Origin of the sequence: Nakamurella sp. UYEF19, assembly GCF_040546275.1 — a bacterium.
Classification (GTDB): domain Bacteria; phylum Actinomycetota; class Actinomycetes; order Mycobacteriales; family Nakamurellaceae; genus Nakamurella.
Map to the genome: position 1 here is coordinate 1 of NZ_JBEPNO010000033.1, position 46,232 is coordinate 46,232.

General features: G+C 67.1%; 41 protein-coding genes and 2 pseudogenes. 24 read left to right on the forward strand and 19 right to left on the reverse strand.

Translation table 11 applies throughout. The annotated features are described in order from the left end of the window. Positions 1-566: IS3 family transposase (locus tag ABIB25_RS26575; RefSeq protein ID WP_354531538.1), on the reverse strand; the 566-nt coding region annotated here is incomplete at its 3' end. Then, positions 563-856: a transposase gene (locus ABIB25_RS26580; RefSeq protein ID WP_187091918.1), complete on the reverse strand. Its 294-nt coding sequence runs from the start codon at positions 854-856 to the stop codon at positions 563-565. The genes ABIB25_RS26575 and ABIB25_RS26580, both read right to left, overlap by 4 nt. 80 nt (positions 857-936) lie before the next feature. Here ABIB25_RS26580 and ABIB25_RS26585 point away from each other — a divergent pair. Continuing rightward, positions 937-1,434: pseudogene (locus ABIB25_RS26585) on the forward strand (DUF8548 family protein); the annotation flags it as partial. A 637-nt stretch (positions 1,435-2,071) separates the two neighbouring features. Here the strand turns inward: ABIB25_RS26585 and tnpC are convergent. Continuing rightward, entirely contained in the window at positions 2,072-3,517 is a 1,446-nt protein-coding gene (tnpC, locus tag ABIB25_RS26590; RefSeq protein ID WP_354531540.1) for an IS66 family transposase, read from the reverse strand. A 384-nt stretch (positions 3,518-3,901) separates the two neighbouring features. Next, the gene (locus ABIB25_RS26595) at positions 3,902-5,326 is read right to left on the reverse strand and encodes a type IV secretory system conjugative DNA transfer family protein (protein ID WP_354531541.1); all 1,425 of its coding nucleotides are present in this window, start codon (positions 5,324-5,326) and stop codon (positions 3,902-3,904) included. 540 nt (positions 5,327-5,866) lie between these two features. Between ABIB25_RS26595 and ABIB25_RS26600 the strand changes: the two genes are divergently transcribed. Next, on the forward strand, positions 5,867-6,109 hold the full coding sequence (locus tag ABIB25_RS26600) for a hypothetical protein (protein ID WP_354531542.1): 243 nt from the start codon (positions 5,867-5,869) through the stop codon (positions 6,107-6,109). Positions 6,110-6,212: 103 nt separating this feature from the next. Beyond that, entirely contained in the window at positions 6,213-6,578 is a 366-nt protein-coding gene (locus tag ABIB25_RS26605) for a hypothetical protein (RefSeq protein WP_354531543.1), read from the forward strand. A 281-nt stretch (positions 6,579-6,859) separates the two neighbouring features. Here ABIB25_RS26605 and ABIB25_RS26610 read toward each other — a convergent pair whose 3' ends face one another. Genes ABIB25_RS26610 through ABIB25_RS26640 form a run of 7 tightly spaced genes read right to left on the reverse strand, consistent with a single transcriptional unit; the run spans position 6,860 to position 14,249 of the window. Further along, on the reverse strand, positions 6,860-8,380 hold the full coding sequence (locus ABIB25_RS26610; RefSeq protein WP_354531544.1) for a putative type IV secretion/conjugal transfer ATPase: 1,521 nt from the start codon (positions 8,378-8,380) through the stop codon (positions 6,860-6,862). Next, positions 8,380-9,843, reverse strand: a complete 1,464-nt coding sequence (locus tag ABIB25_RS26615; protein ID WP_354531545.1) for an SCO6880 family protein — start codon at positions 9,841-9,843, stop codon at positions 8,380-8,382. The genes ABIB25_RS26610 and ABIB25_RS26615 overlap by 1 nt, the downstream gene beginning before the upstream one ends. After that, entirely contained in the window at positions 9,840-11,255 is a 1,416-nt protein-coding gene (locus ABIB25_RS26620; RefSeq protein ID WP_354531546.1) for a TrbL/VirB6 family protein, read from the reverse strand. Before ABIB25_RS26620 ends, ABIB25_RS26615 begins: the two co-directional genes overlap by 4 nt. Further along, complete coding sequence (locus ABIB25_RS26625; protein ID WP_354531547.1) at positions 11,252-11,965, reverse strand: DUF6112 family protein; 714 nt, start codon at positions 11,963-11,965, stop codon at positions 11,252-11,254. The genes ABIB25_RS26620 and ABIB25_RS26625 overlap by 4 nt, the downstream gene beginning before the upstream one ends. After that, complete coding sequence (locus ABIB25_RS26630; protein ID WP_354531548.1) at positions 11,965-13,176, reverse strand: C40 family peptidase; 1,212 nt, start codon at positions 13,174-13,176, stop codon at positions 11,965-11,967. The genes ABIB25_RS26625 and ABIB25_RS26630 overlap by 1 nt, the downstream gene beginning before the upstream one ends. Next, complete coding sequence (locus ABIB25_RS26635) at positions 13,173-13,895, reverse strand: hypothetical protein (RefSeq protein WP_354531549.1); 723 nt, start codon at positions 13,893-13,895, stop codon at positions 13,173-13,175. The genes ABIB25_RS26630 and ABIB25_RS26635 overlap by 4 nt, the downstream gene beginning before the upstream one ends. A 3-nt stretch (positions 13,896-13,898) precedes the next feature. Then, positions 13,899-14,249, reverse strand: a complete 351-nt coding sequence (locus ABIB25_RS26640) for a DUF6112 family protein (protein ID WP_354531550.1) — start codon at positions 14,247-14,249, stop codon at positions 13,899-13,901. A 486-nt stretch (positions 14,250-14,735) separates the two neighbouring features. Here ABIB25_RS26640 and ABIB25_RS26645 point away from each other — a divergent pair, with 486 nt between their 5' ends. The 17 genes from ABIB25_RS26645 (at position 14,736) to ABIB25_RS26725 (ending at position 33,503) form a co-directional block, all read left to right on the forward strand. Further along, positions 14,736-15,119 carry a single-stranded DNA-binding protein gene (locus ABIB25_RS26645; RefSeq protein WP_354531551.1) on the forward strand — a complete coding sequence of 128 codons (384 nt, stop codon included), beginning with the start codon at positions 14,736-14,738 and terminating at the stop codon, positions 15,117-15,119. A 535-nt stretch (positions 15,120-15,654) separates the two neighbouring features. Beyond that, positions 15,655-15,936, forward strand: coding sequence for a metal-sensitive transcriptional regulator (locus tag ABIB25_RS26650; protein ID WP_354531552.1), 282 nt, complete (start codon positions 15,655-15,657; stop codon positions 15,934-15,936). Positions 15,937-15,982: 46 nt separating this feature from the next. Continuing rightward, positions 15,983-16,327 (forward strand): heavy-metal-associated domain-containing protein, encoded by a 345-nt coding sequence (locus tag ABIB25_RS26655; protein WP_354531553.1) that lies wholly within the window; start codon positions 15,983-15,985, stop codon positions 16,325-16,327. Between the two features lie 73 nt (positions 16,328-16,400). Next, positions 16,401-18,728 (forward strand): heavy metal translocating P-type ATPase, encoded by a 2,328-nt coding sequence (locus ABIB25_RS26660; RefSeq protein WP_354531554.1) that lies wholly within the window; start codon positions 16,401-16,403, stop codon positions 18,726-18,728. Positions 18,729-18,924: 196 nt separating this feature from the next. Beyond that, a complete protein-coding gene (locus tag ABIB25_RS26665; protein ID WP_354531555.1) occupies positions 18,925-20,220 on the forward strand; it encodes a polysaccharide deacetylase family protein in 1,296 nt (431 codons plus the stop codon). A 292-nt stretch (positions 20,221-20,512) separates the two neighbouring features. After that, positions 20,513-20,839 carry an NADH-quinone oxidoreductase subunit A gene (locus ABIB25_RS26670; protein ID WP_354531578.1) on the forward strand — a complete coding sequence of 109 codons (327 nt, stop codon included), beginning with the start codon at positions 20,513-20,515 and terminating at the stop codon, positions 20,837-20,839. Beyond that, on the forward strand, positions 20,830-22,053 hold the full coding sequence (locus ABIB25_RS26675) for a hypothetical protein (protein ID WP_354531556.1): 1,224 nt from the start codon (positions 20,830-20,832) through the stop codon (positions 22,051-22,053). The genes ABIB25_RS26670 and ABIB25_RS26675 overlap by 10 nt, the downstream gene beginning before the upstream one ends. Continuing rightward, positions 22,050-22,991 carry a complex I subunit 1 family protein gene (locus ABIB25_RS26680; protein ID WP_354531557.1) on the forward strand — a complete coding sequence of 314 codons (942 nt, stop codon included), beginning with the start codon at positions 22,050-22,052 and terminating at the stop codon, positions 22,989-22,991. The genes ABIB25_RS26675 and ABIB25_RS26680 overlap by 4 nt, the downstream gene beginning before the upstream one ends. Beyond that, on the forward strand, positions 22,988-23,566 hold the full coding sequence (locus tag ABIB25_RS26685) for an NADH-quinone oxidoreductase subunit J (protein ID WP_354531558.1): 579 nt from the start codon (positions 22,988-22,990) through the stop codon (positions 23,564-23,566). The genes ABIB25_RS26680 and ABIB25_RS26685 overlap by 4 nt, the downstream gene beginning before the upstream one ends. Then, on the forward strand, positions 23,563-23,865 hold the full coding sequence (locus ABIB25_RS26690) for an NADH-quinone oxidoreductase subunit NuoK (RefSeq protein ID WP_354531559.1): 303 nt from the start codon (positions 23,563-23,565) through the stop codon (positions 23,863-23,865). Before ABIB25_RS26685 ends, ABIB25_RS26690 begins: the two co-directional genes overlap by 4 nt. Beyond that, the gene (locus ABIB25_RS26695; protein ID WP_354531560.1) at positions 23,862-25,727 is read left to right on the forward strand and encodes a proton-conducting transporter transmembrane domain-containing protein; all 1,866 of its coding nucleotides are present in this window, start codon (positions 23,862-23,864) and stop codon (positions 25,725-25,727) included. Before ABIB25_RS26690 ends, ABIB25_RS26695 begins: the two co-directional genes overlap by 4 nt. Position 25,728: 1 nt before the next feature. Beyond that, positions 25,729-27,222, forward strand: coding sequence for a complex I subunit 4 family protein (locus ABIB25_RS26700; protein ID WP_354531561.1), 1,494 nt, complete (start codon positions 25,729-25,731; stop codon positions 27,220-27,222). Positions 27,223-27,236: 14 nt separating this feature from the next. Continuing rightward, positions 27,237-28,652, forward strand: a complete 1,416-nt coding sequence (locus tag ABIB25_RS26705; protein WP_354531562.1) for an NADH-quinone oxidoreductase subunit N — start codon at positions 27,237-27,239, stop codon at positions 28,650-28,652. Positions 28,653-28,879: 227 nt separating this feature from the next. Continuing rightward, complete coding sequence (locus ABIB25_RS26710) at positions 28,880-29,347, forward strand: hypothetical protein (protein ID WP_354531563.1); 468 nt, start codon at positions 28,880-28,882, stop codon at positions 29,345-29,347. 79 nt (positions 29,348-29,426) lie between these two features. Beyond that, positions 29,427-30,143, forward strand: a complete 717-nt coding sequence (locus ABIB25_RS26715) for a DUF305 domain-containing protein (RefSeq protein ID WP_354531564.1) — start codon at positions 29,427-29,429, stop codon at positions 30,141-30,143. A 261-nt stretch (positions 30,144-30,404) separates the two neighbouring features. Next, positions 30,405-31,757, forward strand: a complete 1,353-nt coding sequence (locus tag ABIB25_RS26720) for a L,D-transpeptidase (protein ID WP_354531565.1) — start codon at positions 30,405-30,407, stop codon at positions 31,755-31,757. A 111-nt stretch (positions 31,758-31,868) separates the two neighbouring features. Further along, positions 31,869-33,503: a multicopper oxidase family protein gene (locus ABIB25_RS26725; RefSeq protein WP_354531566.1), complete on the forward strand. Its 1,635-nt coding sequence runs from the start codon at positions 31,869-31,871 to the stop codon at positions 33,501-33,503. 239 nt (positions 33,504-33,742) lie between these two features. Here ABIB25_RS26725 and ABIB25_RS26730 read toward each other — a convergent pair whose 3' ends face one another. Together ABIB25_RS26730 and ABIB25_RS26735 are read right to left on the reverse strand one after the other, a co-directional pair. Then, entirely contained in the window at positions 33,743-35,152 is a 1,410-nt protein-coding gene (locus ABIB25_RS26730) for a purine-cytosine permease family protein (RefSeq protein ID WP_354531567.1), read from the reverse strand. A gap of 147 nt (positions 35,153-35,299) precedes the next feature. Then, entirely contained in the window at positions 35,300-35,812 is a 513-nt protein-coding gene (locus tag ABIB25_RS26735; RefSeq protein WP_354531568.1) for a hypothetical protein, read from the reverse strand. Between the two features lie 92 nt (positions 35,813-35,904). Here ABIB25_RS26735 and ABIB25_RS26740 point away from each other — a divergent pair, with 92 nt between their 5' ends. The 4 genes from ABIB25_RS26740 (at position 35,905) to ABIB25_RS26755 (ending at position 40,321) form a co-directional block, all read left to right on the forward strand. Beyond that, entirely contained in the window at positions 35,905-36,555 is a 651-nt protein-coding gene (locus ABIB25_RS26740) for a sulfocyanin-like copper-binding protein (protein WP_354531569.1), read from the forward strand. A 230-nt stretch (positions 36,556-36,785) separates the two neighbouring features. Continuing rightward, a complete protein-coding gene (locus ABIB25_RS26745; RefSeq protein WP_354531570.1) occupies positions 36,786-37,040 on the forward strand; it encodes an SHOCT domain-containing protein in 255 nt (84 codons plus the stop codon). 104 nt (positions 37,041-37,144) lie between these two features. After that, positions 37,145-39,730, forward strand: coding sequence for a heavy metal translocating P-type ATPase (locus ABIB25_RS26750; protein ID WP_354531571.1), 2,586 nt, complete (start codon positions 37,145-37,147; stop codon positions 39,728-39,730). A 111-nt stretch (positions 39,731-39,841) separates the two neighbouring features. Next, the gene (locus ABIB25_RS26755) at positions 39,842-40,321 is read left to right on the forward strand and encodes a DUF4395 family protein (protein ID WP_354531572.1); all 480 of its coding nucleotides are present in this window, start codon (positions 39,842-39,844) and stop codon (positions 40,319-40,321) included. Between the two features lie 157 nt (positions 40,322-40,478). Here ABIB25_RS26755 and ABIB25_RS26760 read toward each other — a convergent pair whose 3' ends face one another. The 6 genes and pseudogenes from ABIB25_RS26760 to ABIB25_RS26785 all read right to left on the reverse strand — a co-directional run bounded on the left by ABIB25_RS26760 (position 40,479) and on the right by ABIB25_RS26785 (position 45,723). After that, complete coding sequence (locus ABIB25_RS26760) at positions 40,479-40,688, reverse strand: hypothetical protein (RefSeq protein ID WP_354531573.1); 210 nt, start codon at positions 40,686-40,688, stop codon at positions 40,479-40,481. A gap of 190 nt (positions 40,689-40,878) precedes the next feature. Further along, positions 40,879-41,820: pseudogene (locus tag ABIB25_RS26765) on the reverse strand (response regulator transcription factor). Between the two features lie 52 nt (positions 41,821-41,872). Further along, positions 41,873-43,234 carry a putative bifunctional diguanylate cyclase/phosphodiesterase gene (locus ABIB25_RS26770; RefSeq protein WP_354531574.1) on the reverse strand — a complete coding sequence of 454 codons (1,362 nt, stop codon included), beginning with the start codon at positions 43,232-43,234 and terminating at the stop codon, positions 41,873-41,875. Next, positions 43,131-43,718 (reverse strand): GAF domain-containing protein, encoded by a 588-nt coding sequence (locus tag ABIB25_RS26775; protein WP_354531575.1) that lies wholly within the window; start codon positions 43,716-43,718, stop codon positions 43,131-43,133. The genes ABIB25_RS26770 and ABIB25_RS26775 overlap by 104 nt, the downstream gene beginning before the upstream one ends. 402 nt (positions 43,719-44,120) lie before the next feature. Beyond that, positions 44,121-44,696 carry an ANTAR domain-containing protein gene (locus tag ABIB25_RS26780; RefSeq protein WP_354531576.1) on the reverse strand — a complete coding sequence of 192 codons (576 nt, stop codon included), beginning with the start codon at positions 44,694-44,696 and terminating at the stop codon, positions 44,121-44,123. 190 nt (positions 44,697-44,886) lie between these two features. After that, positions 44,887-45,723, reverse strand: coding sequence for an ANTAR domain-containing protein (locus tag ABIB25_RS26785; protein WP_354531577.1), 837 nt, complete (start codon positions 45,721-45,723; stop codon positions 44,887-44,889). Positions 45,724-46,232: the final 509 nt, after the last annotated feature.

The following is a 46,232-nucleotide window of genomic DNA, read 5'->3' on the forward strand; positions in this document are numbered from 1 at the left end:
CCGCCGGCGGGCTGACGCCTGCGCAGCGCCATCGACAGTGCGTCGGTGACCAGACTGGTCCGCATATGGGTGTCCAACGCCCAGCCGACCAACGCCCGCGAGTGCAGATCGATCACAGTGGCCAGGTACGCCCACCCATCCCACGTCTTGATGTAGGTGATGTCACCGCACCAGCGGGTGTTGGCCTGGGTCGCGGTGAACTTCCGGCCGATCAGATCCGGCGCCGGCGCCGGGTTGTCACCTGCGACGGTGGTGACCTTCCACGCCCGAGGGTGCCGTCCCTGCAGGTCGGCGGCCTTCATCAGCCGGTACACCCGCTTGGGCGAGATGCGGTGACCCACCGACGTCAGATGCGCCCACATGCGCCGCACCCCCGGGTTGCCGTGCAACGCCCGGAAGGCCACTTTGATCTCGGCGGTCAACGCCGCGTCGGCCGCCTCGTGGGCCGACGGTCCCCGGCCGCGCCACGCGTAATAGCCGGCCGTGGACACACCCAGCTCCGCACACATGAACGCAACGCCGTACTCCCTGGAATCAGCCCAGTCCGCGATGGCAGCGAAGATCACTGCTGGCCTTTCGCGAACCAGGTCGAAACTTTTTTTGCGAACTCGAGCTGCAATTCCAGTTTCGCGTTCTCCTTGCGGAGCCGAGCAAGCTCGGTCCGCTCCGACTCGGTCAACGGTTTCTCCGCAGCCGGTTCCCCCTGGGGTTGAATCTTGCTCACCCATTTCCGTATCGACGTGTCGCAGATGTCCAACTTCCTGGCGACCTCGCCGATGGTATGGCCGCCGTCGACGATCAACGAGACCGCATCCCGCTTGTACTCATCGGTGAAGCTCCTCCGGGTCGAACCCATCAGTCAGTCTCCTATGCCTCAGGAGCTGCAGCAACCTCGCAGGGTGTCCACCGAAGCGGGAACGGTCCAGGTCGACACAGGGCGGAAACGGATCGACCGATGGCGTCGGCGAACTTTTGGCAACGTTCGCCGAGCAAGGTACCGCTGAGATGTGGGCTATCAAGATCGGGACCGGTCACAAGACATCAACCGCCCGTAACGCTCCCGTGAAACCCGTAGCGATGTTGGCCATCGCCGAAGGTCTCGCTTCGCTCGGAATCAGATCGACCGCCGACCCCCGCGAAGCGGCCAAGGACCCTGATCGCCTAGCCGATGCGGAAGAGGTCTGGACGAAGGCCGTTGGGCAAGGTTCGGGAATTACCTGGAGGTACGGCCTGATGTTGGCGGGGGTTGATGGGGTAAAGCCCGACCGAATGATCAAGCGATTCGTGGCCGATGCTTTGGGCATGAACTGGAAGAAGATGACGGCACTGTTCGCCCAGAGTGCGGTGATAGAGGCGGCGGCCGCTCTTCATTTGACAGCCACTGCCCTCGACCACGCCATCTGGAGCTGGCAGCGAGTCCCTCGCAGGGGGTAGGCAGGTCTGGCTCATCTTGCCAGTCATCACCACCTGCGGGTGCTCGACCGAGCCCGACTCGGCCGGCCACCACTGATCAGACCTACTTCAAGTGGAACCTTGTCAAGTAGCCGAGAGCCATCTCAAACCTACAGGACGGGAGATCGAAGATGCGACTGGTGGTTTGGAATGCAGCCACAGGCTTTCATGACAAGCTGTCGGTGTTACTCGAGATGCTGCGGCCTGACGTCGCCGTAATCTCCGAGTGCGCAAATGAAGCAGTGCTGACCAAGCGGGTCCGCACTGAGCCACCGCCCTGGAATTCGATGCTGTGGGCCGGCCGAAACCAGCACAAAGGCATCGGCTTGTTCTCTTTCGGTGACTATCGCTTGGGTGCCCCACCGATCAGTGGGCCGACGTTGGAGTGGGTCATTCCGGCCGCCGTGACCGGCCCGACGAGCTTCAACCTGCTCGGTGTTTGGGCGATGAATCACCGCGCACATAACAACACCGGACCTGGTTCTTGGCCGCAGCCAGCGGTAGCGCTGGAAACAGTTGACTGGGATCAACCAATCATCATGGCAGGAGATTTCAACCACTCGGTCGTTTGGGATCGACCAGGCACGCCGGAGAAGAATCACGCTAGAAATGTAGCTATTCAGCTGGGTGTGAGGGCTGGGGGTAGCCAGGGGCCGGTGGTGAATAGTTCGGTGAGGGCGTCGAGCTTGTTTTTGCCCCATTTTCCGGCTGTGGCCAGGTAGGAGTGGACGGTGGCGAATTCGATGAGTCCAGCCAGGGTGCGCCAGCATCCTCCGGAGGTGCGTTGCTGAATTTTGATTGGTCGTAGGTCACGTTCGGCTTGGTTGTTCGTCCAGGGGATCGTCAGGTCTGTGGTGAACCGCAGGATCATGTCTTGGTAGCGGTGGAACCGGCGGAGCAAGGTCCGGGCGTGCTGGGCGAGTTCGCTGTGGTCGCCGAGGTTGTCGGTGCGGCCTTTGGCCAGCGCGCCGAGGTAGTGATTCATGATCGTGGCCAGGGTGGTGTGGTCCAGGCGGTCCAGGCCGGTGTTGCGGGCAGCGAGCGCGGCGCGGTGGGCTGCGGTGAGGGTGTCGGCCATTGCGGTGGCCCACAGCTGCCCGGTGGGGTCGGCGTCGGAGATGGAACGCAGGTCGCGGAGCAGGTGCGCGCCGCACCAGGCGTGCAGGGCTGGGAGGTGCTCGTAACCGGCGTAGCCGTCTCGGACCAGCACCCCGGTGAAGGTGGCCAGGACCCCGCCGTGGTCGATGTCGGCGCTGCTGCGGCCGCCGACGTGCATCAGGGTCAGGTATTCGGTGCAGGCCACATGCACGTAGGCCAGCGCGTTGTCGGCGCGGCCGGTGGTTTCATCGGCGTGCAGGACCGGCGCGGTGGCCAGCAGTTGTTGCAGGTGCGGCAGGAAGGTGCCGATCAGCTTGTTGGCGGCGCGGCGGCGGGCTCGGGCGGTGAATCCGGTGGCCAGGTGCAGCCCGGTCAACGTTTCCATCAGCGTGTTGGCCCGGCCGATGGGCAGGTAGTGCGCGCAGGTCAGGTAGGCGCACATCGCTAGTGCCGCCGGGCCGATCCGCACCGGCGATCCCGGGGTGGAAAGGACGTCGGTGTTGATGTCGGTGTTGTCGGTCCAGTCGGCGGTGGTGGTGACGCCGCAGCAGCGGCAGGTGGTGGCGCCGAGGCGGTATTCGGTGATGACCGGCGCGGCGACCGGCGGCAGGTCCACGATCTGCCGGCGGTCCACCATCCGGGCTGCGGTGCTGGTCAGCGAGCCGTGGCAGCCGGTGCAGGTGGTGGGGTCGATGTTGATGACCTGGTCCGGGTGATCGGACAGGGATCGGGATACCCCGGGGTCGCCGTTCTGCTTGCCGGGTTTGCGGCCGCTGGCCCGGCGGGAGGAGCGGGCCTTGGCCGGCTTCTTCGTGAACGGCGAATCCGAGGACGGCGGGCGGGAGGAGTTCGACGAATCGGCACCCAGCCGGCGTTCCAGCTCTGCGACTCGGGCGGTCAGCATGGCGATCAATTCCGCTTGGGACGCGACCAGATCACGAAGCTCCTGCTCGATCGATGCGGCCACAAATACATTATCCCGCAGCGGCTTTCACCTACGACAAGGACACGCCGACCTACCCAGCTGAATAGCTACCTAGAAATCTGTTGGCGGCTGAACAACATCGCCTCGTTAGTGCCTATCATCAATGGTTCAGCGAAGGTCAAGGCGCAGAACTGCAGCCCACGTTTTTTCGTCGCGGCCTGGCTTCCCATCTGCCAGCACATCACGTCGATTACGTGTTCATACCCCAGGCATGGACCTCACGACTGAGGGAGGTTACCGTCGGGTCGGCCGCCGACTGGGTATTGACCACCCCTTCACTATCCGACCATGTACCTATAATCGTAGATATAGCCGATGAATGAGGGGTGGCAGCGTACCTTCGCCGGCCGAGCGGAGAAAACCCGGTCATGACTGCACCTCTGTCGGCTTCTCTCCGAGCGACCATGACTCCTGGACCGCCAACCGACCGGCGGCCAACCGTTTCGCGTCCTTGCGACGGTAGTAGGCAGTCATATGCACCAGCATCGGGTCCATGCCCTTGTAAAACATGAGCATCGTTCCCTCAGGCAAGCCGCGGATCTCACCCTCGTCCAGAACGGCCCGCTGGGTAACGTGCTCGGAGTAGCTGCGGCCTTGGCCGCCTCCGAAGACTCCGCCGCCGTGTCCTGTCGATCCCTGCCAGGAGAGCTCATCCCGCTGGCCGGCGATGGCGCTAAAGTCTCTGAGGTCCTCCGCCGATGTGACCCCGCCGAGGATGCCCGTGATGGTGGCGGAGTCCCAGATCGCCTTCGCCGCATCCGATCCCCATGTTCGAGCCATCTGGGACCTGCCCTGGATGACGACCATCGTCACCATGCCGGATCCGCCGTAGCCAGACACGTATGTCGGTAGCGCCGGCAGCGGCGCGAAGTTCGCGATCTCGTCGAGAACAAGTGTCAGAGGCGGGTCCAGCCTGGCGTTCGGGGAACGATCTGCGATCGACTTTCCGACTCTCGCGATGTCGTCGACCAGGCATTGCAGGAGCCGCGACGCAGGATCGTCCTCCTTGGCCAGCAGATAGAGCGTCCCGCTGCTGAGGATGAACTCGGCCGGGTCGAACTGCTCACCTTCGGCGGGATCGAACCTGCGCCGCACGTCCCAGAGATCCAAGCCCGCTAGGGCCTTGGCCACGCCGGCCCAGACGTTCCCGCGGAACTTCTCGTCGCCGTCGACAACAGAGGCCAGGGTTGCGGCCCAGCCAGGCTCTACCTGCCGATACCCGTGCGAGTTGCCCTCGAGCTGCTCGAGGATCTCGACCGCAGCCCTGGCTGCGGAGGGCGACTGCGACCATCGCCAGAGATCGTCGATTCCAGAATCACCCCAGTCAGCTGCGTGGAGAAGGGTCTTCACCACCTTCTGCGTCCAGTCCTCCCAGAAGGAGGCGTGCTCTACGCCTGACGACGACCCACAGGACAGAACCGTCGCCCGTGCGGTAGCCACCGAACCATCCCGGGCTCCCAAGATGGGTGACCACTTGACGATCTCGGGGATGTCACCCGCCGACCCATCGGCTGCGATGACGCCGACCGGACCTCGCTCCTTCCGCGCCGTCATGGTGATCTGTAGGACGTCCGGCCGTATCGACGTGGCCACGACCGCGCCGGGCGCATCAAGGATCCGCGCATTCACGGCGTAAACGCCCTTGCCCGAGCCAGACGGACCCAGCAGCACGACCGCGTCCCGAACCGAGGTCCACACCTCGACCCCACGGGCCCGCCCCCACCGCCAACCGAGTTGCTCGGGCCGGGACCGGTCGTTCTTCGGTGTCGTCGGCCTCAACTCGGCCGACATGTTCTTCAGTGGCCGCTGCCCAACGTGCCGGGCGATATCGCCAGCGGTCGCCATCCCTGGCCGGGCAGCGAGTTGGCCAACCCTCCGCTGAGCTCGTGTACGACGCCGCACAACAATTACGACCCCCACAGCGCCAGCCACCAGCAGGGCCAGCTGCCCGGCCGCGGCACCCCAGTAGAGACCCGCCGCGGGCATGGTCGACTGCCAGGCCGTCCCTGGCGAACCGCGGTGCCACAATGCATTGACGCCAGCGAGGAGTGTGCCCCGCGCCCAGCCGTGGCCGCTGACGACCGAGGCGGTCTGGCCGCCAACCCATAGTCCGCCCACGATCACCACACCGAACGCAACCACCATGATCAAGGTGAGATCCGATGTCGAGACGCCCGGAGACGAACGTACGGGGCGTTTTGCCGACGACCCCATCAGCTACTCCACCGTCCGGGATGCCCGCCCTGCTGCTGGTCGGCATTCTTGAACTGCACGGCGGCACTACCGTCAGGCTGTCGGTGCCGAGTGGCAGCATTCGAGACGACCGGACCGATGAATCGAGAGACCATGATGAACGCCCCACACGAGCGACCAACGGAGTTCCGTCGTGCCCGCATCGACTCGCCGGCGCGCACCCGGGCCCCGGCCGTGGTCCTTCGGTGGCTGTTCCGCATCGCATTGCTCGCCGCGGCCGCGTATGTAGCTTTCGTGGTGGGCGTTGTCCTCTTGATCGTCGTGGTCTTTCTCCTGGTCGTCTTCATCGGCCGGCGGGCAGTTCGGTCGTCCCGCTGGTAGGCCCAATGCGCCAGCGATCAGCGAGCTCAGAAACAAGGTCGGCCAGATGAGCCAGCTCGGGCAGCATGCGGTTCCGGGGTAGCGGGCCGCACCATTGCCCGGCATGCATCCCGGCGCCAACCCATCCGTCCACGCATCGGTAGAAGGTGACCCAGCCGCCCCACGGAAGCTGCTGGATGGCAAAGTGGCTCCGCTCGGCGATGTGCGCCAGGTGCCCGACCATCGCGAATCCACCAAGCCGGACCGGTCCGTCGATGATCGCGTCGCCGCGGATGCAAGCCTGGCCGCCGATTCGTGCCCGGCCCCTGATCGCGGCAAGGTCGGTCACGACAGCTTGGCCATAGACCCACGCATCGCCACCAACGACCGCCGTCCGACTCACCCTGGCGTCGCCGAAGGCCTGAGCCCGGCCGCAGACGGTGGCTTGCTTCTCGATGACTGCGCGGCCGAAAACCCAGGCTTCGTCTGAGATTTGGGCTCGGTCGGAGACTGATGCCCACCCGGAGACCGTGGCTGAACCGGAGATGACCGCGCGGCCGGTGATCACGGCATGCTCGCGCACTCGGGCATGGTCCAAGACTCTCGCCTCTCCGACCACCACGGCTGAACCGCCGAGTTCCGCTGCGCCGGAGACGGTCCCGCCCGCCACGACTCGCGCAAGCGTCCCGATCCTCGGGCTACCGGAGATGGCGGTACGCGGAGGGTCAGCCGTGACCGTTGCCTTCGACGATCTCCTTCCGAGCGACAACTTCATCGGCCTTCTCCATCCACGGTCATCCGGGCGTCGGTGTTGAACAGGGCTTTTTCTCTTGGCGTCAGGACTGTCTGCACGCGGAACGACCGTGTCGGAAGCTTCCACAGCGCTTCGCCCTTTCCGACGCCGGCGACCACGTCCCTTTCGGCTTGGGTCATCCCGAGATCGCTGACGGCCCGGTCCAATTCGCCGGGCGCCTGCCGGAGCACGACTCGGGTATCGCAGAGGGAGAGCAGCCCGCGGGCCTTCTGCACAGCAGCCGAGCCCACATTGCCGACCTTGTCGGGGTCGGAGAGCGCGTGCATGATGATCATGTTGGACTCGCCGAACGCTCGAGATAGGCGCAGGTCAGCGTTCATCCGGTCGAGCTGCGCTTCGGTGCCGATGATCCGCCAGGCCTCGTCGTAGATCTTGATGACGTGCCCGCCGCCGACATCGCGGGCCGACGCGGATACCCACGCCGAGGAGCACAACATCACGAGCGACTGCAGGAGGTCGTCGTCCCCGAGTGCGGCAGATCCCACGGCCAGCATCGGTGCGTTCGGGTCGAACCGCACGGTGGACTGGCCGTCGAACAGGCCAGCCAAACTGCCGGTGACCAGGGATGTGAGGACCGCATAGACCTGCTGGCCGGTTCCGGCGAGCAGGTCCGCCGAGTAACCGGCGTCGGTCGCGTCCTGCGTGTCCACGTGCGCGAGGTGATAGGCCACGTGGCCCAGTTCGGGGTCCGGCTGCCGCCGCGCAGCCGCGGCCAGTGCGACCTCGACGGCGGACACCGCCAATGGATCAAGCGGCGCGATCTTCGGCGAAGCGGTTGAAACGAGTGCGATCAGTAGGTTCTGCCGGCGAGACTTGACGACGTCCTGCCAGGTCTTGTCATCCATGCCGGCCGGTTTCACGCCACCGTCGAGTGGGTTGAGGCGCGTCGTCAGTCCCTTGCCCAGCCGAACGCCTTGACCACCGACGGCGAGCGCCAGCCGCACCCAGTCGTCCTTGGGATCGCCGGGAACATGTACCCGCCGGCCGAACGCCATGCTCCGAGTTGCGTAGGCCATCGCGAGATTGGTTTTGCCCCAACCGATATTGCCCGCCAGCAGCATGTTGGTGTTGGACACCAGCGGCGGTGTCCTGTTGTACAGCTCGAGGCCGTCGTAGCAGAAGGAGGCTCCGGAGAAGGAGTCCCGTCCGATGAAGATGCCATCGGCTCCCAGCCCACCCTCGGCCAGGAACGGGTAGGCCACCGCCAGGGTCGCCGTGGTCGACCGGTGCTGCGGAAGCTTCAGCGACTTCGTGGTGCGGGCGGCCCAGGGTCGCTTCTCCCCCGCCTTCGGCGTGCGTGCCCTGAATTCGGTGACACGGTCCTGTCGAACCGCGGCCCGAGTTGCTTTCTCGGCCGCAATCTCGTCGGCGACCAGCGATCGGGCTGCCTCGGTCCACGTCCGCCGGGCGGTCCGGCGGGCCCAACTGCCGGTGCCGGCGGGCAACAGGCCGCCGGATCGGGTGGTGTGTTTGACCATCAGAATCCCTTGGTGAGCGGCAGCGCAGCTGCGATGAACGCTTGCGGCTGCTGGCCGGCCAGAACTCGTGCTTCGCAGCCGGCTTGGATGGCCGCCTGTCGGATGACGCCGACGGCGACGGTCAGCTCGTCGAGGGTCGGAGCTGTGACGGACAGGAGTCCGGCGTAGCCCATATCGCCGTGTCCGGCGTACATCTCAGCTTCTCGGTCCTGGACGTCACGCATCTCTGCGGCATCGGAGATCGCGGCGACCTGGCCCATCTTGGACTTGGTGACTGCGTCGGACACGAGCTCGGCCTTGGCCATCCGGATGTCGCGCATGGCGCGCCGCATCGGGATCGGTTCGTACAGCAGGGTGAGTCGACGCTGGACGCCCGGCGTCAGGATCAACGGCGCCAGGAACGTCGGGTACACCGCACTGCGGGGCCACTCCGCCAGCCAGAGCACCGAATGGAAACCGCTGTCGCTGCGCAGGTAGTCCCAGTGTTCCTCGATCGCCAACGGCCCGGCGTCGTCCAGGTCCCGTCCCGCCCGCGGGTGATAGTCGAGCACGGGTCGGATAGCCGGGTCGTAAGCACAGCGCAGTTCGTAGGCAAGTTCCTCCGGCGTGAGCCAACCCTCGACGGCCAGGGACGCACCGGTCAGGGCACCGTCGACGATCCGTCGCTGGCCGGCGAGGATGGACAGTGCCCCTGCGTGGCCGCCCCCGGCGTGCTTGATCAGCGCCCGGGCCTTCTTGCCGTCGAGGGTGATGGCCACCAGCGACTCACTGCGGGAGGACACGGGGCCGGCGACGGCCATGAGCTCCTCGTAGTGTTCCCCGGCCAATCCGTTGAGGGGCTGGCCATGGGTCCGCCACCAGTCTCGGAGCGAGTCGCCGGAATCGGGCACGCAGTACTCGAGTACCTGCGCGTAGCGGATGACGTCGGCCTGGCACAGGCCGGCGAGCACCCGACCCCACCCGGAGATCTGGCCGTCCTGGCTCTCTGCCTCCATCAGCAGGAACGCGGGCTCCCGCACGCGGACCACTGCCGTGTACCCGGCTGTCCAGGGGTCGTGAACGACGACTGAGCCGTCGGAGGAGGTCATCCAGCGGAGTCGGGCCGACTCGCCGGGAAGCAGCAGGCTGGCCGTCGGCCGAGGCTTTGCAGTGGCTCGAAAACCTGACTGCTCCGTCATCCGCCGCCGGACAAAGTGCCAAGCGATCGGAATCCACTCCACCAGCGGCACGCCGTCGCGGCGGAGCATTGCCACCAGTCCAAGGGGAAGCGACACCAGCAGAAGCACTTTCAGCGCCGCACCAACGCCGAGGACCGCAAGTGTCACCGCAACGACCAGTACTGCAGCCAGGACAGTGGCTGCCTGCGCCCCCGTCAGTCCCATGAAGAAGCCGCGGGCAGATCGTCTTCCGAAACGGGCTGTCCGGGGCTTGGTGCGATCCTCGGTGATGGTTGTGGTGCTCACGCCAACTCTCCTTGCTGATTCATCCGGAACCCGTGTCGACCGTTCGGCGGGGGATCGCTGATCGGCGCAGAACGGTCAGGCGTCTCGCCACGCCCACGCGCGTCCGTACGAGCACCTGCGACGTCAGGCGGCCGCATTGGAGCCACGCCGACTGGGCCGACACTCATAGCTGCCAACGGGACGACTGTGCTGCCCATTTGGGTATCGCCCGCCACAGCCGTTGCAGCGGCTCCGTTATCGGAGACTCTGCCGGTCGCGATCTGCCCGGGCAGGTCCGGGCTGCCGGTGCCGTCACCTCGGGTCATGACAGTCGTTGCGGTGCTACTGCCCGGGCCAGCGGTGCTCATCACCGGAGCCGCGGCACCCTCGTCCGCACCGCCGGACACTTCGGCGGCACCGGGCCCGCCTAAGCCTTGACCGACCGCCGAGCATGGTGAGGTCGGAGCGGAAGGGCCACCGCTGCCGCCAGTTCCGCGGCCGCCGCCGAATTTTCCGGCCGCGTAGCCTGCGATACCGCCGATCGCACCCGCCGCCCCCAGTGTCGCGCCACCGGCCGACGAGGCGTTCTGCAGACTGCCGTTGCCGACCTGGTGCGCCTGGGACATGCGGTCGCCCGCGAACGACACGAACTTCATCACCGACAGTGGTGAGAACGCGGCGAGGAAGATCCAGACGGCCCCGACCAGGGCGTCGCTGGTGTCGCCGGTGATGGAGGACGAGATGGCGGAGAATCCCAGTGTCAGGATGACGGAGATGACGAACTTCGAGATCGCCAGTGCGAAAACAACTTCCGCCCATCGGACCACCCAAGACTTGGTGTGACCGTAGGCCAGACCGGCCGCGGCGAAGGGGCCGAAGGCCACCGTCCCGATGACGATTGCCTTGCGCAGGAACAACACCACGATGACCATGACGAAGGCCACCAACGCCAGTCCGGCGATGACGATCACGATGAGCCAACCTGCGGCGTCGATCGAGCCGTCCATCGCGAAGGCCCGCTGCATCGCCAGCTGCGCCTGCACCTGCGCGTCGCCCAGCACATAGTTGGAGAACTCGTCGACGACGAAGAGAACGGACGCGACGAGGAATGCGCCCGCGGCCCCGACGAGTACGCCCAGGACGCTGCCCCCGACTGCGCGCCACAGGTCCGAGGGCGACTTCGAGAGGATCGCGGTCGCGACCTGGAGGACGAACAGCACACCGACCACCGGGAGCATCAGGTACCGCATCATGGTGAGCATGTCCTGGAGCCATTGCGCACCGAGGTTGATCTTCGAGCCGCCGTTCACGAAGTCCAGCGCCTTGAGCATCATCCAGTTCATGGCGTTCACGGTGCCGGCAGCGATCCGTCGAAGGATGTCGTCGGACTGATCCGAGAGCCAGTCCGAGATGCCGGCGGTGTGCGGGTTCATCCGTTGGCCTGGACCGAGACGATGAGTCCGTTGACGAACGCGTCCCGGCCGATGGTGCACGAACCGCATGGGCTCGAGGCGGCGACGATGACCAGGGTGCCGGTCTTCTTGGCGTTGCTGGTGACGGCGACCATCGCGATCTCGACGGCGTTTGCTTCCATGACGCGGCTCATGTTGGTGGTGACTCCATCCTTGTCGAGGGAACCAGACAGCTTGCCGAGATCTGCTGGGCCGTAGTCGAAGCGCTTGAACTGGTGATCGTTGGGACAGGCTCCTTGGCTGCCCGCGAGGGACAGGGCACATTGCTTGGCCAGCTGCCGCAGACCTGGTTCAGTGGTCACCGGCTGACTTCCTTGCTGGGCGCGCCACTGGTTGATCTGCGGGGTCCACGTGTCGGTCTTGTCCAGGACGGTGAAAGCCTCGATACCAGTCGGTGAGTCGTCGACGGTGTAGCCAGCTGGATCGGCCCGGAAGTTGCGCGCTTCGGAGTCGTAGGTCCATTCGACGACGCGGAGACCGCCACCCAGAAGGAGCGCTGCGGCGAGGCAGATGATCATGCCCGTCTTGCCTCTGCCCGCTGCCTGGGTATTCGCGGACAAGCTGCCCACAGCCCAGGTCGCGCCGTAGGCGATGAACGCGGCGACCGCGAGAACGACGGCCCAGGTCAGCATCTGGCTGATCAGGCTGTTGATGTGGGTGGTGCCGCCCATCAGGTCGCCGACCAGAATCGGTAGAGGTCAGGATCGGCCGGCTGGCCCTCGTTGGACCAGTAGGCGGCCCGGATGTGTACGTCCTTCCCGGGCTCGGGGGCTTCGAGTAAGTAGTCCTGCGCGCCGATGGACCCGAGATAGATGGCGACATGACCCTGATACCCGATGATGTCGCCGGGTAGACCCTGATTGCGGGGTACGAGCTGGCCCCCTCCGGTGCGTTGGCCGGAGGAGTTCGTCGGGATCGTGAAACCGGCCTGCTTGAGTACGTAGGCGGTCAGCCCCGAGCAGTCAAATCCGGTGACGCCCTGGCAGCTGTTCAATGCCCCGGCGGCACGGGAGCATCCCTGGTCTGGGCCGCCACCGTCAGTGCCGCCGCCGTAGACGTAGGGCAGGCCCACTGCGGCGAATCCGGCGGCCAAACCTCGGGCCATGGCTTGTGTTGGAGCCTTGATGACCTTCCCGCCCACCGTCGGGTCGACGTCGGGCCCGCTGGGAAGGGTGACGTCGATTCCGTTGACCAGCACTGTTCCCGGGGCTCTTGGCGCTCCGGCGCTACCTCCAGGGGTACAGCCCGGCATTGCTTGGACCGGTGATCCGTTCCCGGCCGCGTTCAGCAGTTGTGCGGTGATGGAAGTGGCGATCTGGATGTTGGCCTTGTAGTTGTCGCCGAATCCCAGCACCACGCCGTCGCGGACGTGCTTGCCGTCGTATTCCGATCCCTGGACGGTTTGAGCCGCGATCCAGGGCGGCATGCTCTGCCAGCCCGAGACGCTGATCAGCCGGTCGAGGAACAACCCGGCGCTGCCGGCCGGATCCATCCGCACGCTCTCCGGCCCCCAACTCGGCATCTGCTGGAACAGACCACGAGACGACGGGCCCATCGAGTCCCCGTGCGTCACGTTGTGCAGGGTCGACTCGGTGAAGGCCACCATCTCGACCATCACCACCCCCTGGTAGCCCAGGCTCCGATGCAGCGCCACGTTCGCGATCGCTCGCGCGTTCGCCGCTTGGTCAGGGTCCAGATTCGCGACAGCGCCCGCTTCCGTGCATGACACCGACCCGTTGACGCCGGGCGACGGACTGGTAGTCGTGTCGGCCGCGCTGATCCCGCTGGCGGCGATCACCAGAAACGCCACCAGTGCGGTTCCGATGGCCGGAACCAGGGCGCCGACCGCCCACCTGGTCGCCACACGTTGGGCGCGGCTCACCCCGCGGCCGGCTGACCGAGCAATGCAGCCTGGATTCGGTCCAGGCCACAGAAGTCGACAGCAGGCGCACATGCGACAGTCAGACCCATGGAGACGGACAGCGACACCGGGGTCGTCCCACTTGCGGTGATGATCTGCTCGCCCACCAGGTCGATGCCGTAGGTACCGGACTGCGCGCCGATGTCCTGGAGCTTGCGCGCGGCCCACTGCGAGATCGCCACCGTCTGGAGCTTGAACGTCGCGGTCGTGCCGGACGCGCGGATCTGAGTCAGGGCTGCGCCAGTTGGCGTGTAACGCTGCAGATCCGTTGTCAGGCCCGCCGAATCGCCCAGCGGAGCCGCCAACGCCACTTCCATCACATCGGCGTTGCGGGCTTGGAAGTCTGTTGCAGGTCCGTAGGAGAACAGGGCCTTGGCGACCTTCTGCGCGAAGACCAGCTGATTCGTCTGTCCTCCGACCAGAGTCGAATCCGTTGGGTCGCTGCCCGGCACGTACGTCGACGTGGGTAAGGCCGGGCTGGGACCGATCAACACTTCGCCGACGGCGGCCGTGCTGGTCGGGACAGCTGACGCGACAGAGCTCCCCGATGAGGAAGTCGGCGAGGCGACGTGGGCGGGTCTGACAACCACCACGGCGACGGTGGCCACGATTGCGACCGCGGCCAGCGCGGCCGCGGCAACGAGCAGCACCTTGTTCCGTCCCCAGAACTCCGCAAACATGGCTCAGCGGTCCAACGTCGCGTAGACCGCTGTAGCCGCGGAGCTGGCAGGGTCCGCCACGGCCTTGCCCCGGTCGTTGAACCAACCAACCATCACCGCCGCCGCACCCACCAGCAGCGCCGCAACGAGCGAGATGACCAACGTCTTCTTGCCGGATCCGGAGTGCTGGGAGTTGCCAGAGAAGGACCCGACCGCCCAGAAGGCGGCCCCGACGATGAACGCCAGGACGCAAGCCACCAGGGCCCACGGGATGATCCCGAGCACGATGCCCTTGAACGTGCTGAGCCCCGGTATGTCCTGCTGGCTCCCGCCGTCCAACGGCCCGGCCAGGTAGACACCTTTGACGCGATCCACGACCTCAGTCGTCCGAGCATGGATGTCAGCAAGAGGACCCATGGCCCCCGAGAACCAATAAGCCACAACGACTCCCCTGGGCTACGCAGCGACTGCCTCTTGCAGATCGCCTCTCTCCTCGGTGATTGGCGCGGCACGTCGGTGAGCAAGCTGAGACGCGGTGTGACGGTAGATCGGCTCCGGGCTCGAGCGTCCAACCGCAAGCGGACGGCCAAGGCCGACAGCACTTTTAGATACTTCTTCCCCGCTGGCTCCCGATTGTCGGGCCATCGCCCGTCCATCAAGGGCACCTGCGGTGTCACTGCGTGACCGGCTCCGCCGCCCCTTGACCGCCCGACTCCTTGCCCTTCCTTCGACTCTTGCCAGCGGGGAAGAAAAACGGTCAGCAGACAGCAGACCCGGACCCTTCCGGTAGCTGGGGTACGTCACATCGAATCGCCGTCATACGCGGCAAAACAGCGCACTACCTACGAAACGGAGACCGCCATGTCCAGTCATATCGAAATCGAAGGCAACCTGCCCGAAGACCCCGCCCTGGCCTACAGCGAGGCCGGTACGCCATGGACCCGCTTCAAGGTCATCGTCAACGACCGAATCAAGCAGCAGGACGACACCTACGCCAGGGGACCGGCCGTCGTCTACTGGGTCAAGGCCTTCCGTAACCTCGCCGAGAACGTCGCCAACAGCCTGGCCAAAGGCGACCCGATCCTGGTCACCGGCGAGTTGACGATCTCTGAGTATCGCGACAACGAGGGCGTGACCCGGACCGCCCGCGAAATCATGGCCCGACGCATCGCCGTCCCCCTCACCCACCGCGTGGTCCACCTGGCCCCGAAGCTTACCCATGCGGAATCCTCGGCCCTGCGGTAGTTCTCGATGTGGGCTCGAGAGCTGGTAGACGGCTCTGGATCGCTCTTGGCGCCTATCGGTGCTTGGCAGATAACGAAGCTTTACACGCCAAGCGAAGCTGTCCTCGTCGTCTGAGGTTCATGCCGAGAGCTGCGATCTCTTCCGCCGAGCTTGGCGGCTTGAGCCCGACCTGCAGGTGGTTAGTCCGCGGGCGTACTTGTCCGTTCCGCATCGTGTCGAGCCGATCAAGTCGGTGAACGGGTGCGTGGAGGGGGCGCGGGGCCTCACGCCGCTGCCGCACCAGACATGACGTGACGCCCTATCAGCGGCAGTGACCACCGCGCCGCGGCGTTGACAGCGAGGGCCAACGGCCAGCAACGTTGCGCGCCGGTCGCGTCTTCTGCTTGGCGGCGCGGATGATGACCGCATCGCGAGAGCAGGTGCGGTGATGAAAGAAGTGAGGATCCGACGCTGCCATCTAAAGCCGTCCAGGGGTACCCTCGGGGGGTACCGTATACTGGAGTCAGGGTAGGAACGGGCAGACAAGGACCGCAAGATGCACGGGTACAGCGCTCACAAGGACGACTACATCAAGCGGCTCTCCCGCGTGGAGGGTCAGATCCGTGGGTTGTCGCGGATGGTCGAGCAGGACCAGTACTGCATCGACATTTTGACGCAGGTGTCCGCCGCGACCAAGGCCCTGCAGTCGGTGGCCATCAAGCTGCTGGAAGAACACATGGCGCACTGCGTGGCCCAGGCTGTCGCCGAGGGCGGCGACACGGCTACGGCCAAGGTCAAGGAGGCCTCCGACGCCATCGCGCGCCTCATCCGCTCGTGAACTCCCGCTGACCCCCGCACGGATCACCCACCGAAGGAGAACCAGAATGTCTGAGATTCATCACCTTGACCTTGCCTCGACCAAGGCCCAGGAAGGCGGCTGCGGTTGTGGGTGCGGCACCCATGATCAGACGACGACCTCGAAGCCGGCATTCGGGTCAGGGACCGAGTACTACACGACGACCTTCCAGGTCGAAGGTATGACCTGCGGGCACTGCGTCGGCGCGGTCACCAGCGAACTGACCGACAGTGTGCCTGGCGTGCAGAACGTCCAGATCGACCTCGCCACCGGCGATGTCGTGGTCACCAGCACCGCTGCCTTCACCGAGACCGCCGCCGCCGCTGCTGTGGAAGAGGCCGGCTACCACTTCACTCCGGGCTCCCTGCGCTGAACCGGCCGCGCCGCCGCGCCGACCAATTTCTGAGCTCTCACGCGTTGACCGGCCCACAGATCAGGAGCAGCTGATGTCCGTTGCACCCCATGTCCTGCCCTCGACGGTTTCCGGTGAGGTCGCCCAGGAGCAGATCGACCTGCAGATCGGCGGGATGACCTGCGCCTCGTGCGCGGCTCGGATCGAGAAGAAGTTGAACAAGCTCGACGGCGTGAGAGCAACGGTGAACTACAGCACCGAGAAGGCGCAGGTCAGTTTCCCCGCCACGGTGCTGCCGGCGGATCTGGTGGCCGAAGTGGTCAAGATCGGTTACACCGCAACGCTTCCGCCGCTACCGCGAGCAACCGAACCGCAGGAATCGGCGGCGCCCACCGACCCGGTCCAGGTCTTGCGGCAGCGGCTGCTGATCTGCGTGGTGCTGGCAATTCCGGTGATCGTGCTGGCGATGGTCCCGGTATGGCAGTTCGACAACTGGCAGTGGGCCTCGCTGGCCCTGGCCGGTCCGGTGGTCATCTACGGCGGGCTGCCGTTTCACCGGGCGGCCTGGACCAATCTGCGGCACGGCGCGGCCACCATGGACACGCTGATCTCGATGGGGACGTTGGCCGCGTTCGGCTGGTCGCTCTACGCACTGTTCTTCGGCACCGCCGGGATGACCGGGATGCGGCACCCCTTCGCATTCACCCTGACCCGCGGCGACGGTGCGGGCAACATCTACCTCGAAGCCGCCGCCGGGGTCATCACTTTTCTGCTGGCCGGCCGCTATGTGGAGGCCAAGTCCAAGAGGGAGGCCGGGGCGGCGCTGCGGGCGCTGATCCAGCTGGGAGCCAAGGATGTCGCGGTACTTCGCGGCAACGTGGAGACCCGCATCCCCATCGAGCAACTGGCCGTCGGTGACCTGTTCGTGGTCCGGCCGGGGGAGAAGGTCGCTGCCGACGGCGAGATCACCGAAGGTCGGTCCGCGGTGGACAACTCGTTGATCACCGGGGAGTCGGTGCCGGTGGAAGTGGCGGTCGGCGATCCGGTGATCGGCGCTTCGGTCAACTCCGGTGGGCGTCTGGTGGTGCGGGCCGCCCGGGTCGGGGCCGACAGCCAATTGGCGCAGATGGCGAAGCTGGTCACCGATGCGCAGAACGGCAAGGCGCAGGTGCAGCGACTGGCGGATCGGATCTCAGGCATCTTCGTGCCCGTCGTCATCGCCCTGGCCGTGGCGACCCTGGCGTTCTGGGTGATCATCGGGGCGGGGGCTGCGGCGGCGTTCACCGCCGCCGTGGCGGTGCTGATTGTCGCGTGTCCTTGCGCGTTGGGCCTGGCCACCCCGACGGCGTTGATGGTCGGCACCGGCCGCGGAGCCCAGCTGGGCATTCTGATCAAAGGCCCCGAGGTGCTGGAGTCAACTCGGCGGGTGGAGACGATCGTGCTGGACAAGACCGGCACCATCACCACCGGCCGGATGACGCTGATCGGTATAGAAATCACCGACACCGTTGACACCGCCGACACCGATCCGGAAATGAGTACGCAGCACATCCTGCGGTGGGCCGGCGCGTTGGAATCGGCCTCGGAGCATCCGATCGGTCGAGCGATCGCCGCCGCGGCCCGAGCCGATCACCCGGATCTTCCGCCCGTGCAGGACTTCCTCAACGTCGAGGGGCTAGGGGTGCAGGGCATCGTGGACGGCCACGGCGTGCTGGTCGGGCGGCCGGTGCTGCTGGAGCGGTGGGCAAGTCCGCTGAATCAGCAACTGGCGCAGGCCAAAACCGACGCCGAGGCTGCCGGTGCCACCGTCGTGGCGGTCGCGGTCGACGGCATCCCGGTCGCTGTGATCAAACTTGCCGACACGATCAAGCCCTCCAGCAATGCGGCGATCGACCAGTTCCGCCGTCTGGGGCTGACCCCGATGCTGCTCACGGGGGACAACCAGCGGGTCGCCAACGAAGTTGCCACTGAGGTCGGGATCCTTCCCCAGCATGTGATGGCCGAGGTGTTGCCGGCGCAGAAGGTGCAGGCCATCAAGGACCTGCAGGCCCAGGGGCGGGTGGTGGCGATGGTCGGCGATGGTGTGAACGATGCCGCGGCGTTGGCCCAGGCTGATCTGGGCCTGGCCATGGGCACCGGTAGCGATGTGGCCATCGAGGCCGCTGATCTGACCTTGGTGCGCGGGGACCTGCGGGTGGCAGGAGATGCGATCCGACTGTCCCGCCGGACCCTGGCCATCATCAAGGGCAACCTGTTCTGGGCGTTCGCCTACAACGTTGCTGCCATTCCGCTGGCCGCCGCAGGTCTGCTGAACCCGATGATCGCGGGCGCGGCGATGGCGTTCAGTTCCATCTTCGTGGTCACCAACAGCCTGCGGCTTCGGCGTTTCGCTCCCGCCAGGAGCGACCCGCCCACCCGCTGACTGCTGCGTCATCGGCAGCGGTTAAGTGGACCTGCTCGATGCGAAACGATCACCCAGCAGGTGTCCGAAGGCCACCGCACCACCACCGCGGCGAGCAACTCTCTGAACCACGTTGCCGGGTAGTGACCCGGCTCCGAGCTCGCGTCGGATAAATCCTTTTTGGTCCCGTGATTGATAGTTGCTCAGGAGATTGTCAGTGACAGATCGCCCGTTCCGGTTCTTCATCGCCCTCACCGTGGTGGCGGGGCTGCTGGCGGCATGCACCAGCCAGGCCGGCTCACCATCTACCGTCACCCGACAGGTGACCGTCGCGCCGTCCTCACCTACCGGCAAGGCGGCAGCGGGGCACGAACCCTCGGCTGCCACCACGCCCACCGGCCAGCCCGGCGCAACCACCAGCCAGCCCGCCACCAACCACCCACGGATCACGGCCCCGGCGCACCCCACCACAACGTCACATGCCCCCGTAGCCGGGGCGCAGCCCGACGGGTTCGTCCCGACCAAACTCAAGCCCGGGCAGAAGGCACCGCAGTTCATCGTGGTCAGCTTCGACGGCGTCGGCTGGCACGAGAAGTGGCAGTACTTCAACAGCATCTCCAGCCAGGTGCCGTTCCACTTCACCGGATTCCTGACCGGGCTGTACCTGCTGAGCGACAAAACGAAGGACAAGTACCAGGGCCCAGGCCACGGCGTGGGGAAATCCTCGGTCGGCTGGACCGCGCCGGCAGACGTGCCGGTCCAGGTCGCCGACCTGAACCAGGCGTACCGGTCGGGCAACGAGATCGGCAGTCACTTCAACGGCCACTTCTGCGCCGGCGACGGACCCAGCGGAAACGACTGGTCCACCGGGCAGTGGAACAACGAACTCGACCAATTCATGAACCTGATCACCAATGTCCGCAGCAACAACGCACTGCCCGGGCCGGGTCTGGCCTTTGGCCCCAGCGAGGTGATCGGCGAGCGCACCCCGTGTCTGGAGGGCACACCGGAGCAGCTCTACCCAGCCCTGACAGCACACCACATGACCTACGACTCCTCGTTCACCCGCCGCGGAATCTCCTGGCCGACGCAATCCAAGCAGTACAAGATCTGGCAGATGGGGATGGCCGAATTCCCGGTGCACGGCACCAGCCACTTCCAGGTCACGATGGACTACAACTTCTACTACACCCAACGGGGGGCGACCAGCAAAGGTGTCACCCCGGCGCAGTCCGCTGTCGATTCGGCTCAGGTACAGGCCACCTACCAGGACATGTACAACGCCACCACCGCCGGGAACCGCGCCCCGTTGATTCTGGGCAACCACTTCAACGACTGGAACAACAACGCATACACCACCGCCCTCGGCGGGTTCCTGCTGGCCAACTGCGGCAAACCGGACACTGTCTGCGTGCCCTTCCGGGATGTCGTGGCCTGGATGAAACTGCAAGACCCCGCCGTGTTGGCGTCGCTGCAGAACCAAGCCCCGGAACTGGGTCCGCGGATCAAATGAGCGCGGCCGAGCGACACCGTCCACCTCTCCAGGCTTGCAACGAGATCACCGCAAACAGCACACATCTGACAATCACCTGGCACACGGACCCGACGTTGTGGCGCAATGCCAGACACGTTGCCGGCCGGTGCGCCGAGTGTTTTTCCCACCGACCCGGTGACATACCCGCGTCTCGTTTTGTCATGAGCACCACCGCCGAATTTATACCCCCCAGGGGTATAATCCGGGGCAGGCGAGGCGAAAGAGGTCCCGGGAGGCAATCGGCGTGACGGCGTTGATGGGCCTGGCCAGCATGGCCTTGGTGGCGTTGGCCGGGATCGCTGGTGCGTGGGGGGCGCACCGGTGGTTCACCGCGGGGCGGGCGACCGATCCCGACGTGTTGCCGTTTCTGTCCGGTTTCCCGCCGGCGGCGCACGCGCTGTCGCGTTACCACGTCCGCTGGTATCCGTTGACGTTGCTGTTCCTGGCTTTCGACGTGGAGATGCTGTTCATGTATCCGTGGGCGGTGGTGGTCGCCGAGGTCGGCGCGAGCGCAGTGATCGAAATGTTCGTGTTCCTGGCCCTGCTGATGGCCGGGGTGTTCTGGGCTTACCGCGAGGGGGCGCTGCGGTGGGTGTGAGAGAACGGATCACCGCGCTGGCCCTGCGCGAGGTGCATGTGATGCTGATCGAGCGACCCGGTGGGGCGCTGACCCGGATCGCCGCGGAGCGGTCACTGGCGGCCCGCGGCTGGCGGGTCGCCGGCTCCGCCGCCGACGCCGATGCACTGCTGTGCTGCGGGGAACCCGGCCCGGAGCTGGAACCGCTGGTGCAAGCGTTGTTCGTCCAGCTCCCCCGACCGCGGGCCGAAGGACGGGCCCAAGATCCGGGTGAAGTGGCCGCGGCGCTGGATCAGATCGCCGCCTCGTTGCAGTCCGGTGATGTCGCTGCCCTGCCGGCCCAGTACCAGCCGGCCCCAGCCGAGCACGGCGATCAGCCGGCAGCCCCGGACGCCGACACCGACATGAGCGACGGCGACGGCGACCACACCGAGACCGCCATGGATATGGACATGGGAGGCGACGACATGGACCACTCCGACATGGATATGGACATGGGCGGAATGGACATGTCGGGGCCCGGTGGTATTCCGCTGGCCAGCGGTGATCAGGACCGGGACGGTCTGGAGATGGATGTGTTGGCGGTGCGGCTCGGTCCGGTGCTGCCGGCATGGCCGGCCGGGCTGGTGCTATCGGTCACCCTGGCCGGCGACCTGATCAGCGACTGCCACGCGGACACCCTCGGCCTGGAAGCCGAAGGCGTTCTGCCGCTGCCGGTATCGCGGCGGGAGCAGGCCGCGCTGGTCGCGGACCGGATCAGCTGGCTCCTGCTGCTGGCTGGCGCCCGACGGGCCGAGCGCCGACTGCGGCAGGTCCGCGACGGGCTTTTGGACGACGCCGAGATCCCCTGGTGCACCGAGCAATTGCGGCAGCTGACCCGGCAGGTGTCGCGGTCGCTGCGCTGGTCGCTGCGGGACCTGGGCCGGATCGATCAGGACGCCCCGCAGGACGCGGGCGGGCCGCTGGACTGGTCCGGTGACGTCCTTGACCGATTGCACCGGCGACTGGCCGGCCTGTCCGGCATGGTCGCCGCACTGGCCGATCCCGCTGCGTTGCGTGATGCACCCGACAGGGCGTCGATGACTCGGGCCGGGCTGGATCTGGTCTGCGATGCGGTCTGCGGACTGGATCTGGGGGCGGCTCGGCTGGTCATCGCCAGCATCGACATCGACCTGACCGGCCGGATCGGAAGCCACCCGGCTGCGGTGTCGGCCGGTTCCGGGGGGTCGTCGTGACGTTCCCGGCGAGCCTGGCGGCGGCGCTGGCGCTGGCGGTCGGCTTCGCCGTGGTCGCCGTGGTGCCGGCGGTTCTGGGCGCGAGGTTGGAGGATCCCGCGCCGCCCGGGGCCGGCCGGTGGCGGCGGGCCGGGATGGCGCCGTGGGTGCGGGTGGCCCGGGCGTTGGGTCAGCGCCGGGCCCCGACGCTGGCCGCTGACCGGCTGCTGGGCGCGGCCGCGGTGGTGGCTTTGCCGGTGGTCGCCCTGTTGATGGTGGCGCTGCTCCCGTTGGCCGGTTTCCGGCTGGCCGATTCGGCGGTGGGACTGGTCTGGTTCAACGCGTTGGATGTGCTGGTGTGGGCGCTGTTCTGGTTGATCGGGTGGGGACCCAACAGTGTGTATCCGCTAATCGGTGGTTACCGGTTCCTGGCCCAGGCGATGTCCTACGAGCTGCCGTTGATGTTCGCGATCACCACGCCGGCGGTGGCCGCGCACAGTCTCCGATTCGCCGATATCGTTGCAGCGCAACACGGTCTGTGGTTCGTGGTGTGGATGCCGGTGGCGTTCGTGGTGTTCTGCCTCGGCGTGGTCGGGTTCTCGTTGCTGCCGCCGCTGAACCATCCGGCCGGGGTGGACATCGCCGGCGGAGTCGGCGGCGAATTGACCGGGCTCGCCCGGCTGTCGGTCAGCGCGGGCCGTTACCTGTTGCTGACCGCCGGTTCGGCGACCGCGGCGACCATGTTCCTGGGCGGCGGAGCGGGACCGCTGCTGCCGGCCGCCGTGTGGTTGGTGGTCAAAACGCTGGCGGTGGCGTGCGCCCTGGTTGCGGTGCGCACCGTGGTGCCGACGATCCGCGCCGACCGGTTCGTGGAGGTCGGCTGGTTGGTGTTGATACCCGCCACGCTGCTGCAGCTGCTGCTGGTCAGTGTGCTGGTGGGCATGGGGGTGCTGCCGTGATCGGCGGAGGTTGGGTGGTCGGGGTCGCGTTCTGGGTGCTGGCCGCGGTGGCGGTGGCGGGCGGGGCAGCGGTGTTCGTGGTGGATTCGATGGCCCGGGCCACCTACGCGTTGGCGCTGTCGTTCGTCGCGGTCGGGATCCAGGTCATCCTGCTCGGATTGAACTACGTCGGGGTGATCGTGGTGCTGATGATGGTGATGGAGATGGCGATCATGGCCGTCTACATGATCATGTTCATGGGGATGAACCCGGCGCTGATGCCGATGAGCATGGTGCACAGCCGCCGCTGGTCGCTGGCCACGGCGATCACGGTGTTCGCCGTCCTGGTGGTCGGCATTGTGTTGACGCCGTGGCCGACGCGCTCCGGTGCGCCGGGCGCCGACACCACCGTGGAGCTGGGCCGGGCTTTGATGGAAGGCAAGATGCTGGTGATGATCGGGGTCAGCGCGGTGCTGCTGACCACGATGGTGGCGGGGCTGGTGATCGCCCTGCCCCGGGGTCGTTATGACCGGCTCGGCGAGGACCTGCACCGCCGGCCGCCGGCCGATCCGCAACCCGGCGGGGTGGGCCGGTGACGCTGCAAGGGGTCTTGTTGGTGGCCGCGGCGCTGTTCTCGATCGGGGTGTTCGGGGCGATCTCCCAGCAGGTGGTGGTGATGGTGATGATGGGTCTGGAACTGATGATCAACGGCGTCATCCTGGCCGCTGTCGCCTTCTACTGGTTCCTGTCCCCCGGCCCCTCCGCGCAGGTGGTGCTGCTGGTGGTGATCGCGGCGATGACCGTGGAGATGGCGATGGGTTTCGCGGTGGCCACCCTGCTGCACCGCTCCCGTGATTCCGACATGACCGACATGGCCACGGACCTGTCCGGATGAGCGGGCTCTGGTTGTGGCTGCTGATCGGTGTCCCCGGTGCGGCCGGGACACTGCTGGGTGTGGTGGGCCGCCGCGCGGACCGGGTGGCCCCGGCCATCGGCATGGTGGTCGGCGCCGGGGTGGTCATCGACGCGTTCGCGATGGCCGCGGGCGGGCCGGCGGTGAGCGCCCCGTTCGTGGCCGACGCCCGGTTCGCTCTGGCCGTGACCGGCCTGTCGGCGGTGATCGTGCCGAGCGTCGCGGTGGTGGCGCTGCTGGTGCTGGTGTTCGCGGCGGCCAATCCTGAGGGCGGGATCGCCGCGGCGCCGGCCCGGTTCTTCGGGTTGATGTTGCTGTTTCTGGCCGCGGTGCTGGTGACCGCGGCGGCGACGACGCTGCCGGCGCTGCTGTTCAGCTGGGAAATCATGGGCGCCACCTCGTATGCGCTGATCGGGTTCCGGTGGCAACAGGCCGACCGGGTGGCCGGCGGGATGGTCGCGTTCCTGACGACCCGCACCGCGGATCTGGGTCTGTATGTGGCGGCGGGCGCGGCGCTGGCCGGCGGGTCCATGGATGTGGACCGGCTGCCGGGGCTGACCGGGCCGTGGCGGGATGTCGCCGCGGCCGGGGTGCTGGTGGCCGGGCTGGGCAAGGCAGCGCAGCTGCCGTTCTCCTTCTGGCTGTCCCGGGCGATGTCCGGGCCCAGCCCGGTCAGCGCGCTGCTGCACTCGGCGGCGATGGTGGCGATGGGCGGGTACCTGCTGCTGCGGACCTCGCCGCTGCTGGCCGCCGTCGGCTGGGCCGGCACCGCCGCCGCCTGGGTTGGGGCGTCGACCGCGTTGGTGCTCGGCGCGGTCGCGGTGGCCCAACGCGATCTCAAGCAGCTGCTGGCCGCCTCGACCGCCGCGCAACTGGGATTCGTGGTGCTGGCCGCCGGGGTGTCGGCCACCGCGGCCGGGTCGGCGCAACTGGTCGCCCACGCCGCCACGAAGGCGCTGCTGTTCCTCGTTGCCGGGGCGTGGCTGGGCGCGCTGGGCACCAAGGCGTTACCTGCGCTGACCGGTGTGGCGCGGCGCTGGCCCGTCGTCGGCGTCACCGCCACGGTCGGTCTGCTCGCGTTGGCCGGGGCGCCGCCGTTGTCGTTGTGGGCGACCAAGGACGGCATCCTGGCCGCGGTGTTGGACGGTTCCACGGTGTTGGCGGTCATCACGCTGGCCGCCGCGGCGATGTCCGCCGCCTACGCCGCGGTGGTGCTGCGGATCATCTGGGCGCGGCCCACCCCCGACACCGGGCCGGAAATCAAGGCCCACTTCGACGAGGAGGAAACCGGCACCCGCCGGGTGCCGGCCGCGGCGCAGTCGGTGCTCGTGCCGTTGGCGGCGGCCGCCGCGGCCCTGGGGGTGTTGGTGTTCCCGCCGCTGGCGGGCCGGTGGGCAGCGACCGTCGGCGACCCGGGACGGCCGCAGCCGGGTGCGGTGGAGTTGGCCGGATCGGCTGTGCTGGTCCTGGTGGTCATCGCCCTGGTGATGTGGCGGCCGCCGCCCAAGCCGGGTTGGGCCGCCGGCTGGCTCGGCCTGGAAGGCGCCGCCAACGCAGTGATCGTCAGACCCACCCTGGCTGTGGCGGCCGCGTTGGCCCGGTTCGACGACGCCGTCATCGACCGGCCGGTCGGCGCGAGCGGCCGGGCCGTGCTGGCGGCGGCCCGGCTCGCCGACCGGGTGGACCGCTCCGGTGTGGACGGCGCGGTGACCGGGGTGGCCCGGGGGGCGGGGTGGCTGGGCCGGTTGGCGCGGCGCCCGCAGACCGGGCAGATCTACCAGTACTACCTGCAGGCCGTGCTGGTCCTGTTGGCCGCTGCGGTATTCCTGGTCTGGGTGGCATGAAGTGCTGACCGTCATCATCTTCCTGCCGCTGCTGGCCGCGGTGGTGCTGGCGCTGCTGCCGAACACGGCGGTCTGCGATCGGGTCGCCCGCTGGGCTTGGCTGGTGCTCACCCTGGTCGAGGTGGTGCTGGTCGGGGTGCTGTGGGCCGGCTACTCGGCCCCGCCAGCCGGGCAACTGGCCGCTGGGCAACACGTGGCGTGGCTTCCGGGTGTCGGCGTCAGCTACACCGTCGGGATCGACGGTCTGTCGCTGCCGCTGATCGCGCTGACTGCGGTGATCTTCACCGCCTGCGCCGCCTACGCGTGGCGGGAGCAACACCGCCCGCGGGCCCAGGCCGCGTTGTTCTGCTTCCTGCAGTCGATGTGCCTGGGCGTCTTCGCCGCCGGCGACCTGATCGTCTTCTTCGTCTTCTTCGACCTGTCCATCGTCGGTATGTATTTTTCGATCCTCCGGTGGGGGCACGGGCAGGCCGCCCGCTCCGCGCTGAAGTTCTTCCTGTACACATTTCTCGGGTCGTTGGTCATGCTGGCCGGGTTCATCGGCCTCTACGTCATCGCCGACCCGCACACCTTCGACATGGCGCAGCTGGCCCGGCAGGCCCCACACGGCGGTTCCGGCTGGGCCCGTGGGATTGTGCTGGCCGCCATCGTGATCGGGCTGGCCATCAAGACCCCGACCGTGCCGTTCCACACCTGGCTGCCGCCGGCTCACACCGATGCCCCCGCGGTCGGCTCGGCGGTGCTGGCCGGGGTGATGCTGAAGATGGGTACCTACGGATTCGTCCGGATCGCCATGCCGATGCTGCCGCAGGCCTGGCGGGAGTGGGCCTGGATCCTGCTGGCCGTCGGCATCGTGTCGGCGCTGTACGGGGCGCTGGTCGCGCTGGCCCAGAACAACCTGAAACGAATGATCGCCTACACCTCGGTCAACCACATGGGCTATGTGCTGATGGCGTTGGGCGCCGCCGGACTGCTGTCCGGCAGCACCACCGGCCGGCAGATCGCGGTGACCGGCGCCGTGGTCCAGATGGTCAGCCACGGCCTGATCACCGCCGCGTTGTTCCTGCTCGCCGGAGTGCTCCACGACCGGAAAGGCTCCTACTCGCTGGAGGACTACGGCGGGCTGGCGGAGCCGGCACCTCGCCTGGCCGGACTGATGGCGGTGGCCGCATTTGCCTCCCTGGGTATCCCCGGCTTCTCCGGTTTCATCGCCGAGTTCCAGATCTTCACCGGCAGTATCGGAACCGCGGCGGTGACCGCGGTGGCGCTGGTGGGCATCCTGATCACCGCGGCGCTGTTCCTGCGGGCCCTGCAACGGCTGCTCGTCGGGCCGGCGTCGGGACGTTCGGTGGGCTTCACCGACCTGCGGCGCCCCGAGATCACCGCCGTCGGCCTGCTCATGGCGCTCTCGCTGTTCATCGGCGTCGTCCCGCGGCCGCTGAATGACGTCATCGAGCCGGCGGCCCGCGTGGTCCTGGCCCAGGTCGATCGGTAGCGGCTGCCATGGACATGGGCGCGAGCCTGCCCCCGGTACTGCCGGAGATGACGCTGCTGGGCGGGGCGGTGGGCACCCTGCTGGCCGGATCGTTCCTGGCCCGGGACCGGCAGTGGATTGTCCGTAACCTGGCCATCGGGGTGCTGGCGATCTCCGGAGGGTTCGCCCTGGCCGGTCCGGGTGGCCTGATCCACCCCGGAACGGCGGTCTTCACCGGCACGTTCACCCCGGACGCCGCGACCGGAGCGGTGCGGCTCACCGTCATCGTCGCGACCCTGCTGGTCATCGGTCTGGGCCGCGCCGAACTGGCCGGGACACCCCGGGAATCCGAGACCTACACGCTGCTGCTGCTGGGCGGGTTGGGCGCCGATGTGGTCGCCGGAGCCAGCGACCTCCTCGTCCTGGCTGTTGGGTTCCTGCTGGCCAGCATCCCGTTGTATGCGCTGATCGGGATGACCCGCACCCGGGTCGCCGCCGAAGCGACCCTGAAGACCTACCTGCTCGGCGCGTTGCTGGGGATCGTCATGCTCGTCGGGGTGACCATCTTGACGTCGGCGGCCGGTGAGAGCCGCTACACCGACCTGACCGCCCGACTGCCCACCGCACCGGCTGGGCTGGTCGCCGCGGGCGCTCTGGCCGTCCTGGCCGGTCTGCTGTTCAAAGCCGGCGGGGTTCCTGGACACTTCTGGGTACCCGACGCCGCGCAGGGCGCCGGTACCCCGGCCGCCGCGTTCGTCACCACCATCCCGAAGGTCGGTGCGCTGGTCGCCATCTACCGGCTCGTCGAAGCGGTGCCGGAGGATGCGCACCTGCGGCTGCTGGTCGCGGTTCTGGCCGCGGCGAGCATGACCGTGGGCAACCTGGCCGCCTTCTTCCAAACCGACCCTCGCCGGCTGCTGGGCTGGTCCACCGTCAGCCAGGTCGGGTACCTGCTCATCCCGATCGCCGCCCTGCACCGCAGCGCCCTGGCCGAGCCGGCGCTGCTGCTCTACCTGGCCGGCTATGCGGCCAGCAACATCACCGCCTTCGCGGTCATCGCCGCCGAACCCGAACGTCGCACACTGGCCGACTACCGCGGCCTGTCCAGGCAGCGGCCCTGGCTGGCCGGTGCACTACTGGTGGCGCTGCTGAGCCTGGTCGGTACCCCACCCACCGCAGTGTTCGTCGGCAAGCTCACCGTGTTCACCGCCGGCTGGCAAGGCGGCTACGCCTGGCTCGTCCTGCTGGCGGTGCTCAACTCCGTGGCCAGCCTGTTCTACTACCTGCGCTGGATCGGCCCGGCGTTTACCTCAGACCGAACCGACCCGAATCCGGGCACCTCGAAGAAACCGCCGATCACCGCCCCCGCACCGATTGTCGGCGCCGCCGCCGTCCTGGTGCTCGGCCTGGCCGCCGGGCTGGTCCTGCGAGCAGTGACCGCAACGGGATGACGATGTTGCCAGCCCGTTGTCGGGCTACGCCATCGACGGGGATCCGGAGCCGTCACCGGATGCCGGCCGCACCTTTGGTCGACCATGATGCTGTCGGTGTCACGCCTTCGAGAGCCAGACGCCATATCGCCGCCCTTTCACATCCTGGAATGCCTGTGCCGGGTCTGAGCGGTGTGCACAATGAGGGGGTGAACGTGTCGATGGCATCTGAGCGCAACCGTGCGCCGGTGTACACGTTGGTTCGCTGGTTGCTGCTCGCCCTGGTCGGGGCCGGGGTGATCGGTATGCACGTGCTCAGCGAGCATGATCCCGGCGGCGGTCATGGCATGGTCATGGACACCACGATTTCCGCAGCCTCGATGGCGCAGCCGGCGGCGGCCCTCGAGCATCAGGCCATGCCCATGCACATGTACGTGAGCCCTGGTGGGTCTTCGGGCCCCGCTGTCAGTTCGGCATCTGATGCGTCATTAGTCGTCGCGGCTCCCACCAACCCGGGCATGTCCGGTTCGATGGCGATGTGTCTGCTGTTCCTCACCGCCGGCGGGGTGGCGATTGCCTTGCTGTTGATCGCTCACCGAGTTCGGCGGAGTTCCGTCGATCTCGCCGCCCGGCTCGGTGCGGCGTGGAGTTTCAGCCGAACAGGACCGCCCCCTTCGCTGCCTCTGCCGCATTCCCTGTGCATTTTGCGGGTGTAGAGCACCCACGCGCCTAGAACAATTGTTCGATGGCGTGTTTGGTGTGCCCCACTCACTCTCAAGATTGCAGGAGATCACCATGACCCAGACCTGTACCCGTATGGGTGCCCTCATCGCTGCCGCGGCCCTTTCAGTCGTTCTGGCAGCCTGCGGCACCACCAGCACGACCGCCGCAAGTGCGGCGAACACCTCCGCCAGCAGCACGGCCGCTCCAGCCACGTCGAGCACGGCGGCGGCGACGTCGACCTCTGGTTCGGTGGCGATGCAGCCAGGAGCCGACGGGCCGTTCAAGGCCGCGGATGTCACCTTCGCGCAGCAGATGCTAATCCACCATCAGGGAGCCGTGGCGATGGCTGACCTGGCACCGACCCGCGCTTCCAGTACCAAGGTCAAGGCGCTGGCCGCGCAGATCAAGGCGGAACAGACCCCAGAAATCCAGCAAATGACCGGGTGGCTTGCAGTCTGGGCGCCGCACCCGGCGATGTCCGGCATGTCCAGCTCGCCTGACGCGATGGGCGGCATGGCCGGTATGGGCTCTGACACCGGATCAGCCTCAGCATCCATGCCGGGCATGATGACCGACGCCCAGATGGGTCAGCTCACCGCGGCCACCGGGGCCCAGTTCGACAAACTGTTTCTGCAACTGATGATCGTGCACCACCAGGGCGCGCTGACGATGGCCAAGACCGAGAAAGCCGACGGCGGAAACACGGCCGCCCTGGCCCTGGCCGACTCCATCATGTCCAGCCAGAGCGCCGAGATCACCACCATGCAGGACCTTCTCAAGGCTTTGTAGCCCCCTCACGTCGCAGAACCGGCACGGGACACTTCCCCGATAGCCGGACCGTGCCGGTTCTGCGGCCCCATGGATCAACATCCCGGCGCCTTGCAGGCAACCCGGAGGTTCGGTGCCACCGACGCAAGGTGATGGCCCCGTGCCACACCCATCTCACCCCAGATATGCCCGACAGCAACAGATGCCTGCGCTTCCACTCCTGGCAGCGGCCGTGCCTGTACTGCCGTGTCTGTCGTGACACCCGAAGGACCAGTCATCACCATGACCCACCAATTCCGCTTCGCGCAGATCGCCGCGTTCTTGGCCGTGGGCGCGATTGCCCTGACCGCCTGCAGCGGTGGCTCGCAATCAGCTACCGTCACGGTCACCGTCGCGGCCACCGGACCCCCGACCGCGATCGGCCCGACTTCCACTGCCGCATCCGCACTCTCACCTGCCTCGAGCAGCCCGCCGGCGACGGGCACCCTTGCCCGGCTAACCAGCCCGGCGTCCTCACCAGCCGCCACGACGCCCGTCCTGCCGACGGCGGACCGCCCCACCATCAGCACCGTTCCCACCCCCCGGGCCACCGGTGTCTCCCCCATCACCCCGATCGTGGTGACCGCCACAGCGGGTACCTTGGTCGACCTGTCCGTCACCAACCCCGCCGGACGGCTCATCTCCGGCGACTATTCAACCGATGAAAAGACCTGGACGTCCAGCGAACCGCTGGCCTACGACCGCAAATACTCCATCGACGCAGTCGCAGCGACCGCTGCCGGCAGACGCAGCACCCTGACCACCCAATTCACCACCGTCAAACCCGCCCAGACCGTCTTCCCGTCGTTTTTTCCCAACCCGAAACTCACCACCGTGGGCATCGGCCAGCCGATGGTCGTCATCTTCGACAAAGCACCCATCAACCGAGCAGCGGCGGAAAAGACGCTGACCGTCACCACCGTGCCGGCGGTGAAGGGTTCCTGGTACTGGTGGGACAACCGGACCCTGCACTACCGGCCGCAAAACTATTGGACACCGGGGACCAAAATCACCGTCGCGGCCAAGGTCTATGGCGTCAACTTCGGCGGCGGAATGTACGGCGAAATCGACCGCACCCTCAACGTCACCGTAGGGCCGGCCAAAATTGCCAAGATCGACGACGCCACCAAGAAAATGCAGGTCTACATCGATAACAAACTGGTCCGCACCGTGCCGGTCTCCCTGGGCCGCAACCAAACCCTGGACGTAAACGGCAAGAAGATCTCGCTGGTCACCCCCTCGGGCATCTACGTCGCCCAGGAAAAATATGCCGTCCGGCAGATGAGCTCAGCGACCTACGGCCTGCCCACCAGCTACGACCTGGGCTATGACTCCAAAATCCCGCTCGCAGTCAGACTGTCCAACGGCGGCATCTTCATCCACTCCGCCCCGTGGTCGGTCGCCGACCAGGGCATCCGCAACGTCTCGCACGGCTGCATCAACATCAACCCCGCCGCCGCCCAATGGTTCTACAACACCTTCAGCTACGGCGACATCGTCCAGGTCACCGGAACCTCGACCACGCTGGCCCCCACCGACGGATTCAGCGACTGGAACATTCCCTGGGCCACGTGGCTGCAGGGCTCCGCCCTGTAGGCGCCGCGCAGCCGCAGCCCGTCAGTCGAGCGATCACACCTGGAATCCATCCTGGCGAGCGAGGATCCACTCCGAAAACGACCCCAGGCTCAGCGAACACGAAGGAAGTCCATGACCATCAATCATCCCGCGCGTCCCAGTTTTGATCCTGGCCGCCGACGGCTGCTCACCGCCACAGGACTGTCGGTGGCGGCAGTACTCCTGGGCGGCTGTACCACCCAGTCCGTGTCCCCTGCCCCGGCAGGTGGTTCCGCGGTGGCCGCCAGCGCCGGAGCCACCACCAGCGCAGGCCGGGCCACGATCCTTGCCGCCGAAGCCCGCCGGGCAAGGTCCGGTCGGAGCGTGAAATACACCCTGACGCCGCAGCACAGCCAGATTGATCTCGGCGGGGTCGTGGTCAGCACCCTGGCCTACGGCAGCTCCATCCCGGGCCCGCTCATCCGCGCCAACATCGGCGACGAAATGAGCGTGACAGTCAAGAACCTGCTCACCGATCCGACGTCGGTGCACAGCCACGGGGTTGCCATGCGCAACGACATGGACGGTGTTGCCCCCGCCAGCAAGGACATCGCCGCCGGCGGACAATTCACCTACACCTACACCGTTCCTCACGCGGGAACCTACTGGGCGCACCCGCATGTCGGCATACAAACTGACTACGGCCTCTACGCACCGATCGTCTTCGACGACCCGAACGAAAAGGTCACCTACGACACCGAATGGATTGTCGTCCTGGACGACTGGATCGATGGGGTCGGCAACAGCCCAACCCAGGAGCTCGCAGCCCTGCAGGCCGGCAACGGCGGGATGGCCATGGGGTCATCAACCACGTCGCCCGCCGCGGCGATGCCCGGGATGAACATGGGCAGCAGCCCGGCCACCGCAACAAGCAGCTCCGGTGCCATGGCGATGGGCGGCATGGGGGTCGGTACCAGCGTTTTGCTCGGCGGCGACGCCGGCGACGTCAAGTACCCGTACTACCTCATCAACGGGCGAATCCCCGCCGCCCCGGTCACCTTCAGCGCCAAGCCCGGCCAGCGGGTCAGGATCCGGATCATCAACGCCGGAGCCGACACCGCATTCCGGGTCGCCCTGGGCGGACACCCCATGACCGTGACGCACACCGACGGCTACCCCGTGGTGCCGAAGGACGTCGACGCGATACTGATCGGGATGGCCGAACGATACGACGTGGTGGTCACCCTGAAAGACGGCGTGTTCCCCCTGGTGGCCTTGGCTGAGGGCAAAGGCGGCCTGGCCCGAGCATTGATCCGCACCGGATCAGGTCAGGTACCCGCGGCCAGTGTGCAGCCGACCCAGTTGCAGGGCCGCATCGGTGTGGCCACCTCATTGTTGCCGGACCCGACGGCAATGTTGCCGGCGGGTACCCCCGACGCGGAGCTGACCGCGACCCTGGGCGGCGGGATGATGCCCTACCGGTGGACGATCAACGGACGTGGCTACGACCAGACCGTTCCGCTGCAGGTACGGCAGGGTCAACGGCCCCGGCTCACCCTGTCCAATGAGACAGATATGTGGCACCCCATGCATCTGCACGGCCACACCTTTGCGCTGGTACGGCCCGACGGCCAACCCGGGGTGCGCAAGGATACGGTCATCGTCAAACCCCGGACCACGATGGCGCTCGATCTGCTGGCCGACAACCCGGGCGTGTGGATGCTGCACTGCCACAACGGTTACCACAGTGAATCCGGGATGATGACGAGATTGGAGTACAGCCTCTAACTCCGCCAGGCATCTCACCAAAATGGTTGCCGTCAAGACGCTGCGCGACGTCGGCGAGGTCGCCCGCCTTCGACACCCGGCTCGACCCTACGAAATTCAGTTCCGTCTACTCCGTGCTCCGTTGTCACAAACGCCGCCGATGCAGCACAACGACGCTGACCCTGGATCGTTTCCGTCCCGGACATCGGTGACCTCCGGGACTTGCCTGTCGTCGATCTTCGGCAGTACCTGTCTTCTGGTCAGCGCCCGCCGCCGTCGTTGCCTCGCCGCCCGGTGGCCGCTCCGACCAACCGGAGGGCGAGCAGGTAGAAGAGGACACCGGCCACGCCGCCGACGATCCAGGAGATGTCGACACCGCCCAGCCCGGCCACCAGCGGCCCGGTGTAGAAGGTCTGCACGATGAACGGGACCTGCGCTGCCACAGCCAACAGGTACGCAATCAGACCGGGCCACAGGAATCCGCGGTAGCGGCCGGCGGGGGTGAAGAACGACGGGACGTCATAGTCACCGCGCCGGATGAAGTAGTAGTCGGTCAGGTTGATTGCGCTCCAAGGGATCAGGACGTAGAGGAGCACACCCAGGAAGTTGGACAGGTTCCCGACGAACGCCTGGTAACCCCACAACGCACATGCGGTGCCGACACCGATGATCATCAGCGACCCGACGACGCGCACGACGACGGACCGCCGGATTGTGTGCACGCAGCTGAGAATGCCGGCGACGGCCAGCATGCCGGTGTAGGAGTTGACGACGTCCGAACCGATCAGGCTGATCGCCATCACCGGCAGTACCCACCGGCCGGACACATCTGCGATGGCGGCGACGGTGGAGGAGGCCTCCGGTAACAAGCCGGTGAGGTACGCCCCGACGAAGGCACACAGCACCGTCGGGACACCGATGCCCAGCGTGACCGCGGCGAACGTCCGGCGCAGGTTCACCGTCGGCGGCAGGTACCGGGAGTAGTCCGAGACGTACGGCGCCCAGCTGACGACGGTCACCACGAACAGCCCGGTCGCCGCCATGAAGGCCGCGAACGTCGGTGGCGTCGTTCCGGCGGCAGCCCCGGTCGGTGCTCCGCGGTCGATGGCCTGGATCAGCACGACGACGAATGTGACTGCCAGGATCGGGGTCATGATCTTCTGGAAACGGTGGATCCAGTCGTAGCCGAACACGGTCAGCACCACCACGGGCACCACCAGGATCGCTATCCACGCCGGGATGCTGACCTCGCCGATCAGCAGGTTCATCGCATCGGCCTGGATGACCAGTTGCGCGGCCAGGAACCCCACGTCCAGGACGATCGACGCGGCGAAGATCAGCACCGCCCCGTAGAACCCGAACTGGCCGCGGCTCTGGATCATCTGCGGCACACCGAGTTTTGGCCCCTGGATCGCGTGGAACCCGACCAGCGCCAACCCGATGAGCGTCCCGACGACGATGGAGATGCCTGCCCACAGCAGGTTTAGGCCCAAGAAGACGGTGACGCCGCCGAGCACGACGACGAAGATGTTCGCGTTCAGCCCGAACCACAGCGTGAACTGGTCGCGGACCCGCCCGTGCCGCTCCGCCAGCGGGACCTGGTCGATCGACCGCACCTCGACGCGCGCCGAGCCTCTGCCCGGCCGCGAAGTTGTCTCCCGGGTGTTCACGTGCCCCTACCGGCTCTCCGTTGCCATCCGTGCGCCGGTCGGCGTCCAAGGAAAATGGTGGTTCTGCGCACCCACCGAACGTACCGGGAGCTCCTGCTTGCTGCGGACCCTCCGCGGAAGAGCCGAACAAGGCTCTCGCGTCGCACTTCAGCTGCGGGCGCCTTCGACGGTCGCGGGCTGGGCGGGGTGCCTGGGCGGCTTGGGGGCATCCAGATGACCGAGGGTGTGACATTCGAAGGGCCGTTCGGCGTAGGACTTGGCCTCGGCCAGGACTCTGGGACATGACGGTAGGCCGCCGCCGATCAGATAGAACGGCAGGTCGCGTTGGCCGGCCTCTCGGGCGGCGGCGATGAGTGCGCTCAGAACGCTCGAGGCCACGTCCTGCATCTCGTCGATGACACTGAACGCTTTGAACGTGCCGGGAGTGGTTTCGAACTTTCCGCCCCAGCCACTGCCTTGGAGCTGCCCGAGGGACTGGTACAGGCCCCGGGCGAGAGTGGATTGAAAGTTGTCCTGCCCGGCGCCGGCTTCGACCTCGGGGACGACGGTGGAATGACCCAGCGATCTGGGCCAGGTATGACTGTCCGGCTCGCGCGGAATCGAAGGTGTGGAGCAATATGTCCACCCCAGCGAACCCCTCGACGGTGCGGAAGAAATCAAGGGCCCAAGGTCATCAGCATGGTGGGTTGGCGATCGGGCACGAGAGTCGTTCTGCCGCAGCTCTACAGCGCAGAACATGGTGTGCTGGAACGATGTTGAACTCTTCGACGGCTCGCCGTTCCGGTGTTCTCTCCGTGTTGTTTTTGGTGGGTCTGGCGGTGGCCGGCTGCGGCGGCGGTCAAGCCGCCGGCAGCAGTCAGTCGGCCGCCCAGGGCGGCGCAGGAATGATGGGCGGGAACTCGACCAGCCAACAGGGCTATCCCGGGATGATGGCGGCAGGTCCTGGCTACACCTACTCGCAGCTGTCCTGCTCCGCCCCGACATCACCTGCTGGGCAACGGGTCGACGTCATATTGGCCGACATGGGTATGACGACAATGATGGGCGGCGTCGCGCCGATGAGCTCCCGCATGATGCTCAACGCCAGCCCGGCCACCGTCCCTGCGGGCCAGGTCAGCCTGGTGGCAACGAACGTCGGGTGGCGCACCCACGAGCTGGTGATTCTCCCGCTGAGCGTGGGCGCCACCGCCGGCAGGCGGATCGTCGGGTCCGACGGCAAGGTCCTCGAGACGGGCAGCCTGGGCGAGGCGTCAGGTAGCTGCGCCGCGGGGACAGGCCAGGGCATCACGGCGGGTCAGGTCGGCTGGGTCACGCTGAGCCTGGCGCCCGGCCGTTACGAACTGGTGTGCAACCTCCAGAACCACTACGCCGACGGGATGCACCAGGAGTTCACGGTCAACTGAACCGCTGCGACTGCGCCGGCCTCGCCGACTGTCTGCGTGGCCCGCCGCTGTAGGAGGTAGTCCAGTCATGCCTGGCCGCGCGGATCGGAAGGCCCGGTGTGGTCGGGACGAAAGGCTCTGTGTGGCCGGAGCCGGCACGTGGAGGGTGAGCGGTAGGAAGCAAGGCCTCATGGGATTGTCTGCGCGGTTGAGGTCAGGCGAGCCTTGCGGAGCAGAAGGGTTGAAACGTCATGTTCTGGTATGGCAACGGCATGAGCGGTTGGGGTTACGGCGTGATGGGTTTCGGGATGATCGTGTTCTGGGTCCTGTTGATCGCGCTGCTGGTGGGAGTGTTCCGGCACAACCGGAGTCACGATGAATTCTCAGGGAGCCGGACCGGGGCGCTCACTGCCGACCAGTTGCTGGCCGAGCGGTTCGCCCGCGGCGAGATCGATCAGCAGGAGTACGAAGACCGGCAGGCGGCGCTCCGCGATCACGTCCGGTAGATCCGAAAGGACTTGGCTCCGCGCCGCCGATTGGTGCACAGCCTGGTGACGCATGACATGCCCTCCGACTCAGACGGGTCCGGCGGCGGCAAGGAGCTTGGGTGATGAACGTGAATGATGTTGTCGTCATCGTGGGGACGGTGCTGGCCTGCGCGGGATTGTGGTGGTTCTTCTTCGGGTCCCGCACCCAGACCCGCCGCGCCGACACCGATGGCCAGATCCAGCAGGTGACGGTGGTGGTCCGCGGCGGCTACAGCCCGCAGCGCATCGAAGCCGTCGCCGGGGTTCCGCTGCAGATCACCTTCGACCGGCAGGAATCGGGCGAGTGCAGCAGCCGGGTCGTGTTCAGCGACCTTCGGCTGAGCGCGACCCTACCGGCGTTCGAGAAGACGATCGTGGCGTTCACTCCGGAACATGCCGGTCAGTTGGGTTTCTCGTGCGGGGAGAACATGATTCACGGGTCGCTGACCGTGACCCCTGCGGTGGGCGGGCAGCCCGCGATGACAGCGGCGGTATCCGGCGCCGGCGCAGGCGGCGGGACGGACCCCGCGGCGGCCGCGGCGGACGAGGCCCGCGAAGCCAAGGCCCGGCAGAGTGAGATCAGCGACCTGACCCGCCGGGTCCTCGTCAGCGCTGTCCTGACCGCGCCGGTGCTGTTCGCGGTGATGACCGCGGACCTGTTCGGGGCGACGTGGATGCCGGCGCTGTTGCTCAACCACTGGTGGCAGTTGGCCCTGATCAGCCCGGTGATGTTCTACGCCGGCTGGCCGATCCACCGCACCGGGTGGCTGGCGCTGCGGCACCGGGCCGCGGACATGAACACCCTGGTCACCCTGGGTACCACCGCCTCCTACGGGTTCAGCGTGCTGGTGACCGTGGCCCCGACGTTGCTGCCGGTCGCCGTCCGCGATGTCTATTTCGAGGCGGTCGGGGTGATCCTGACGCTGATCCTGCTCGGCCGGTTGCTGGAAGCCAAAGCCAGAGCCGGCACCGGGGAAGCGATCCGCGCGTTGATCGGCCTGACCCCGCACACCGCCCACCGCCAACGCGGCGATACCGAATCCGACATCGACGTCGCCGACGTCACCGTCGGCGATGTCCTCATCGTCCGGCCGGGGGAGAAGATCCCCGTCGACGGGACACTGCTCGATGGCCGCTCCACGGTCGATGAATCGATGGTCACCGGCGAGTCCATGCCGGTCACCAAGAACACCGGCGACACCGTCATCGGCGCAACCGTCAACCAGACGGGTTCGTTCCGGATGCACGCCGACCGGGTCGGGGCCGACACCGTGCTCGCCCAGATCGTGCACCTGGTGCAGCAGGCCCAGGCCACCCGCGCACCCATCCAACGCCTGGCCGACAAGGCCTCCGGGTACTTCGTCCCGGCCGTCATCATCACCGCGCTGGCCACCTTCGCCGCCTGGTACGTCGCGGGTCCACCGCCGGGGTTGACCCTCGGACTGGTCTCCGCGGTCGCGGTCCTGATCATCGCCTGCCCCTGCGCGCTCGGGCTGGCCACCCCACTGTCGATCATGGTGGGCACCGGAAAGGGCGCACAGGCCGGCATCCTGATCCGCTCCACCGCCGCCCTGGAGACCGCGCACACCCTTGACACCATCGTCCTGGACAAGACCGGCACCCTCACCGCCGGAAAACCTCGTCTCACCGACGTCCTCACTCTCGCCCCCTGGACCGAAACGGACCTGCTACGGCTGGTCGCCGCAGCCGAGTCCCGCTCAGAACATCCCCTGGCCGGCGCCATCGTCGCGGGCGCCGCCGACAAACGCATCCCCACCGCCACTCTGACCGACTTCGACTCCATCACCGGGGGCGGAGTCACCGCCCACGTCGACGGTCACCACCTGTTGGTCGGCAACCACCGGCTGCTGACCGACGCCGGTATCGACGCCGCCCCGCTTCAAGGGGATGCCGAACGTCTGGCCGGTGAGGGGAAGACCGCGATATACGTCGCGGTCGACGACCTGCCGGCCGGGGTCATCGCCGTCGCGGACACCCTGAGACCCGACGCGCCCGCAGCTGTCGCCGCGCTGCGTCGCCTCGGCCTGCAGGTGCACATGCTCACCGGCGACAACCAGCGCACCGCCACAGCGATCGCCCGCCAAGCTGGAATCGACCATGTCCTGGCCGAAGTCCTCCCGGAGAACAAGGCCGCCGAAATCCAGCGTCTGCAGGCCGCCGGACGCAAGGTCGGCATGGTCGGCGACGGCATCAACGACGCGCCCGCGCTCGCCGCCGCCGACGTCGGGCTGGCCATCGGCACCGGCACCGATGTCGCCATCGAGGCCGCTGACATCACCCTGATCTCAGGGAACCTCGGTGGGCTGGTCACCGCGATCACCCTGAGCCGCGCCACCATGCGCAACATCCGGCAGAACCTGTTCTTCGCGCTGGCCTACAACGCGATCGGCATCCCCATCGCCGCCGGCGTCCTCTACCCATTCCTGGGATGGCGACTATCACCGATGATCGCCGCCGCCGCGATGGCCCTGTCCTCGCTGTCGGTCGTCGGCAACGCCAGCCGACTGCGCCGCTACCACCCGCCCAGAATCCAACCCGACCCGGCCGACACCCAGCCTGACCCCGGCCCCACCACCATGGACATCGCGACACCGACGTCCACGCCACAAGAGCAGCCCGCGGTCGCCGCCACATCGACCAGGACGTGACAACCAGTCCTCACCACCTGCCTACCCGCGGTTGACGCAGCAGCCCCGCACACGCTCCCGCGTGCGGTCAATTGCATGGTCGAGCCACAATTCACCGTAGGAAAGGCACGAATGCCGAAATTGACAGCTTCCGCCAGCAGTAACCTCGACGCCCAAGGCTTTGGGGGCCTGGACCAGCAGGCCAAGGCGCGCCAAGCATGGTCACTGCGGTTTACCCCGGCAGTGGCCGTCACCCTGGTGGTAATCGGCCTGATCCTGCAGTCGCCGATCTGGTTGGCGGCCATGTCACTGATCGCCCTCACCGGAGCCCTGTGGCCGGACGGGATGCTCATCGATCTGCTGTACAACCACATTGTCCGCCACCTCCTTCACACCGCGCCGCTGCCACCCACCCCCACACCCCGCCGGTTTTCCTACCTGCTGTCCACCGTCCTCCTGGCCGGTTCCGCCATATCCTTCCAGGCCGGATTGACGGTACTGGGAGGAATCCTGGCAGCGATGGTCATCATCGGAGGCGCCCTCCTGACCACCACGCTCTGGTGTCTTGGATCATGGATCTACCGGACCCTTTTCCCGCGCGCAGCGGCGTGAGAGGCCGCGACTGCGCTGCTCCCGTTAGATCCGGCCCGGCATGCTCCAGCCGGTCGGTCACGAAAATGACACCAGCCCGGAATCAGTAGCACCGGCAAATACACGGCCCCGCAACCGATATCAGGGCCGCAGCAGCGTGGCACAGGAACGTGAAACCCTAGGCCGGCGGTTCGTCGTCGGCGGTGTGGGTGAAGGTGACCAGCTGCAGCCGGCAGGTGTCCTTCAGCAGCTGCGGGAAGTCGTGGGCCGGTTGGTTGTAGACGACGCGGCCCTGTTTGCGGGTGGTGACCAGGCCGGCGCTCCCAGCAGGGCGTAGGAGGCGGAGTCCTCGCTGAGATCGAGAGACAGGGCCAGGTCCCCGACGCACAGTTCCTCGGCCCCATTCAGCGCCTAGATCAGGCGGAGCCGCACCGGTCGGCCATCATCGACAGCAGCCCGGTCGTCGGGCGACGTCGTCGGCGTTCGGGATGCGGCTGCGGGCGTGGGCGACCCTTGCGTTGGCTCGTCGAGATCGAGGATTGCCGGCATGCCGTCGTGGTTCGGGCCGAGCAAACGATCTACACGCACAGGACCGTGGCGCACCTCGCACCGGAGGTGATCTGGCCCAGCGGCGGCCGCGGCGACTTGTCGGGGTCGTATCTGTACCCGAGGCCCCATACCGTGGCGATCCGTACTGGCACCGCCGGGTCTGGTTCGATCCTTTCCCGCAGCCGACGCACATGGACGGTCACCGTCGCGCAATCGCCGTTTGATCAGCCCCACACCTGGGTCAACAGCTGTTCGCGGGTGAATACTCGCCCGGGATGTTCGATGAGAAACCTCAACAGCTCGAACCCGCGCGCGGTCAAAGCCAACGGCCACCCATTGCGCACCACTGTGCGGGACACCACATCCAAGACCAGATCCCCGTCGCAGCAATATGTTTCCTGCGCATCAGCCCCCTCTGAGAGTGCGCGCGGCGGCGCCCGTCGGAGCAACCCCGCTACCCGCAACGTCAGTTCGCGGGGGCTGAACGGTTTGACGACGTAGTCGTCGGCGCCGCACTCCAGGCCGACCACCCGATCTGATTCTGACCCCCACACCGACAGGATCACCACCGGGACGTTCGAGAACTGGCGAATCTGCCTGCACACCGCCAACCCGTCCATCTCCGGCACCATGAGTTCCAACACCACCAGATCCGGCCGGTAGTGGTGAAACGCCGCCACACCACCTGCTCCCGTGGCCGTTTCGAGCACCTCGTACCCGGCCCTGACCAGGTACCGGCGGAGCACTTCCCGCACCACCGGATCTCCGTCGATGATCAACACCCGGTACGGCGCCCCGACGCCGGATCCATCAGACCTTATCGACGCCGGAAAAAAAGGCCGTCGGTGGAGCCGCCTGGGCTGGCGGAGCTGCGGAGGCTCGACGGGGCCGTTTGTCCTGCGCTGGTAGCAGGTGCCGGCCTGGCCAGTGGCGTTGCCGCGGCCGCCCGGAACGCTGCAGAACCCGCGCACGCTGGGACCCAACGGCCGCCGCCGGAAAAAGTCTCCATGCCCACGGTCGCCTTCATAGGACGGCCACGCCGGTCGCGGTGGCGTCCGACGGGCGGGGTAGGCGGGTGTGGCCGCGGCTCAGCATGGTCGTGATCGCCTGCGCGGGCATGGCTTTGGCGAAGTAGAACCCTTGGCTGAAGGTGCAGCCCAGGTCGGCGACCAGTTGGCGTTGGGCGGCTGTTTCCACTCCTTCGGCGATGACGGTCATCCCCAGGCCGCGGGCCAGTTGCACGATGGCGCCGATGATGACGCCAGCGGCGGGTTGCGCTCCGAGGTCGGCGACGAAGCTGCGGTCCACTTTGAGGATGTCCACCGGATATTTCTGCAGGTAGTTCAGTGCGGCGTAGCCGGTGCCGAAGTCATCCAACGCCACCTTCACCCCGAGGCGCCGCAGTTCGGTCAGGACCGTGAGGGCGCGGGTTTCATCGGCCAGGAAAGCACTTTCGGTGATTTCCAGGGTCAGGGTGCGGGGGTCGGTCTGGGTGGCGTCGATGACGTCGGAGACGGTGTCCAGGTATCGGGTGGACATCAGCTGGTGGGCGGAGACGTTGACGGCGACGCCCAGCTGCGGGGCCGAATGTGGTTGCCAGCGGTGCAGATCGGTGCAGGCCCGCTGCAGCACCCAAGTTCCCAGGGGCTGGATGAGGCCGGACTGTTCGGCCAGCGGGATCAGGGTGGCGGGCGGGATCGGTCCGTGGGCGGGATGATCCCAGCGCAGGAGGGCTTCGAAGCCGGTGACGTGTCCGTCGGCGGTGGTGACGATGGGTTGGTAGGCGGTGTGCAGTTCACCTCGGGCGGCGGCCCGGTGCAGGTCCCGTTCCAGTTCGCTGTGATGATCGGTGACGGTCTTGAGCTGCGGGTCGAACACCTGTTGCCGGTTCCCGCCTTCTCTTTTGGCCTGGTACATGGCGCTGTCGGCATCATCGAGCAGTTCCTCGGGCGTGCGGTCGCGTCCCTGGGTGTGGGCGATGCCGATGCTGGCGGTGATGGTCACCGAGGTGGCGGACAGGACGAAAGGGTGGGCCAGGCCGGTCAGCAGTCGAGCGGCGATTGTGGCGGCGGCCTCAATGTCCTCGAGGTCTTCGCAGAGGATTACGAATTCATCGCCGGAAAGCCGGCCCAGGGTGTCGCCGGGGCGGATCAGCCCGGTGAGCCGCCGCCCGGCGGAGATGAGCAGTTCATCGCCGGCGGCGTGGCCGTGGGTGTCGTTTACCGTCTTGAGGCGATCCAGGTCGACGAACAGCACCGCGCAGATCCTGCGTGACCGGCGGTTACGTCGGCAGGCATGTGCAAGGCGGTCCAGGATCAACGTGCGGTTCGGCAGACCGGTCAAGACGTCGTGCAACGCCTGCTGTCGGGACCGGTCGCCGGGCATCCTGCAGGTCCAGTCGGGCCTGCGCGTTCAGCAGATAGGCGGCGGCAACGTCGGCCAACGTTTCCGCCGCCTCCATCGCCGCCGCCGACAACGGTCCGGGGGTGTCCCGGTACAGGTCCAGTGCGCCCAACGGCTCCACCCCATGGCGCAGGGGAAAGGTGAACACCGCCCGCAGACCGGCGGTCAACGCCCGCGGCGTGAACGCCGGGAACCGGTGCTCGGCGGCCAGGTCCGGGACCGCGACTGCTTCGCCGGACCGATACGCCAACAGGCACGGCCCCTCGTCTAGTTCGGTCTGCAGCTGCTCATACCGCAACGCGGCCGGGTTGGATGCGGCGATGTAGCGGGGGTCGGCGTCGGCGGAGATCAGGGTGACGCCGGCGGCGGTGACCGGCAGGATCGCCGCGATTTCGCTGACCAGGTGGTCAAGGATCGCCTGGATGGGAAAGTCGGTGCCCATCGTGTGGGCGAAATCCCGTAGCACCTGCGAGAGTCGATGATCCAGCCCATCACCGTGCAAATCCGGTCGCGCTGCGGCATCGCGATCGGACTGGAAGGGGGCACCCCCAACCGGGTCACCGGAGGTGAAGGCCCCGGGCGGTCGGTGGAACCGGCATCGCTCAGGTCCGTACAGCTCATGAGAGGGGCATCCCGGTACGGACGACAATCCTGGACACGAAGGTGGGCGGCGGGAAGAAGATCTTCCAGTAGGTCCGCCGCGGCCGTGGTGGCGGCGGGTGGACCTTCCCACACCGGCTGTGGATTGTCAGCAAAGCAAACGCTACCTGACCTGCGATGCGGGGACGGCAAGACCGTTGAAGATCAAACGGGTGCATCCTGGATCCCTGTCAGCCGCGCGGATCGGTCCGGCGGTCCCGGGGTCAGGTCAGCTGGCCCGTTTGTTCTCGTCGAAAGGGTCCGGTTGATGGTCGACTTCAAGGACGCTGTATGCGATGGCGGCGATGCTGACACCAGCGGCGTCGGCTCGGCGGGATAGTTCGGTGCGGGCCTGCGCCGGTGGGTGGCCCTGCCCGATGAGGAAGCCGATCGCCTGGTCCACGGTGGACCGATCGGCTAGTTCATCCACCCCCTGCTGGGCCTCGATGGCGGTGGGCGGCGGTAGGTGCTGATCCAGGACCACCGAGCCGCCCCCGTCCCAGGTGGCGCGGGCGTCGGCGGCCAGATCCACGAAGGCGCCAGGGTTTTCGGCGTACAGCACCAGATGAGCGCCCGTGGCGCTTGCGGGCGGGGTTGTTAGGGGCAGCAGCATCGAACTGGACGCGGTGTGGGAGTTCATCGCTGTCACGGTGACCGGCTCACCTGCGATGGTCACGGTGATCACCAGTCCGGCGAACGAGGCGATCGCTGCGGTCAGGTCTTCGACGAGCACGGCCAGGATGGTGTTCAAATCGTCGCCGCTGCCCTCCAGAGCTTCGGACAGGGCATCCAACTGGTCAGCCATATTCAATGGGCGGGGACCGTCCACACCGAACTCCGGGCGTCCCGATCGCTGATCTGTGGTGCCCGGGCCGGGTCCCGCGGCGGTGGCGGGGCACGATGCAAGCGCGGAGGACGGGGGTCGGGCCCCAGATCCTGCTCGTGCCGCGCCGCCGACCCTACGCCGCACCATCGGATTTGCCGACCCCCGTTGGTCAGTCGGTGTGCGGCCGGCGGGCGCGGGCCCGGGCGGCGGCCTTGGCCACGATCTGCTGGGCCACCACCGTCAGCTTGACGTGTTCGTGCTGGCTCATCTGCTGCAACCGGCCGAAGGCCTGCTCGGCGGTGTCGCCGCTGCGGCTGATCATGATGCCGATGGCCTGGTCGATCACCGGCCGGCTGGTCAACGCGGCCTGCAGCTGGGTGGCCAACCGCTGGCTCTGCGCGAGGATCTGCGCGTTCAGCACCGAGATCGCCGCCGGCACCGCGAACAACTCCCCCAACTGCTCGGAGCGTTCGTCGAAGGCGTCCTTGGCGTGGGCGTACACGTTCATCGCCCCCACCACCCCGCCGGGCGTCACCAGCGGCAGCGAGAGCACACTGTGCACCCCCAAACGCCCGGCGCGGGGCCCGAACCGCGGCCACCGCGGGTCACCACCCAGGGAACCCGACCGCATCGTGGTACCCGTCTCTGCGGCGCTGATGCACGGGCCCTGCCCGATGCTGTACTGGATGTCATCGATCTCGCGGACGAAATCGGTGCTCTTGACGATGATGTCGGCCCGGTCGGGTTCCAGCAGTGTCAATCCGGCGCCGTCGGCGCCGGGGATGGCCTGCACCGCCATGCTCGCGACTTTGGTCAGCAACTCCACCAGCCCGAACCGGCTCGCCGACAGTGTCGCCAGCTGCGACAAACTGGCAGCCAGGTCGGCGTCCTGCTGCTCCGATTCGCCCAGGAAAAGATGACGCGGCCCGTCCGCGGTATCGGGCACTGCTTCACCGTCCGGCGGTCGCTCATATTCTGGTGCTTCGGCCTGCTCGGCATCGTCCATCGAAGGCTCCTTGCCGCAACACATCTGAAGTGGTCAAGGTGACGCTACCGCTCGCCTCCACCCTTACGGTGAATGGCTGCGACTGGCCCCGTTCCACCGGGGCACAGTCTGCTGCCTTCTCCAATCGGGTACCAGCGGCTACTGTTCGTGTCGCTGAGTAACACAGCCGGTCTGGGACCGGTATTCGCCGCCCCACGGGGTCGCGGGCGCCGACAACTGCAGTGAGCCGCCCACGCATCGTTCAGGCTCTCGCAGTTGCCACTGGATCGCCCTCATGACCTTGCCCTTGGCTCCGCCTGCTCCACGATTCCGGTTGGCGAACCCCACCTGCCACGCCCGGCCCTGGAGCCGGCTGCGACCCGCCGTTCTCGGATCCACCGCGTCTCCATCCAACGGGGTGCCGACCGTGCCGGTGAGCAATAATTGAAACCTGTGGACGAGCGTGGAGGACGTACCTCCCCGGTGGTCCTGACATTTCGACAAACAAGACCCGCGCTGGCAGGCGCTGG

Excerpts from the sequence above, each read along its gene's own strand:
- ABIB25_RS26580 (WP_187091918.1), bottom strand. The coding sequence starts at position 856 with ATGGGTTCGACCCGGAGGAGCTTCACCGATGAGTACAAGCGGGATGCG.
- ABIB25_RS26595 (WP_354531541.1), bottom strand. The coding sequence starts at position 5,326 with ATGTCGGCCGAGTTGAGGCCGACGACACCGAAGAACGACCGGTCCCGG.
- ABIB25_RS26600 (WP_354531542.1), top strand. The coding sequence starts at position 5,867 with ATGAATCGAGAGACCATGATGAACGCCCCACACGAGCGACCAACGGAG.
- ABIB25_RS26605 (WP_354531543.1), top strand. The coding sequence starts at position 6,213 with ATGCATCCCGGCGCCAACCCATCCGTCCACGCATCGGTAGAAGGTGAC.
- ABIB25_RS26610 (WP_354531544.1), bottom strand. The coding sequence starts at position 8,380 with ATGGTCAAACACACCACCCGATCCGGCGGCCTGTTGCCCGCCGGCACC.
- ABIB25_RS26620 (WP_354531546.1), bottom strand. The coding sequence starts at position 11,255 with ATGAACCCGCACACCGCCGGCATCTCGGACTGGCTCTCGGATCAGTCC.
- ABIB25_RS26625 (WP_354531547.1), bottom strand. The coding sequence starts at position 11,965 with ATGGGCGGCACCACCCACATCAACAGCCTGATCAGCCAGATGCTGACC.
- ABIB25_RS26635 (WP_354531549.1), bottom strand. The coding sequence starts at position 13,895 with ATGTTTGCGGAGTTCTGGGGACGGAACAAGGTGCTGCTCGTTGCCGCG.
- ABIB25_RS26645 (WP_354531551.1), top strand. The coding sequence starts at position 14,736 with ATGTCCAGTCATATCGAAATCGAAGGCAACCTGCCCGAAGACCCCGCC.
- ABIB25_RS26650 (WP_354531552.1), top strand. The coding sequence starts at position 15,655 with ATGCACGGGTACAGCGCTCACAAGGACGACTACATCAAGCGGCTCTCC.
- ABIB25_RS26655 (WP_354531553.1), top strand. The coding sequence starts at position 15,983 with ATGTCTGAGATTCATCACCTTGACCTTGCCTCGACCAAGGCCCAGGAA.
- ABIB25_RS26660 (WP_354531554.1), top strand. The coding sequence starts at position 16,401 with ATGTCCGTTGCACCCCATGTCCTGCCCTCGACGGTTTCCGGTGAGGTC.
- ABIB25_RS26670 (WP_354531578.1), top strand. The coding sequence starts at position 20,513 with ATGGCCTTGGTGGCGTTGGCCGGGATCGCTGGTGCGTGGGGGGCGCAC.
- ABIB25_RS26695 (WP_354531560.1), top strand. The coding sequence starts at position 23,862 with ATGAGCGGGCTCTGGTTGTGGCTGCTGATCGGTGTCCCCGGTGCGGCC.
- ABIB25_RS26705 (WP_354531562.1), top strand. The coding sequence starts at position 27,237 with ATGGGCGCGAGCCTGCCCCCGGTACTGCCGGAGATGACGCTGCTGGGC.
- ABIB25_RS26715 (WP_354531564.1), top strand. The coding sequence starts at position 29,427 with ATGACCCAGACCTGTACCCGTATGGGTGCCCTCATCGCTGCCGCGGCC.
- ABIB25_RS26720 (WP_354531565.1), top strand. The coding sequence starts at position 30,405 with ATGACCCACCAATTCCGCTTCGCGCAGATCGCCGCGTTCTTGGCCGTG.
- ABIB25_RS26725 (WP_354531566.1), top strand. The coding sequence starts at position 31,869 with ATGACCATCAATCATCCCGCGCGTCCCAGTTTTGATCCTGGCCGCCGA.
- ABIB25_RS26740 (WP_354531569.1), top strand. The coding sequence starts at position 35,905 with ATGTTGAACTCTTCGACGGCTCGCCGTTCCGGTGTTCTCTCCGTGTTG.
- ABIB25_RS26745 (WP_354531570.1), top strand. The coding sequence starts at position 36,786 with ATGTTCTGGTATGGCAACGGCATGAGCGGTTGGGGTTACGGCGTGATG.
- ABIB25_RS26750 (WP_354531571.1), top strand. The coding sequence starts at position 37,145 with ATGAACGTGAATGATGTTGTCGTCATCGTGGGGACGGTGCTGGCCTGC.
- ABIB25_RS26755 (WP_354531572.1), top strand. The coding sequence starts at position 39,842 with ATGCCGAAATTGACAGCTTCCGCCAGCAGTAACCTCGACGCCCAAGGC.
- ABIB25_RS26770 (WP_354531574.1), bottom strand. The coding sequence starts at position 43,234 with ATGCCCGGCGACCGGTCCCGACAGCAGGCGTTGCACGACGTCTTGACC.
- ABIB25_RS26780 (WP_354531576.1), bottom strand. The coding sequence starts at position 44,696 with ATGGCTGACCAGTTGGATGCCCTGTCCGAAGCTCTGGAGGGCAGCGGC.
- ABIB25_RS26785 (WP_354531577.1), bottom strand. The coding sequence starts at position 45,723 with ATGGACGATGCCGAGCAGGCCGAAGCACCAGAATATGAGCGACCGCCG.